The organism is Pseudoalteromonas sp. 2CM39R, from assembly GCF_023161845.1.
In genome coordinates this window covers 1-57,671 of sequence record NZ_JALNTM010000018.1, presented here as the reverse complement: position 1 = coordinate 57,671, position 57,671 = coordinate 1, and the positions used below count along the sequence as shown (strand labels likewise).

49 protein-coding genes (1 of these 49 running past the window's edge) are annotated in these 57,671 nt (G+C 41.1%); 16 read left to right on the top strand and 33 right to left on the bottom strand.

Annotated elements, in window-relative coordinates:
- From tilS to lpxB, 5 genes are all read right to left on the bottom strand, one after another.
- On the bottom strand, positions 1–807 hold the 5' portion of the coding sequence (tilS, locus tag MTF66_RS29360) for a tRNA lysidine(34) synthetase TilS (protein ID WP_138622704.1). The gene continues 504 nt to the left of window position 1, outside the view; only the first 807 of its 1,311 coding nucleotides appear in the window; the start codon lies at positions 805–807; the stop codon falls past the left edge of the window.
- Positions 808–1,118: 311 nt separating this feature from the next.
- The gene (gene accA / locus MTF66_RS29355; RefSeq protein ID WP_008110950.1) at positions 1,119–2,075 is read right to left on the bottom strand and encodes an acetyl-CoA carboxylase carboxyl transferase subunit alpha; all 957 of its coding nucleotides are present in this window, start codon (positions 2,073–2,075) and stop codon (positions 1,119–1,121) included.
- Positions 2,076–2,091: 16 nt separating this feature from the next.
- Positions 2,092–5,583: a DNA polymerase III subunit alpha gene (gene dnaE, locus MTF66_RS29350; RefSeq protein WP_248529403.1), complete on the bottom strand. Its 3,492-nt coding sequence runs from the start codon at positions 5,581–5,583 to the stop codon at positions 2,092–2,094.
- 2 nt (positions 5,584–5,585) lie between these two features.
- Positions 5,586–6,185, bottom strand: a complete 600-nt coding sequence (rnhB, locus tag MTF66_RS29345; protein ID WP_138622700.1) for a ribonuclease HII — start codon at positions 6,183–6,185, stop codon at positions 5,586–5,588.
- A complete protein-coding gene (lpxB, locus tag MTF66_RS29340) occupies positions 6,175–7,332 on the bottom strand; it encodes a lipid-A-disaccharide synthase (RefSeq protein ID WP_138622698.1) in 1,158 nt (385 codons plus the stop codon). Before lpxB ends, rnhB begins: the two co-directional genes overlap by 11 nt.
- Positions 7,333–7,625: 293 nt before the next feature.
- On the opposite strand from lpxB, the gene MTF66_RS29335 reads away from it, so the two are divergent.
- Genes MTF66_RS29335 through cydC form a run of 5 tightly spaced genes read left to right on the top strand, consistent with a single transcriptional unit; the run spans position 7,626 to position 14,016 of the window.
- Complete coding sequence (locus MTF66_RS29335; protein ID WP_054202420.1) at positions 7,626–9,209, top strand: cytochrome ubiquinol oxidase subunit I; 1,584 nt, start codon at positions 7,626–7,628, stop codon at positions 9,207–9,209.
- Positions 9,206–10,345 carry a cytochrome d ubiquinol oxidase subunit II gene (cydB, locus tag MTF66_RS29330; protein ID WP_008110962.1) on the top strand — a complete coding sequence of 380 codons (1,140 nt, stop codon included), beginning with the start codon at positions 9,206–9,208 and terminating at the stop codon, positions 10,343–10,345. Before MTF66_RS29335 ends, cydB begins: the two co-directional genes overlap by 4 nt.
- 12 nt (positions 10,346–10,357) lie before the next feature.
- Positions 10,358–10,522, top strand: a complete 165-nt coding sequence (gene cydX / locus MTF66_RS29325) for a cytochrome bd-I oxidase subunit CydX (RefSeq protein WP_008110965.1) — start codon at positions 10,358–10,360, stop codon at positions 10,520–10,522.
- Positions 10,512–12,287: a thiol reductant ABC exporter subunit CydD gene (cydD, locus tag MTF66_RS29320; RefSeq protein WP_138622696.1), complete on the top strand. Its 1,776-nt coding sequence runs from the start codon at positions 10,512–10,514 to the stop codon at positions 12,285–12,287. The genes cydX and cydD overlap by 11 nt, the downstream gene beginning before the upstream one ends.
- On the top strand, positions 12,280–14,016 hold the full coding sequence (cydC, locus tag MTF66_RS29315; protein WP_248529402.1) for a thiol reductant ABC exporter subunit CydC: 1,737 nt from the start codon (positions 12,280–12,282) through the stop codon (positions 14,014–14,016). Before cydD ends, cydC begins: the two co-directional genes overlap by 8 nt.
- Before the next feature lie 12 nt (positions 14,017–14,028).
- Here cydC and MTF66_RS29310 read toward each other — a convergent pair whose 3' ends face one another.
- The 14 genes from MTF66_RS29310 to rpsB form a co-directional block, all read right to left on the bottom strand.
- A complete protein-coding gene (locus tag MTF66_RS29310) occupies positions 14,029–14,421 on the bottom strand; it encodes a septal ring lytic transglycosylase RlpA family protein (protein WP_138622692.1) in 393 nt (130 codons plus the stop codon).
- Between the two features lie 136 nt (positions 14,422–14,557).
- Positions 14,558–15,328 carry an acyl-ACP--UDP-N-acetylglucosamine O-acyltransferase gene (lpxA, locus tag MTF66_RS29305; RefSeq protein ID WP_008110972.1) on the bottom strand — a complete coding sequence of 257 codons (771 nt, stop codon included), beginning with the start codon at positions 15,326–15,328 and terminating at the stop codon, positions 14,558–14,560.
- A 2-nt stretch (positions 15,329–15,330) separates the two neighbouring features.
- A complete protein-coding gene (gene fabZ / locus MTF66_RS29300) occupies positions 15,331–15,783 on the bottom strand; it encodes a 3-hydroxyacyl-ACP dehydratase FabZ (RefSeq protein ID WP_008110974.1) in 453 nt (150 codons plus the stop codon).
- A gap of 27 nt (positions 15,784–15,810) precedes the next feature.
- Complete coding sequence (gene lpxD / locus MTF66_RS29295) at positions 15,811–16,833, bottom strand: UDP-3-O-(3-hydroxymyristoyl)glucosamine N-acyltransferase (protein WP_075169617.1); 1,023 nt, start codon at positions 16,831–16,833, stop codon at positions 15,811–15,813.
- Positions 16,834–16,840: 7 nt separating this feature from the next.
- A complete protein-coding gene (locus MTF66_RS29290; RefSeq protein ID WP_010388129.1) occupies positions 16,841–17,359 on the bottom strand; it encodes an OmpH family outer membrane protein in 519 nt (172 codons plus the stop codon).
- Between the two features lie 11 nt (positions 17,360–17,370).
- A complete protein-coding gene (gene bamA, locus MTF66_RS29285) occupies positions 17,371–19,842 on the bottom strand; it encodes an outer membrane protein assembly factor BamA (protein ID WP_055012808.1) in 2,472 nt (823 codons plus the stop codon).
- 105 nt (positions 19,843–19,947) lie between these two features.
- Positions 19,948–21,300 carry a sigma E protease regulator RseP gene (gene rseP, locus MTF66_RS29280; protein ID WP_138594528.1) on the bottom strand — a complete coding sequence of 451 codons (1,353 nt, stop codon included), beginning with the start codon at positions 21,298–21,300 and terminating at the stop codon, positions 19,948–19,950.
- 1 nt (position 21,301) lies between these two features.
- Positions 21,302–22,504 (bottom strand): 1-deoxy-D-xylulose-5-phosphate reductoisomerase, encoded by a 1,203-nt coding sequence (gene ispC, locus MTF66_RS29275; RefSeq protein WP_138622689.1) that lies wholly within the window; start codon positions 22,502–22,504, stop codon positions 21,302–21,304.
- Positions 22,501–23,367: a phosphatidate cytidylyltransferase gene (locus tag MTF66_RS29270; RefSeq protein ID WP_010388121.1), complete on the bottom strand. Its 867-nt coding sequence runs from the start codon at positions 23,365–23,367 to the stop codon at positions 22,501–22,503. The genes ispC and MTF66_RS29270 overlap by 4 nt, the downstream gene beginning before the upstream one ends.
- Positions 23,368–23,388: 21 nt before the next feature.
- On the bottom strand, positions 23,389–24,168 hold the full coding sequence (locus tag MTF66_RS29265; RefSeq protein ID WP_010388117.1) for an isoprenyl transferase: 780 nt from the start codon (positions 24,166–24,168) through the stop codon (positions 23,389–23,391).
- 256 nt (positions 24,169–24,424) lie between these two features.
- Complete coding sequence (gene frr / locus MTF66_RS29260; RefSeq protein ID WP_218651693.1) at positions 24,425–24,946, bottom strand: ribosome recycling factor; 522 nt, start codon at positions 24,944–24,946, stop codon at positions 24,425–24,427.
- Between the two features lie 50 nt (positions 24,947–24,996).
- The gene (pyrH, locus tag MTF66_RS29255; RefSeq protein ID WP_016899281.1) at positions 24,997–25,746 is read right to left on the bottom strand and encodes a UMP kinase; all 750 of its coding nucleotides are present in this window, start codon (positions 25,744–25,746) and stop codon (positions 24,997–24,999) included.
- A 158-nt stretch (positions 25,747–25,904) separates the two neighbouring features.
- The gene (tsf, locus tag MTF66_RS29250) at positions 25,905–26,756 is read right to left on the bottom strand and encodes a translation elongation factor Ts (protein ID WP_010388114.1); all 852 of its coding nucleotides are present in this window, start codon (positions 26,754–26,756) and stop codon (positions 25,905–25,907) included.
- A gap of 104 nt (positions 26,757–26,860) precedes the next feature.
- Positions 26,861–27,589 carry a 30S ribosomal protein S2 gene (rpsB, locus tag MTF66_RS29245; protein ID WP_008110990.1) on the bottom strand — a complete coding sequence of 243 codons (729 nt, stop codon included), beginning with the start codon at positions 27,587–27,589 and terminating at the stop codon, positions 26,861–26,863.
- A 272-nt stretch (positions 27,590–27,861) separates the two neighbouring features.
- Here rpsB and map point away from each other — a divergent pair, with 272 nt between their 5' ends.
- From map to MTF66_RS29220, 5 genes are all read left to right on the top strand, one after another.
- Positions 27,862–28,647: a type I methionyl aminopeptidase gene (gene map / locus MTF66_RS29240; RefSeq protein ID WP_248529401.1), complete on the top strand. Its 786-nt coding sequence runs from the start codon at positions 27,862–27,864 to the stop codon at positions 28,645–28,647.
- A gap of 151 nt (positions 28,648–28,798) precedes the next feature.
- A complete protein-coding gene (gene glnD / locus MTF66_RS29235; protein ID WP_010388109.1) occupies positions 28,799–31,417 on the top strand; it encodes a [protein-PII] uridylyltransferase in 2,619 nt (872 codons plus the stop codon).
- Positions 31,418–31,426: 9 nt separating this feature from the next.
- On the top strand, positions 31,427–32,254 hold the full coding sequence (gene dapD, locus MTF66_RS29230) for a 2,3,4,5-tetrahydropyridine-2,6-dicarboxylate N-succinyltransferase (RefSeq protein WP_010388107.1): 828 nt from the start codon (positions 31,427–31,429) through the stop codon (positions 32,252–32,254).
- Positions 32,255–32,530: 276 nt separating this feature from the next.
- Positions 32,531–33,553, top strand: a complete 1,023-nt coding sequence (locus MTF66_RS29225) for a tetratricopeptide repeat protein (protein ID WP_248529400.1) — start codon at positions 32,531–32,533, stop codon at positions 33,551–33,553.
- A gap of 238 nt (positions 33,554–33,791) precedes the next feature.
- Positions 33,792–35,822, top strand: a complete 2,031-nt coding sequence (locus MTF66_RS29220) for a BCCT family transporter (protein WP_138622683.1) — start codon at positions 33,792–33,794, stop codon at positions 35,820–35,822.
- Positions 35,823–35,907: 85 nt separating this feature from the next.
- Here the strand turns inward: MTF66_RS29220 and MTF66_RS29215 are convergent, their stop codons facing one another.
- The 8 genes from MTF66_RS29215 to pspA all read right to left on the bottom strand — a co-directional run bounded on the left by MTF66_RS29215 (position 35,908) and on the right by pspA (position 42,510).
- On the bottom strand, positions 35,908–36,252 hold the full coding sequence (locus MTF66_RS29215) for a 4a-hydroxytetrahydrobiopterin dehydratase (RefSeq protein WP_008111000.1): 345 nt from the start codon (positions 36,250–36,252) through the stop codon (positions 35,908–35,910).
- Positions 36,253–36,288: 36 nt separating this feature from the next.
- Positions 36,289–37,086: a phenylalanine 4-monooxygenase gene (gene phhA / locus MTF66_RS29210; RefSeq protein ID WP_008111003.1), complete on the bottom strand. Its 798-nt coding sequence runs from the start codon at positions 37,084–37,086 to the stop codon at positions 36,289–36,291.
- A 238-nt stretch (positions 37,087–37,324) separates the two neighbouring features.
- Complete coding sequence (megL, locus tag MTF66_RS29205; protein WP_138622681.1) at positions 37,325–38,506, bottom strand: methionine gamma-lyase; 1,182 nt, start codon at positions 38,504–38,506, stop codon at positions 37,325–37,327.
- A 145-nt stretch (positions 38,507–38,651) separates the two neighbouring features.
- A complete protein-coding gene (locus tag MTF66_RS29200) occupies positions 38,652–39,677 on the bottom strand; it encodes a TIGR01620 family protein (protein ID WP_138622679.1) in 1,026 nt (341 codons plus the stop codon).
- Positions 39,674–41,092 carry a YcjX family protein gene (locus MTF66_RS29195; protein ID WP_138622677.1) on the bottom strand — a complete coding sequence of 473 codons (1,419 nt, stop codon included), beginning with the start codon at positions 41,090–41,092 and terminating at the stop codon, positions 39,674–39,676. The genes MTF66_RS29200 and MTF66_RS29195 overlap by 4 nt, the downstream gene beginning before the upstream one ends.
- 63 nt (positions 41,093–41,155) lie before the next feature.
- Positions 41,156–41,557: an envelope stress response membrane protein PspC gene (gene pspC / locus MTF66_RS29190; protein ID WP_054202405.1), complete on the bottom strand. Its 402-nt coding sequence runs from the start codon at positions 41,555–41,557 to the stop codon at positions 41,156–41,158.
- A complete protein-coding gene (pspB, locus tag MTF66_RS29185) occupies positions 41,554–41,787 on the bottom strand; it encodes an envelope stress response membrane protein PspB (protein WP_010388090.1) in 234 nt (77 codons plus the stop codon). The genes pspC and pspB overlap by 4 nt, the downstream gene beginning before the upstream one ends.
- Before the next feature lie 63 nt (positions 41,788–41,850).
- Positions 41,851–42,510 (bottom strand): phage shock protein PspA, encoded by a 660-nt coding sequence (pspA, locus tag MTF66_RS29180; protein ID WP_010388087.1) that lies wholly within the window; start codon positions 42,508–42,510, stop codon positions 41,851–41,853.
- 186 nt (positions 42,511–42,696) lie between these two features.
- Between pspA and pspF the strand changes: the two genes are divergently transcribed.
- The 6 genes from pspF to MTF66_RS29150 are packed head-to-tail and all read left to right on the top strand — an operon-like array spanning position 42,697 to position 49,051.
- A complete protein-coding gene (pspF, locus tag MTF66_RS29175; protein ID WP_010388085.1) occupies positions 42,697–43,761 on the top strand; it encodes a phage shock protein operon transcriptional activator in 1,065 nt (354 codons plus the stop codon).
- A 14-nt stretch (positions 43,762–43,775) separates the two neighbouring features.
- Positions 43,776–45,383 (top strand): ABC transporter substrate-binding protein, encoded by a 1,608-nt coding sequence (locus tag MTF66_RS29170; protein WP_010388083.1) that lies wholly within the window; start codon positions 43,776–43,778, stop codon positions 45,381–45,383.
- Positions 45,383–46,417, top strand: a complete 1,035-nt coding sequence (locus tag MTF66_RS29165) for an ABC transporter permease subunit (RefSeq protein WP_109874328.1) — start codon at positions 45,383–45,385, stop codon at positions 46,415–46,417. Before MTF66_RS29170 ends, MTF66_RS29165 begins: the two co-directional genes overlap by 1 nt.
- Complete coding sequence (locus tag MTF66_RS29160) at positions 46,404–47,297, top strand: ABC transporter permease subunit (protein ID WP_010388079.1); 894 nt, start codon at positions 46,404–46,406, stop codon at positions 47,295–47,297. Before MTF66_RS29165 ends, MTF66_RS29160 begins: the two co-directional genes overlap by 14 nt.
- On the top strand, positions 47,298–48,290 hold the full coding sequence (locus MTF66_RS29155; protein ID WP_010388077.1) for an oligopeptide/dipeptide ABC transporter ATP-binding protein: 993 nt from the start codon (positions 47,298–47,300) through the stop codon (positions 48,288–48,290).
- On the top strand, positions 48,290–49,051 hold the full coding sequence (locus MTF66_RS29150) for an ATP-binding cassette domain-containing protein (protein WP_054202403.1): 762 nt from the start codon (positions 48,290–48,292) through the stop codon (positions 49,049–49,051). Before MTF66_RS29155 ends, MTF66_RS29150 begins: the two co-directional genes overlap by 1 nt.
- Positions 49,052–49,106: 55 nt before the next feature.
- Here MTF66_RS29150 and MTF66_RS29145 read toward each other — a convergent pair whose 3' ends face one another.
- The 6 genes from MTF66_RS29145 to tig all read right to left on the bottom strand — a co-directional run bounded on the left by MTF66_RS29145 (position 49,107) and on the right by tig (position 57,671).
- On the bottom strand, positions 49,107–51,008 hold the full coding sequence (locus MTF66_RS29145) for a SurA N-terminal domain-containing protein (RefSeq protein ID WP_054202402.1): 1,902 nt from the start codon (positions 51,006–51,008) through the stop codon (positions 49,107–49,109).
- Positions 51,009–51,181: 173 nt separating this feature from the next.
- The gene (locus MTF66_RS29140; protein WP_256872136.1) at positions 51,182–51,481 is read right to left on the bottom strand and encodes an HU family DNA-binding protein; all 300 of its coding nucleotides are present in this window, start codon (positions 51,479–51,481) and stop codon (positions 51,182–51,184) included.
- Between the two features lie 183 nt (positions 51,482–51,664).
- On the bottom strand, positions 51,665–54,025 hold the full coding sequence (lon, locus tag MTF66_RS29135) for an endopeptidase La (protein ID WP_008467545.1): 2,361 nt from the start codon (positions 54,023–54,025) through the stop codon (positions 51,665–51,667).
- A gap of 149 nt (positions 54,026–54,174) precedes the next feature.
- On the bottom strand, positions 54,175–55,458 hold the full coding sequence (clpX, locus tag MTF66_RS29130; protein WP_010388064.1) for an ATP-dependent protease ATP-binding subunit ClpX: 1,284 nt from the start codon (positions 55,456–55,458) through the stop codon (positions 54,175–54,177).
- A gap of 131 nt (positions 55,459–55,589) precedes the next feature.
- Positions 55,590–56,207 carry an ATP-dependent Clp endopeptidase proteolytic subunit ClpP gene (gene clpP / locus MTF66_RS29125; protein ID WP_008111041.1) on the bottom strand — a complete coding sequence of 206 codons (618 nt, stop codon included), beginning with the start codon at positions 56,205–56,207 and terminating at the stop codon, positions 55,590–55,592.
- A gap of 159 nt (positions 56,208–56,366) precedes the next feature.
- Positions 56,367–57,671 (bottom strand): trigger factor, encoded by a 1,305-nt coding sequence (tig, locus tag MTF66_RS29120; RefSeq protein ID WP_138622675.1) that lies wholly within the window; start codon positions 57,669–57,671, stop codon positions 56,367–56,369.

The window sequence follows — 57,671 nt, the reverse complement described above, 5'->3', positions numbered from 1 at the left end:
AAGATTCGCAATGCGAATAGCGCTGTAATGAGCCATATTTTGTATATTAAGCGCCTGATGTTGGTTAAGACACTGTGCGAGATCTTGCTGGGTATATTCTTCAAGCAGTGCTTGTTGCTGCTGCAATAATTCAATACTTCGTGCTGTACACTGCTCAAACCCAGTAAAACGCTCTGCCAACTTAGGCACTATTTGTTGGCGCAAAAAATTACGATCAAAGCGCTCATTGGCGTTGGATTCATCGGTAATATGGCTAATATTAAATTGCTGGGCAAACGCTTCTATCTCGCTGCGTTTTACCGCCAATAATGGCCTATAGCACTCACGGCCACTTTTAAGTATGCGAGTTTGCTGCATAGCGCCGAGCCCTTTTAAGCCTGAGCCGCGCTTTAAACGAAGTAAAAATGTCTCTACTTGGTCGTTTAAATGCTGGCCTAACAAAATGACACTATCACTTGGGCTGTATTCGTCAAGCGCTTGATAACGAGCTTCGCGAGCCTGCGCTTCAATACTGGTGCGCGATTGCTGCTTAATTATGACGTGTGCCGCTTTAAAATAAATTGAAAGTTGCTCACAACGTGCTTGGCAAAATTGCTGCCAGTGATGGGCGTTATCACTTAAGCCATGATTTACATAAATTGCACTTAAATTTAATTGTGGCCACTGCTCTTTTAACCCATGCATTATCTGCAACAACACCACCGAATCTACGCCACCAGATAAGGCCACAGTAAATGTGAATTGCCCGTTTTCTATATAATGATTAAGGGCTTTTTGTACCTGCAGATAAATTTGTGATGTGTGCATTATTATAACCAATGAGTGAATTGCTAATAACCCGAATAAAAAAGGCTCTACGTTACGGTATTTTAAAACAAAAAAAGCCGCATAGGCGGCTTTTTTCTCTATTTAACCTGAACTTTGGTTAAGAGATTTACTAACATATTGAATCATAGTAATAATTAGATTTATTCTCTCTAGCCAGAGATTTACAGTGAAAACAAGGCGAATTTTCGCGTCAATAGCTGGCCTATTGCAAGTAAATTCAACGCAGTTAGCGCTGAAAATAGCTGCTTGAGATAGATTAATTATCCAGAGTTCAGGTTATTTAGCTATGTTTAGCAATAACCAAACGACATTAAACGCTTGTAACGTTGATCAAGCATCTCTTCAAGCGATAACGCTTGTAAGTCTGCTAAATCGCGCTTAAGGCGAACTTTTAAATTACGTGCCATGGCATCATAATTACGGTGTGCACCACCTAGCGGCTCATCAACTAGGTTGTTGATTAAATCTAGCTCTTTAACGCGCTCGGCTGTTACACCCATTGCTTCTGCTGCAAGTGGCGCTTTATCAGCACTTTTCCATAAGATAGAGGCACAGCCTTCTGGTGAAATAACTGAGTAAGTGCTGTATTGCAGCATGTTTACTCTGTCGCCAACACCAATCGCTAATGCACCACCTGAACCACCTTCACCAATAACAGTACAAATTGTAGGTACTTTTAGTGCGGCCATTACTTTTAGGTTACGTGCAATTGCTTCAGACTGACCACGCTCTTCTGCGCCAACACCTGGGTATGCACCTGGGGTGTCGATAAAGGTCATGATTGGCATTTTAAAACGCTCAGCCATTTCCATTAAGCGCAATGCTTTACGGTAACCTTCTGGTTTTGGCATGCCAAAATTACGTTTAATTTTTTCAGCAGTACCACGGCCTTTTTGCTGACCGATCACCATAACAGGTTCACCATCTAAACGAGCAACGCCGCCTAAAATTGCAGGGTCGTTAGCAAACGTACGATCACCCGCAAACTCGTCAAATTCCGTAAAAATACGCTCGATATAATCTCGAGTATAAGGACGCAGCGGATGACGTGCTAGCTGTGATACTTGCCAAGCACCAAGTTCAGAGAAAATTTTCTCCTTCATTTGTGCGCTCTTTTCTTTAAGTTTGCTGACTTCCTCTTCTAATCCAAGGTCTAATTCGCCAGCGCGGCTTACATTTTGTAATTCTTCAATTTTTGCTTCTAATTCTGCGATTGGAAGCTCAAAATCAAGATAATTGAGGCTCATGCTCTAAACTACCTAATTAGTTAAATTCTAGTTCTACATTTTGCGCTGCCATCAGCGATAACTTATGAATTAAGTCGTCACTTGGCGTAACACACCATTCGATCCCTAGGGTTAATTGCACCAACGCATCGGGGCGTTGATAATATACCTTGATCGGACACGTTCCCATTTTGTATGGTTCGAGTACTTTTTGTAATTTATCGAAGAAACCAGCCTCGATCTGCACCATATTCAGCGTCATCTTAATCGCTTTTATACGCTTTTCACGCGCCTGAGCAATGGTGTTTATTTCTCTGGCGGTCATTGTAATACCACCAGAGAAGTTATCAAAGCTGACCTGTCCGGATATCACCAAAATATTATTGATGTGCAACATATCTTGGTACATTTCAAACTGTTCTGGAAACAAGCGTACATCAATTCGGGCGCTTTTGTCATCTAAAGTTATCAAGCCCCAGCGATTTCCTTTTTTATTAATTAAGGTTCTCGCGGCAATCACCAAGCCCGCCCCAGTTGAGACTACATCACGGTTAGTGGGCTGCAAATCAATGAGTCGGCCTGAGGTGTAATGCCCAAGCTCTCGTCGATACTGGTTTATAGGATGGCCAGTTAAATAAAGGCCTAAGGTATCTTTTTCGCCATCAAGCCACTGATTATCTGTAAGTGGTGTGGCTTTAATAAACGCTTGCTCTACTTCGTCAGGCTCTGTGGCCAGTAAACCAAACAAGTCACTTTGCCCTAACAGCTCAGCTTTGTTGTGTTGATCGGCTGCGCGCATTGCATCTTTTAAACTTGCCAGCAGCGTTGCTCGCCCTGGTTGATTTTTTTCTGGTCCTAGCTGATCCAATGCACCTGCATAAATTAATTTTTCGGTGACACGTTTATTTAAGCGTTTTAAATCAACACGCGCACAAAAATCAAATAGGTCCTTAAATGGGCCGCCTTTTGCTCGCGCTTCTAATATGGCATCAACGGGAGCCTCACCCACGCCTTTAATTGCTCCTATACCGTAAACAACTTCACCTTGAAGATTAACAGTAAACTTGTATTCACCGGCGTTTACATCGGGCGGTAACAAAGTGAGTTTCATGTTTTCACACTCATCCACCAGCGTTACTATTTTGTCGGTGTTATCCATATCAGCCGACATTACCGCAGCCATAAACTCGGCCGGATAATGGGTTTTCATCCACAGCGTTTGATACGATACCAATGCATAAGCTGCTGAGTGAGATTTGTTAAAACCATAACCCGCGAACTTTTCAACCAAGTCGAATATTTTTATCGCAAGCTCGCCATCTATGCCATTATTACGCGCGCCCTCTTCAAAGGTTGAGCGCTGTTTTGCCATTTCTTCGGGCTTTTTCTTACCCATGGCACGACGTAACATATCGGCGCCGCCTAGTGTATAACCGGCCAGCACCTGCGCTATTTGCATAACTTGTTCTTGATACAAAATAATGCCGTAAGTCGGCTCAAGAATAGGCTTTAAACTTTCGTGTTGATATTGCGCATCGGGGTATGAGATTTCTTCTCTGCCGAGCTTTCGGTCGATGAAGTTATCTACCATGCCTGATTGCAGTGGACCTGGACGGAACAAAGCAACAAGGGCTATCATATCTTCGAAGCAATCGGGCTTTAATCGGCGAACTAGGTCTTTCATGCCGCGTGATTCTAGCTGGAATACTGCGGTGGTTTCAGCGCGCAGCAGTAGTTCAATACTTTTTTTATCATTCAGTGGAATGGTGTTGATATCAACCGGCCGCTTACCTTCACGCTTTAAGCGCTCGTTGGTCATATCCACTGCCCACTGCAAGATGGTCAGCGTACGTAAGCCTAAAAAGTCAAACTTAACCAAACCAGCAGTTTCTACATCGTTTTTATCAAACTGAGTAACCGGAAACTTGCCTTCATCATCACAATAGAGCGCAGCAAAATCGGTAATCGTGGTCGGCGATATTACAACCCCCCCTGCGTGCTTACCGGCATTACGGGTACAACCCTCAAGAATACGACACATGTCGATTAAGTCTTTAACTTCTTCATCGCCGTCGTAGGCTTCTTGCAAACGAGGTTCAACTTCAAACGCTTTGGCCAAGGTCATTCCCGGATCGCCCGGAATAAGCTTAGAAATACGATCAACAAATCCATAAGGATGACCAAGTACCCGGCCTACATCGCGTATAACCGCTTTAGCTGCCATAGTACCAAAGGTAATAATTTGCGATACCGCATCACGGCCATATAAAGCCGATACATGATCAATTACTTCATCACGTCTATCCATACAAAAATCGACGTCAAAGTCGGGCATAGAAACACGTTCTGGATTCAAGAAACGCTCGAAGAGTAAATCGAACTCTAGTGGATCAAGGTCGGTAATTTTAAGCGCATAAGCTACTAAGGAGCCCGCACCTGAACCACGCCCTGGACCTACAGGAATATTGTTATCTTTACTCCACTGAATAAATTCCATTACGATCAAGAAGTAACCAGGAAATCCCATTTGGTTAATTACATCGAGCTCAATTTTTAAACGCTCATCGTATTCGCCGCGTTTTTCTTGGCGTTCTTGTTCATCAGGAAATAAAAATTGCAGTCGTTCTTCAAGTCCATCTTGTGAGACTTTAACCAAAAACTCATCAATTTTTAATGAGCCGGTAGGGTAATCTGGTAGGAAATACTCACCTAATTGAACGGTTACATTACAGCGCTTTGCGATTTCTACGGTATTTTGTAACGCCTCTGGAATATCACTAAATAGCTCTGCCATTTGTTCTGGCGTTTTTAGGTATTGCTCTTGTGAAAAACGCTTTGGTCGGCGTTTATCATCTAGGGTATAACCATCAAAAATAGCCACCCGAATTTCATGGGCTTCAAAGTTTTCTGGCTTTAAAAATACCACTTCATTGGTAGCCACTACAGGCAGTTGCTCTGTGGTTGCAAGCTCCACTGCCATATGCAAATAATTTTCTTCTTGAGCACGGTTTGTACGAATAAGCTCAATATAATAATGATCGCTGAAGTGCTGCTTATAAAAGCTTACCACCGACTCAACAATAGCGGGGTTGCCTTTTATTAATGCTTTTCCTAAATCGCCATCTTTAGCACCCGAGAGTATGATGAGCCCCTCTTTTAAATCAACTAACCATTCACGGTCAATAACTGGACGATGAAACACATGACCACGTTGGTAAGCTTTAGAAATCAATAAAGTAATATTTTTATAGCCAGTGTTATCTTTAGCTAATAACGTTATCCGACTTGGCTCATCAGGAAACTCAGGACTACGTACCCAAAAATCAGCACCAACAAGTGGCTTGATACCTGCGTTATGCGCTGCGCCATAAAAACGCACTAAACCACAAAAGTTCATTTGATCAGTAATTGCCAGCGCTGGCATTTCAAGCTCTTGTGCTTTAGCGACTATTGGTTTGGTTTTTGCCAAACCATCAACCATCGAAAAGTCTGAGTGCACTCGTAAGTGAACAAAATCAGGAGCTGGCATAATTACTCCTTACCCGAAAGCGCAAGCACACGCTGCACCGGTTTAAAGCTCTTACGATGCTCATCTATAGCGCCGTATTGCTCAAGCGCTGCAAAGTGTGCTTTGGTCGGATACCCCTTATGCCCTGCAAACCCATATTGTGGGTAGCGCGCATCAAGTTCAACCATTTCATCATCACGGGCCACTTTTGCTAAAATAGATGCGGCTGATATTTCAGCGACTAAGCTATCACCTTTAACCACCGCTTGGGCGGGCATAGCTAATTCAGGTAGGCGATTTCCATCTACAAACACAAATTCAGGCACTGTGCTAAGTGCTTCCACTGCGCGACTCATGGCAAGCATAGTGGCTTGTAATATATTTAGCTCATCTATTTCGCTTGGACTACAACGGCCAATGGCGTAACACAGTGCTTTTTCTTTTATTTCAGTGGCTAATAATTGACGTTTTTTATCCGTTAATTTTTTAGAATCGGCCAAGCCTACGATTGGCTTATTGGGATTTAAAATAACAGCGGCAGTAACCACGTCGCCCACCAGCGGTCCACGACCCACTTCATCTACACCGGCAATTAGGGTTACATTAGGTCGTTCAATTTGCATTTATTAACTCCGCCACTGCATTTGCAGCTTGTTTACTTGCATCTAATCTAATTTTTTCATGTATGGCTAAAAAGCGGGCTTTTAATTCTTTATTGTCACTATTTAGCATAGGGGTAAGTGCTGCTGTTAAATTAGCGACATTACATTCGCTTTGCAAAAACTCTGGCACTAACTCTTCGTCTGCTAATAAATTAGGTAACGAAAAATATTTAATATTAAAGGTAAATAAGGTTTTAAAAATCCAATAACTCATGGGTTTAATTTTATAACCAACCACCATTGGTTTTTTATATAACATGCCCTCAAGCGTTGCCGTACCTGATGCCAGTAATATGGCATCGGCGGCTTGCATGGCTAAATTTGATTGCCCATCCAGTAAGTTAACATTAAGTGAGGGCGCTGTGGCATTTAAAATAGCAATAAACTGCGCTTTGCGCTTTTCGTTCACCAGTGGCACAACGACTTTAAGCGCTGGGTTCTGTGCTTGCAACTGAGCCGCTGTTTTTATGTAAGTTTCACTTAACAAGCCCACTTCTGAGCCCCGGCTCCCGGGTAATAACGCTAACACCTTGTCATCAGCACTTAAGCCTAATTGGCTGCGGGCTTGGCTATCATCGTGCTCAAGTGCAATGTCGTCGGCTAATGTGTGGCCTACAAAAGTACACGGTACTTGGTGCTTGTCGTAAAATTCTTTTTCAAAAGGCAATAAAGCCAATACTAAGTTAGTGGCTGCACTTATAGTGTGAATGCGTTTTTCACGCCACGCCCACACTGAAGGGCTAACGTATTGCACAGTTTTAATACCCGCATCTTTTAACGGTTTTTCTACACGTAAATTAAAATCGGGCGCGTCAATGCCTATAAACACATCAGGAGGATTATCAATAAAGTGCTGTACTAACTGCTTGCGAATTTTTAGTAAACGCGGTAAACGGCCAAGGACTTCAACCAACCCCATAACCGACAGTTCATCCATATCAAACAGCGTTTTGCAGCCTTGAGCTTGCATTTTAGGACCTGCAATACCTTCAAAAATTGCATCAGGAAAATGCGCTTTAAGCGCTTTTATCAGCCCTTCACCTAAAATATCGCCCGACAGTTCACCTGCCACAATACCAATTCGTAGTTGTTTTTTATCTTTTTTCATTTGCTATTTTTTCACAAGTAAACCCGGCGTTCATACCGATTAGTTTACCGTGTTTTAAGGCTAGGTTAAACGCTTAAAACGCACCACTTTTTTCTAGCTTACTCTTAATTGATGATTGCGTATTTTATAGACTGATGTAATGTCATAGTATATTAAAGTTTTCTAATATACATATTGACAAAATTTGTACAAACGCCAATAATGATGCAAACTTTCAGAAATTACTGAAAGTTTATTAAAAACATTAACAATTGCTTTGTGCTGTCACTGCATCACAACCAAAGGAGCCAAAAATGATAGATGAAACCTTTGTGGATCTATCGCGATTACAGTTTGCTGTCACCGCTCTATTTCATTTTTTATTTGTGCCGTTAACAATCGGTATGACCTGGATTTTAGTTATTATGGAATCGGTTTATGTTATGACCGGTCGCGAGATTTATCGTGATATGACTAAGTTTTGGGGCAAGTTATTTGGTATTAACTTTGCTATTGGTGTGGCTACCGGCCTCACCATGGAATTTGAGTTTGGTACTAACTGGTCGTATTACTCTCATTATGTGGGTGATGTATTTGGTGCACCACTAGCTATTGAAGGCTTAATGGCCTTCTTTTTAGAATCAACCTTTGTGGGGATGTTCTTTTTAGGTTGGGACAGGCTCTCTAAACGCCAGCATTTAGGGGTAACATTTTTAATGGCGCTGGGCACTAATATGTCTGCGCTATGGATTTTAGTTGCTAATGCGTGGATGCAAAACCCAGTCGGGGCAGAGTTTAACTATCAAACCATGCGTATGGAAATGACTAGTTTTGCAGAGCTAGTATTTAACCCTGTAGCGCAAGTTAAGTTTATTCATACTGTGTCTGCAGGTTATGTTGCGGCGTCTATGTTTGTGCTTGGGATTAGTAGCTGGTACATATTAAAAGGACGTGATTTGGCATTTGCTAAACGTTCCTTCTCGGTGGCATCAGGCTTTGGTTTAGCCTCTATTTTATGTGTTATTTTACTCGGTGATGAATCTGGCTACGAAGTCGGTGAAGTACAAAAAGTAAAACTCGCGACCATTGAAGCTGAATGGCATACCGAAGAAGCCCCCGCCGCTTTTACCATGCTGGGTATTCCTGACTCTGAAGAGCAAGTAACTCATGCTGCGGTTAAAATTCCTTACGCATTAGGTATTATTGCAACGCGCTCACTTGATGAACAAGTGATTGGTATTTCAGATCTTGAGAAAAAACACGAGAAGCGTATTCGCAATGGCATGATTGCTTATGAATATCTAGAAAAACTTCGCGCAGGTGACGATACCCCTGAAAATATCGAAAAGTTTGATAACGTGAAAGATGATTTAGGCTATGGCTTATTACTTAAACGTTATACCCCTAATGTAGCAGATGCCAGTGAGGCACAAATACAACAAGCCGTTAAAGACTCCTTCCCTAAAGTGGGTCCTATGTTTTGGTCATTTAGGATTATGGTTGGCTGTGGCGTGATCATGCTTGGCGTATTTATCCTTGCTTTTTATTACAACGCCCATCGTATTATTGAACAAAAACGTTGGTTGTTGTGGGCCGCAGTATTAAGCATTCCTCTGCCTTGGATTGCCATTGAGTTTGGTTGGATTGTGGCTGAATATGGCCGCCAGCCATGGGCAATTTCTGAAGTGTTACCGACCTTTTTAGCAACGTCATCGCTGACGGTAAATGATATTTTAATTAGCTTAACTGGTTTTATTGTTTTCTATACTGGACTGGCGATTGTTGAAGCATGGTTAATGATTAAATTTATTAAGCAAGGACCAAGCTCCCTTCATACCGGTAAGTACCATTTTGAATTACCTGATCACAGCACGGCTGCTAAAGGAGAACTATCATGATTTTTGATTATGAAACATTAAAAATGCTCTGGTGGTTAATTATTGGTGTGCTGTTAATTGGTTTTGCCATTACCGATGGTATGGATATGGGCGTTGCCATGTTGCTACGCTTAGTCGGCAAAACAGATTCTGAACGCCGTACCGTTATTAACACTATTGGCGCCCATTGGGATGGTAACCAAGTATGGTTTATAACCGCAGGTGGCGCTTTATTTGCAGCATGGCCTATGGTGTATGCGGCAGCATTTTCTGGTTTTTACTTTGCCATGATGCTGGTGTTATTTGCATTATTTTTTAGACCTTTAGGCTTTGATTATCGCTCTAAGGTTGACTCTAAACGCTGGCGTAATAACTGGGACTGGGGCTTGTTTGCCGGCAGTGCCATACCTGCGCTGGTATTTGGTGTAGCGTTTGGTAACTTGTTTTTGGGTGTACCGTTTCATATCGATAATTTATTGAGAGTTAGTTATCAAGGGTCGTTTTTTGCCTTACTTAATCCGTTTGCGCTCATTGCCGGCTTAGTTAGTATTACCATGTTAATTGCACACGCGGGAATGTGGCTACAACTGCGAACCGCTGATCAAGTTGCTGAGCGCTCAGGACAATATGGTCGCTACTCATTACTTGCCTTTATAGTATTATTTGCAGCGGCCGGTGTGTGGGTTGCCAACCTAACAGGTTATCAAATTGCCTCTATGGGCGACACCCAAGGTCATGCAGATCCATTGGCAAAAGTAGTTACCACGGCTCAAGGCGCATGGCTTAATAACTACAGTGAACGTCCATGGACAATGACCTTCCCTATTTTGGCATTTGCGATGGCACTGTGTGCACTGCTGTTTTCTAAATTGAATAAGCCCGCGTTGGGATTATTAGCAACCAGTGTGATGTTAATTGGGGTGATTATGACTGCGGGCGTTTCATTATTTCCGTTTATTATGCCTTCAAGCAATAACCCTGATATTAGCTTAACAATTTGGGATGCGGTATCGAGCCACAGAACACTCAATGTTATGTTCATTGCTGTGGTTATATTTGTGCCACTCATTTTAGCCTACACCACCTGGTGTTATGTGAAAATGTGGCGCAGAGTGACCGTTGATGAAATTGAAAATAACCCTCACGGCAGTTATTAAGGAGACTAAATTATGTGGTATTTCGCGTGGATTTTAGGTGTACTGCTTGCTTGTACCTTAGGCGTTATAAACGTGATGTGGTATGAATTTCATCAAAATAAAAACAGCATTGCTGATGATGAACAAGCCACCCATGATTTATTAAACGAGCATAATACAAATCACAATGACGACTAATCCCCGACCAAATCGCGCGCAGCAACAACCCCTGCGCGCTTTTTTAAAGCAGCAGAGTAAACCGGCGGCAATGTGGTTAAAGCTAAGCATTGCACTTGGAACAGTTAATGCAATTTTAATGATTGCAGGAGCTTATTTACTCGCGCAAACCATTCATGAGGTGATGTTTGAAGGGCATAATTTAGCCCAAGTAACCCACTATTTATGGCCTTTAGCGGGTATTATTTTACTGCGCGCCATTTTCTTAGCGTTAAGTGAGCGCTTGAGCGCACTTGCTACGCTTAAAATTAAATCGGCTATTCGCCAAACCTTACTCGATAAGCTCACACAACTCGGCCCAAGTTATATAGAGCAACATGGCCAAGGCGCTACGCTCAACACGCTGCACAATGGTGTAGAGGCACTGCATGACTACTATGCTAAATACCTACCCGGTGTTGCCTATAGTGCGCTTATTCCATTGGCTATATTAGTGGTTATATTTCCTACCGATTACAAAGCAGGATTAATATTTTTATTAACCGCTCCACTTATTCCTTTTTTTATGATTCTAGTTGGCCACAAAGCCGAGGCGCTTAATCAAAAACGTTGGCAACAACTGGCAGTATTAGGAAACTATTTTTTTGACCGTGTACAAGGGCTTACTCAACTAAAACTATTTAATGCCACGCGCAAAGAGCTCAAACAAATTGCGCGTATTTCAGATGATTTTAGGCACGCAACGCTAAGCGTGTTAAAAATTGCTTTTTTATCCTCTTTTGCGCTGGAGTTTTTAGCCACAATTAGTGTGGCACTGGTAGCGGTAATTATTGGTTTTAGATTGTTTTTTGGCACTCTGGATTTTGCTACTGGCTTTGTAGTACTGTTACTAGCACCTGAATTTTATTTACCCCTTCGCCAATTAGGCAGCCATTACCATGCGCGCCTGCAGGGAATTAGTGCCGCCGCAGATATGCTGATCATTTTAAACGCACCACTGCCATCAAATGATAATAACAACAAAGCAAAGATCAATATTGATGCTAACAATACTATAAACATCCATGAGCTCAACTTTAGTTACCCTAATAGCAATGAGGGAATAAATAATATTAATTTAACCCTGCCAAGCACAGGACTAGTAGCCATTGTCGGAGCTAGCGGCTCAGGTAAGAGCACCCTACTTGATTGCATGCTTGGTTTTCACCCAGAAGTAATACAACATATATCCATTGACCAACAACCATTGACGACCGCGGATATAAGCCAATTACAACAAAACATTGCATGGATCCCACAAAAGCCAACCTTATTTTACGACACCCTAGCCGCCAACATAAAATTAGGTAACCCAGACGCTTCATATGAAGCACTTGTAAATGCTGCAGAGCAAGCAGGTGCGCTGGAGTTTATTAACGAGCTACCCGATGGCTTTAACACCTTAATAGGTGAGCAAGGCGAAGGGCTATCTGGCGGGCAAAAACAGCGTATAGCATTAGCTCGTGCATTTTTAAAACACGCCCCTATTTTAATGCTCGATGAGCCAACCGCTCATTTAGATAGCCAAACCGAGCAACTCATTCAAAACGCTATTGCTGAGTATGCAAAAAACCACTTGGTGATCACCATTGCACATCGCTTAAATACAGTAAAAAATGCTAAGCAACTTATCGTGATGGAAAACGGCTGCATCGCTCAACAAGGCGATTTTAAATCGCTCAGCCAGCAATCTGGCGAATTTGCAAAGCTACTGCAAACAGCAGAACAAGGGGTAACTAATGGCTAATTTTATTCGTTTGCTCAAATTGTGCCGCCCTCATTATAAAGCGATGCTTTTGGGGACGTTTCTAGCGTCACTCACGGTGCTAGCTAATGTAGGCTTACTCGCTATTTCAGGCTGGTTTTTAGCTTCTATGGCAGCCGCAGGAATTGCCGGCGTCCATATGAACTACTTTACCCCAGCTGGCACCATCCGCTTTTTAGCGATTGTGCGCACCGCCTCACGTTACGCTGAACGCTTAGTTACTCACAACGCCACATTTTTATTGTTAAGTGAAATACGAGTAAACATGTTCGCCACACTCAGCAAGCTTAATAACCTTGATTTAGCTATGAGCCGCAGTGCCGATTTAGTTAACCGCTTGCAAAACGATGTAGACGCATTAGATAAGTTTTATTTAAATGTGTTGCTGCCGATGTTAGTGGCTTTGCTGACTGTGCCTATTATTATGCTGTTTATGTCAGCCTACAATGTAAATGTCGCCCTTATTTGTTTTGTTGGGATTATTATTATTGGGGTGATTATACCGGCAATATTAAGTAAGCAATTAGATAAACATAGTCACCAAGAAACCTTACTTAGTGCACAACTAAGAGCAGAGCTCTCAGACACCTTAACGGGCCTTAGAGAACTAAATATTTATCAAGCTCGAAACCAACAACTCACTAAGTGTGATCAGTTAAGTGAGCAATATAATCAGCAATTATTTATTCGTCATAAGGCTCTTGGCAACGCTGATGGCTTAAGCTTACTCATAGTGCAATTAGCTATGCTTTCCAGCATTGTTACTATTGTGCCGCTAGTGTTTAGCGGTGCTATGGTCAATGTAGAGCTGGCGATGTTGAGCCTGTTTGTGCTTGCCAGTTTTGAAAGCGTATTGTTACTGCCTAACGCCTTTATTGAGCTTCCTAATGTACTAAAAGCAGCTGAGCGACTCTTTATTCTTGAAGACAAAACGCTTAGCACAAACAATGTATCAACCACAGATATTGAGCTATTAAATAAGCACTGGGCTTTGTCGTTAAATAATGTCAGCTATCACTATGGCCAAAAGCAGGCATTAAATAATGTGAGTTTTGAGCTCCCCGCGAAGCAAAAAGTGGCTATTGTTGGTAGAAGCGGCAGTGGTAAAACTACCTTAGTGAATTTGCTCAGTAGTTTATGGCCACTGCAGCAAGGAACAATAAACTTACAAAGCGACAAAGAAATCATAAGCCTGCATGATTTAAATAATGAGAGTCGAGCAAAGACATTAAATATTTTAGCCCAGCAGCATCATATTTTTGATGGCACATTAAGCGAAAACCTTGCTTATGCGGCTCCCGATGCAACCTCGCAACAAATGATAGCAGCATTAACACAGGCAGAACTTGGTGGTTGGTTCTCTGAGCTCAAACAAGGGCTGAAAACCCGTTTAGGTACCGGCGGGCGAAATGTGTCTCAAGGTCAATCAAGACGTATAGCCTTGGCACAGGCCCTGCTGCAAAAACCCGCCATTTTAGTACTCGATGAACCGACTGAAGGGCTCGATAATATCTCTAAACAAGCTGTTATGAACAGTGTTTTACAGCTGAAAGAGCATGCCAGTGTTTTAACAATTACTCATGATCCAGCGTTGTTATCACAAATGGATAGTGTCATCTGGTTAGATAGCGGACAAATCATCGCTCAAGGTTCACATCAACAATTGCTCAATGAACACCCTGACTATGTGGCGTTAACGACCCGCTTTTAGTCCTTGGCAGTATTACTTATTATCAATAACGGTGACCGATACATCAATAACGCCGACTTTAGGGTCGGCTATTTTTTTAAACATCGCCTTAGATAAATCTATAATTCGCCCCCGAATATAAGGACCCCTGTCGTTAATTCTGACCACCACTGACTTATTATTAGCAATATTAGTAACGTTTACTCGTGTACCAAACGGGAGCTTTAAGTGAGCAGCTGTTGCCGCTTGTTGACTAAATCGCTCGCCACTGGCAGTAAGTCGGCCGTGGTACTTATCAGCATAAAATGATGCTTTACCTTGCTCTGCAACATCACGTTGTTGATTATTTATATTACCTGGCGCAGTACTACAGGCGGCCAAAATCACCGACAGTACTGAAAGCAATACTAACTTTATTAGTTTCATTCTTTATACTTTATTGAAAAATGTAGAGGGAGTGTAATAGGACGATACTGAGTAGAGACTGAATTATTAATCAGCTAATAAAAAACCACCTTGATTACTCAAAGGTGGTTTTTTAATTTGTTAAAAATGCTATTTTTTAACGCACAATACCGCGTTCAGAACTTTTAACGAAATCAATCATCAATTGCACTGCTGGAAACTTTGCAGCATCTTCAGCAAGTAATTCAATCGCTTCATCAACACCTAAGCTCTTGCGGTAAAACGCTTTATAAGCGCGGCGTACTGCCATGATTTCATCACTTTCAAAACCACGGCGTTTCATGCCTTCAGTATTGATTGCTGCAGGGCCTGCTGGCATACCAATGGTGGTAACAAATGGAGGTACGTCTTTGTTTACCCCCGAATACATACCAACAAATGCATGCGCACCAATTTTACAAAATTGATGAACACCTGAGTTACCCGCTAAAATAACCCAATCACCAACATGAACGTGACCCGCTACACTGGCATTATTTGCAAAAATAACGTTATCGCCAATTACCGCATCGTGTGCAACGTGGGTGTAAGCCATAAATAAGTTATTGCTGCCTATTTTGGTAACACCTTCATCTTGAATTGTACCGCGGTGGATAGTCGCACATTCACGAATCACATTATTGTCGCCAATAATTAAACTGGTTGGTTCGTTGTTATATTTTTTGTCTTGGCAAGCTTCGCCCACAGAGGCAAACTGAAAAATATGGTTACCAGAGCCAATAGTAGCAGGCCCTTTAACAACAACGTGAGACTCAATAATGCAGTCATCACCAATAACAACATCATTACCGATGTAACTATATGGTCCAACTGACACATTGTTACCAAGTTTTGCACCCGGTTCGATTATTGCCGTAGCATGGATCACAATTAAAACTCTCTTCTAGCACACATGATTTCGGCGCTACACACTGTTTTGCCGTCAACTTTAGCTTCAGCCGCAAATTTCCATATGTTACGACGCTCTTTTAAAAACTTAACATGAAGATGCATGGTATCACCTGGCACAACTGGCTGCTTAAAACGCGCGTTGTCTACAGCTGCAAATAGGTAAAGTTCGTTTTCGCTACGATTTTCAACCGTTTTAAACCCTAATAGACCCGTTGCTTGCGCCATTGACTCTAATATTAGCACACCAGGAAAAATCGGCTGATTTGGGAAGTGGCCAGTGAAAATAGGTTCATTAATCGATACATTTTTAATTGCATGCAATGATTCACCTGGGGTGAAATCGATTACACGATCAATTAGTAGCATCGGGTAACGGTGCGGTAATAAACTTAAAATTTCTTGAATATCAAGGCTATTTAATTCGTTTGCCAAAATAGCATCCTTTTTAGTGTTCAACGTTCATGACTTGTTCAATGCTTCAAGCGCTTTTAGACGTGATTTCATGTCTGAAAGGTTGCGCAAATGAGCAATTGATTTTCGCCATTCTTTGTTAGTCGTATGAGGCATACCAGATGAGTAAATACCTGGTTCGGTGATTGATTTGGTCACCATACTCATGCCGGTAATTATAACACCATCACACACAGACATGTGACCGTTAATTGCGCTCATGCCGCCAATCTGGCAATTTTTACCTATGGTGACACTGCCTGCAAGTACAGTACAACCGGCAATAGCGGTGCCTGAGTTAACTTCAACGTTGTGTGCTATTTGACACTGGTTATCAATAATAACGTTACTGTGGATAATAGTATCATCAAGCGCACCACGATCTATCGTGGTACTTGCGCCAATTTCTACTTTATCGCCAATGATCACAGAGCCTAATTGTGGAATTTTAAGCCACTGACCACGTTCATTTGCATAGCCAAAGCCATCACTACCAATGACAGTGTTAGCTTGCAATAAACAATCTGCGCCAATCTCAACATCATGATAAATGCTCACACTTGGCCAAAGTTTGGTGCCTGAGCCTATTTTAGCACGTTCACCAATAAAACTGTTCGGACCAATTTGTGCGTTATCACCAATTACAGCATCAGCTTCAATTACAACATTAGCACCAATGGCTGCACTTTTGCTCACTTGTGCACTGGCATGTATTACCGCACTCGGGTGTATACCACTATTTGCACTACGAGGTGTAGTATCCATAAACTGAGCGAGTTTGGCATAACAAACATAAGGATTGGCAACGATGATTTTATTGCCTGAAAAGTAAGGCGCATCGTCAGGGCTGAGTATCACCGCACTGGCCTTTGTTGTCTCAAGCTGAGATCGATATTTCTTGTTCGCTAAAAATGCAATATGCCCAGTATGGGCATTTGCAAGTGTCGCTATTTTTTTAATTTCTAAAGCGCCATCACCTTGAAGCTCGGCGCCTAGAAGTTCCGCAATTTGCGAAAGCGTATAATTTTGCATAGGTTAATTATTTCTTACTTACAGCTGTTACTACTTTTTCAGAAAGATCAGTTACTTCTTTAGGATTAAAGTAAATAGTTGTGTCTTTTACTTTAACTTCGTCAAAATCACCTTTTTTAGCAATCTCTTGGATAGTTTCAATGATTAAAGTCTGAACTTTAGCCAACTCCTGATTTTGACGTGCTTTAATTTCTTGCTCTAACGGACGGCCCTTTTCAGCAAGGTTTTTTTGCATACCCTGAATTTTATCACGTAATGCGTCTTTTTGATCTTGACTCATTGTGGTGCTTTCACGCTTAAACTTTTCAGCTTCAAAGCGAATATCGCCCTGTAACTTTTCAAGCTCTTGACGACGCTCAGCAAATTCAGTTTGTAAAGACTGTTCGATTTTAGCCATTTGTGGAAGCTGCTTGTAGATTTCTTGCATATCTACAATACCCACTTTATGAGCAAAAGCATTAACTGATGTACCCATCATAAGTGTAGCTAGAACTGCAACTGCTGTTGATTTGAATAATTTTTTCACAAAAAACTCCTTTAGAAAGTGTTACTAATATTAAAACTGATGGTCTTGGTATCGTCATCTTCTTCTTTTTGCAACGGATACGCAAAGCTGATCAGCATAGGACCCATAGGTGAGATCCATTGTAATGATAAACCGGTTGCAACCCTAAAGCGCATTGGGTCTGAATAATCATCTAATTTTGCACGCTCATCAATACCTAAGTTTTGATAACGATCAACGTTAAACTCGGTATCCCAAACGTTGGCAGCATCAACAAAGAAACTAGTACGTACCGAACTGGTATTTTCTTCATCTAAGAACGGTGTAGGAACAATAAGTTCCATACCTGCAACCGCCTTCGCGTTACCACCTATACGGCCCTGAGGTCTCAATACATCAAACTCAGATGCCCCACCTATATTACCTGTGGTTGTACCATCACCCGATGGCGTGCCTGGTATAGATTGCGGTACTCGTGATACTGCGCGCGGTAAGATAGTATTTCTATCAAAGCCGCGTAGTTCCATTTCTGTAATACGGAAGTACTCTTGGAATGGGAGCGTCTGCTCATACCCGTTAGTAGAGCCATAACCATTACCGTAACCTAATGCCGCACGCGTTGAGAACACCCAACGATGATCGTTTGATATCGGCCAGTAAAAACGTGAATCGTAATTTAATTTAAAGTATTTTAAATCTGAATTCGGCGTTGTTGCTGTTAGGTTTAATGTTTGTCTTGAGCCAGCTGTTGGGAATAAACCACGGTTTACCGTTACACGCGACCAACCTACACTTAACTCATACTTGGTAAACTCAAAGCCCGCATCAGGGTTTTCTGGATCGAGGAAGGTTTCACGTAATACACGTGTTTGCTCATATTCAGCGATATCTGATAGTTCTTCTTCTATCCAACGAGCCCCAAAGTTAATACGATTTATAGCATCAATTGGAAAACCAATGTTAGTCCCAAGGCCATAACTTTTTGACTTATAGTCAATTAAGCTAAACTGGCTAGCATCGTAGTTACTGTAAAAAATGCTGCTGCCTTGCGATACCCCATCTGGCGTAAAGTAAGGGTCTGTGTACGACACACTGACACGCTCAGAGCCACGCGAGGTATTAATGTTAAAACCAATTTGGTTACCTGTGCCTAAAAAGTTAGATTCAGTTACACCAATATTAAATTGCAGGCCTAAGTACGAACCATAAGCAAGGCCGGCATTAAAGCTACCCGCAGATTGCTCTTTAACAGTAAAATCAACATCTACTTGGTCATCCACACCGGGAACAGGCACCACATTAAAGTCAACAGTTTCCATATAAGGTAAACGTTGAATTTGTAATTTAGAACGCTCAAGATTTTGGTTAGATAGCCATGCACCTTCAAGCTGTGTCATTTCACGACGTAGTACTTCATCAGCTGTATTTTGGTTACCACCTACAATAATTCGACGAACATAAACACGTTTTCCAGGGTCAACCGACAAAGTTAGTTGTACTTCTTGGTTTTCGTCATCAATTTCTGGAATGGTGCGTACTTCAGCGTTAGCATATCCAAAACGAGCTAAGTAACTTTTTATAAACTCTTCTGAAGAAGTCACCACCGAGCCGTTATACAACTCTCCGGTACGAAGTGGGATAACACTTTTTATTAGTTCTTCTCGGCCGAGTAAATCACCGATAAAATCAAAGCCTTTCACTTTGTATTTTACACCTTCGGTGATATTTGCCGTTACATAAACCGATTCACGTTCAGGACTAACTGATACTTGAGTTGAATCAATATTAAAACGCAAATAACCACGGTCTAAATAAAAGCTACGAATTTTTTCTAAATCGCCTTCGATGGTTTGTTTTTGATAGCGATCGCTACCCATAAACTGCCACCAAGGTAAATCTTGTTGCGACTCTGCAAGCTGAAGTAGCTCTTCGTTTGAAAAAAGTTCATTACCAACTAAGTTGATTTGACGAATAGAGGCTGCATCGCCCTCATCAAACTCGAGTCTCAATTTAACCCGGTTACGTGGCAGCTTAGTGATACTTATGTCCACTTTTGCATTGTATTTACCAATGCTGTGGAAAAACTCAACTAAGCCTTTTTCAATATTATCGATAACCGTTTTATCCAGCGGCTCGCCTTGACGAATATCTTGTTGATCAAGCGACTGGTTTAACTGCTCATCTTTAATGTCTTTATTGCCTTCAAATTCAATAAAGCTAATTGTTGGGCGTTCAGTTACTTTAAAAATAACGTTATTGCCATCACGCAACGCTTTTATATTGTCAAAGTGACCTGAGCGATAAAGTGACTTAATTGTTTTTGAAATTGTATATTCATCAACATTGTCGCCCACGTTGATAGGAATATGCGTTAATGCAGCACCAAGTGCGACACGTTGCAATCCTTCAACTTTTAAATCTTCAACAATAAAGGAGTTTTGGCCTAGGGCTGCAAAACTTGCACCCAATAAACTTGAAACTACCAAATGTTTTTTTATAGCCATTTTATTATCTTTATCCTTTACAACTGTATTACCGCTTAGCATCGAAAACTAAATAGTTACGAGCTTTACAATCGTGTTCTAATTTGTCGTCACCACGCTTAAATACTACAAGCGCGATACATCATTGAACAAAGCGAAACATGTTAGAAAAATGAGTAGCAAGGCTCCCACTTTAAAACCAAACTCTTGTGTCTTTTCAGAGACTGGTTTTTTACGAAAAAGTTCAATTATGTAATACATTAAGTGCCCACCATCAAGCACTGGCAGAGGAAGTAAATTAAATACTCCCAAATTAACGCTGATCAAAGCTAAAAAGCTTAAAAATGCGACTAATCCGTAACTAACACTTGTGCCGGCACCGACTGCAATGCCGACGGGCCCACTTAAATTTTTTACTGATACTTGACCAGTAATTAAGTTACCTATCATGTCAAAACTCAGCGTAATTAAACGCCATGTTTCTTTTGTGCCCAGCACAATACTATCTAGTGGCCCATAATGTCTAGTCTCAACAAAATCATCAGGCCACTGCTCTACAACCGGAGCAACACCTAAAAAGCCTTGTTCAACACCATTACTGACAACTCGGCTGTTTGGGGTCACTATTATTGTTTTTATACTATCTTGTCTTTTTACACTAAATTGTAAGGATTTGTTAGCCGATTGAGTAATAAGATTAACTAATTGCTGCCAACTGCTCATTGTTTCGCCGTTTACAGCCAGAATAATGTCGTTAACCTGTAAATTTGCCTGTTCAGCAGCAGAGTCTTTAGTAATCGCCGCAATAGTGAGTGTTGCTTGAGGGCGAAACGGCACAATCCCCAACGAGCTCAATGGCGGTACATCTTGCTGATCAAGCTTCCAACCATCGAGGTTGAGAATTTGCGTTGTTTGTTGATAATTTTCATTACGTAAAGTAACGGCAACACTTTTATCACCCAAGTGCGACATCAAAGAAAAAGTCGCATCTTGCCAATTAGTAATATCGTCATCACCAATTTTAATTATTTGCTGAGTAGACGTAATGCCTGCTTGTTCTGCTCTACTGCCTTCAACAACATTACCTACAACCGGTTTTATGGTTTGCACACCCACCATATACATGGCCGCTAAAGCAAAAATAGCAAATAAAAAGTTCGCCATAGGCCCAGCAGCCACAATAGCTATTCGCGCTTGAACAGATTTAGCATTAAACGATAAATGACGTTGATTTGCGGGTACTTCATCAACACGCTCGTCTAACATTTTTACGTAACCACCGAGTGGGATTGCCGCGATCACGTATTCAGTATTGTATTTATCGTGCCATTTTAATAAAGGTTTACCAAAACCAATTGAAAAGCGCAGTACCTTAACGCCCGCCTTACGAGCCACCCAAAAATGACCGTATTCGTGAACGGTCACTAAAATTCCGAGTGCGAGTATAAATGAGCCTAAATTCCAAAAAAAATCGAACATTTTAATGCACCACTTTGGTTATAAACTGCGCTGCGCTCAAACGTGCTAAACGATCACACTCTAAAATTTCATCAAGCGTTTGCACATTGGTGAACTTTGCAGCCTCTAACGTTTTCGCATTCACTTTATAAATATCGGTAAAACTAATTTGTCCCTGCAAAAATGCATTTACAGCCATTTCATTAGCCGCATTCACCGTAGTAGTTGCACCCTGTCCCGCATCACACGCAGCAATTGCTAATTTTAAATTAGGATAACGAGAAAAGTCAGGTTTGGTGAACGAAAAATCACAAATATCAGAAAAATTTAACGGTTTAACACCCGCATCAATTCGCTGTGGAAAGGCAAGCGCATGTGCTATAGGGGTGCGCATATCGGGGTTTCCCATTTGCGCTAAAATAGAACCATCTTGGTATTGCACCATAGAGTGGATAATACTTTGTGGGTGAATCACCACATCAATATCGCTGGCATCACAGTTAAATAACCATTTAGCCTCAATAAACTCTAAGCCCTTGTTCATCATCGTGGCTGAGTCTACTGATATTTTTTGTCCCATAGACCAATTAGGGTGAGCAACCGCTTCACTGACACTAACGCTATCAAGCGTATTAATATCACGGTTTAAAAATGGGCCACCAGAGCCAGTTAATAAAATTTTGCTAACGCCATGCTGCTCAAGCCGTGCTTGTCCTTGGGTGTTTTGTAACGTACTAGGTAAACACTGAAAAATAGCATTATGTTCGCTGTCGATGGGTAATAAAGTTGCTTGATGTTGTTTCACTTTATCAATAAACAACTGACCCGACATCACCAATGACTCTTTGTTTGCCAGCAGTACTTTTTTTCCTGCTTCAACTGCGCTCAAGGTAGGCAGTAACCCAGCTGCACCAACAATAGCTGACATCACAGTATCAACATCAACATGCGCACAAAGCTCACTCATGGCTTTCTCGCCATGCATTACTTGTGTTTTACACATACCTTTTAAAAGTTCACTAAGCTGCTTAGCGGCTTGCTCTGAAGCCATAACAGCATACCGAGGTTGATGAGCAAGACACAACTCAGCCATTTTCTTTGCATTTTGCCCTGCGGCCAATGCGAACACCTTGAACTGCTGTTGATTTCTTGCAACAACATCTAACGTGCTAAGACCTATAGACCCCGTTGCACCCAAAATAACCAGTTGTTGCTCTACACTCATAAACTCAGTGTCCAGGCAAAGCAAATAACAAACATCGGCGCTGCTGCAGTTAAGCTATCAATACGGTCTAAAATACCGCCGTGCCCAGGTAGGCAACTGCCGCTATCTTTAAGACCCGCTTCACGTTTAAACATACTCTCGAGTAAATCACCTACCGCAGAGAACAAAGCAATAAATGCTGTCATTACTGCATAAATTGGCCACACAGAAGTATCAACGTTAGTGTAATAACAAAAAGCCAATACAAATAACACCGCAGCAACCACGCCACCGGCGAGGCCTTCTATGGTTTTATTTGGACTAACTTTAGGCATTAACTTATGTTTACCGAAACTTTTACCGGTAAAGTAAGCGCCAATATCGGCACTCCATACAATACCTAGAACCACTAAAATCAGCATAGAACCATAGTGTGTTGATTCTGTATATTGCGCACTTCGAAGGGTGTTAAGCGCAAGCCACAGTGGTACCAATGTCAGTAAACCTGCAATACCGCGCATCATGAGCCCTTCATTCCAGCCTTTAGCCATAGCGGGGTAACGCCACACTAAATAACTTGCAACTAACCACCATGAAAACGATAAGGTAAATAAGTAATTGGCATCACCTACAAGCTTACCGTTCTGCCATAGAGTTTCTATCGGCCAATGTAAATTAAGTAAACCGAGTAATACTGCAACTAACAATACAAACGCACCGCGTTTTAGTTTATCGCATAGCCCCATAAAAGCAGACCATTCCCATGCGCCCATTAATACAATAGCACCCGCAAAATAACTAAATAACGTTAGTGGGGTGTAAAAAACCAAAGCCAGTGCTAATGGTGCTAGCACTAGTGAGGTTAAAATACGTTGTTTTAACAAAATGATGACCCTTAATCTATTTTAGGTTTGAGCGAGTAATTGTTTTATTTGTTCGCCCGTGCAACCAAAACGTCGCTCTCTGGCAACGTAACATGCGATGGCCTCTGCAAAAGCAGCTTCGTTAAAGTCAGGCCAAAGTGTATTGGTAAAATAAAGTTCAGCGTAGGCTGCCTGCCAAAGTAAAAAATTACTAATTCTGACATCGCCACCAGTACGGATCAATAAATCTGGCTGTGCCTGATCTGCCATACTCATATGCTGTGCAATATGTTCTTCTGTAATGTCTGCGGGATCAAGTTCCCCATTTGCTACTTGTAAAGCAACCTGCTTAGCAGCATGAGTCATATCCCAGCGACCACCGTAATTTGCCGCTACATTTAAGTGCAGACCGGTGTTATTCGCTGTTAGTTCTTGCGCAGTATGTACTTTCGCACGCAAGCTTTCAGAGAATCGAGATAAATCTCCAATGATGGTTAGTTTTACGTTGTTTTTATGCAGCTTTTTAACTTCTTTACTTAGTACAAATAAAAAAAGCTCCATTAATGTATTTACTTCGTCTTCAGGGCGGCGCCAGTTTTCACTACTAAAAGCAAATAAGGTTAACGATTGTATCCCTAATTTAGTACAAAACTGCACAGATTGACGAACTGCATCCACGCCTTTTTTATGCCCATATACACGAGGCCTATTTCTGGCTTGTGCCCAACGCCCGTTCCCATCCATGATGATGGCAACATGTTTAGGCAAACATTGCTGTGAAATTGTATCAGCGTCTAGAACCATAAATTTTGTGTATTCCATAAAAAAACGCCGCCTAGTATACCCCAGACGGCGTTTCAAAACTAATAAATTTAACCTGTACCCGTGATAATAAATCTACTTTAAGCAAATAATTATACAGCTAACAACCTTGTATTTACTGATAATCGAGCCACTAGTAAAGAGAAAATACATTCTGTTACTCTTTAAAATCACACAATTAAAGTAAAGTGCGAATACTTGTAAAAAGCGGCTTAATTATTTAGCTAAAGCTGTTTGCCTAGGTCTAGAATAGTTATTAGATTTCCATCAACTCAGCTTCTTTCGCTGTTAATTGTGTATCCATTTCTTTAATAAACTTATCAGTGATTTTTTGAATTGCATCTTCACCTTGACGTGCTTCGTCTTCAGAGATGTCTTTATCTTTTAATAAGTTTTTAATATCGCCATTTGCATCACGACGAATATTACGAATAGCAACACGTCCGCCTTCTACTTCGCCACGTACGATTTTAATTAAATCTTTACGGCGTTCTTCAGTCAATGGAGGAAGAGGTACACGAATAACCGTGCCTGCAGACATTGGGTTTAAACCAAGGTCAGAAGCCATAATAGCTTTTTCAACAGCTTGCGCTAAAGACTTATCAAATACACCAATAGCCAGTGTGCGTGAATCTTCAATAGTTACATTTGCAACTTGGTTTAACGGTGTTGGAGCGCCGTAGTACGACACCATAATGCCGTCTAAAATTGCAGGATGAGCACGGCCAGTACGAATTTTAGATAATTGACTACCAAGTGCTGCTACACTTTTTTGCATGCGCTCTTGCGCATCTTTTTGAATATCGTTAATCACGGTTTAATCCTAATCTAGTTACTAACTTCATCTGAGGCTTGTGAAGAAATAAGGGTTCCTTCTTCTTCACCCATTATTACGCGTTTTAATGCGCCTGATTTATTCATATTAAATACGCTCAATGGCATATTATGGTCGCGAGCAAGAGTAAATGCCGCTAAATCCATTACTTTTAATTCTTTATCAATAATTTCATTGTAGCTTAAGTGACGGTAAAGTGTCGCATCAGGGTTTTTCACCGGATCATCACTAAATACACCGTCTACTTTGGTCGCTTTAATTACCGTATCAGCTTCAATCTCAATGCCGCGTAAACACGCTGCAGAGTCAGTAGTGAAGAACGGGTTACCTGTGCCAGCGGCAAAAATAACAACGCGACCTGTTTTCAACAAGCTAATAGCTTCAGCCCAGTTATAGGCATCACATACGCCATTTAAAGGGATAGCTGACATTAAGCGACAATTTACAAACGCACGGTGTAGCGCATCACGCATAGCTAGGCCGTTCATTACGGTTGCAAGCATCCCCATGTGGTCACCAACAACGCGATTCATGCCCGCTTCGGCTAATGAGCCACCGCGTAAAAAGTTACCGCCACCAATAACTAAACCCACTTCTACGTCGAGTTCTACGAGCTCTTTAATTTCTTGTGCCATACGATCTAAAACTTTAGGGTCGATGCCGAAGCCTTCGTCTCCCATTAAAGCTTCACCACTTAATTTGAGAAGAACACGTCTAAAAATAGGTTTGCGATTGATAGTCATAGTTTTGGGGCCAACTTTTATTGAATTATGGATAAAAAATAACCGCGCTTATGTTAAACATAAAAGCGCGGTTATTTTAAAGAATTTCTAAGCGTGACGCAAAAGCAAATAGTACTTTAATTGCATGTATTTTCCTTTTGCATCACAAATAGTATGTCTTACTGACCTTTAGCAGCTGCAATTTGAGCAGCAACTTCAGCAGCAAAATCTTCTTCTTTCTTCTCGATACCTGCACCAACTTCCATACGTACAAAGCCAGTAACTGTTGCGTTTTTCTCTTTAAGAATTTCGCCAACAGATTTTTTCGGTTCCATGATGAAAGCTTGACCAGTAAGAGAAACCTCACCAGTGAATTTCTTCATACGACCAACAACCATCTTCTCAGCGATTTCAGCAGGCTTGCCTTCGTTCATCGCGATGTCGATTTGTACTTGCTTTTCTTTTTCAACAACATCAGCAGGTACGTCATCTGGAGTTAGGTAGTCTGGGTTTGAAGCAGCAACGTGCATTGCAACGTGCTTAAGTGTTTCTTCATCAGCAACACCTGCAACAACAACACCAATACGCTCGCCGTGACGGTACTCAACTAGTTGTTCACCAGTGATGTACTGAAGACGACGTACATTGATGTTTTCACCAATTTTAGTTACTAGCTCAACACGATCTTCTTCGAACTTAGCTTGTAAGTCTTCGATAGATGTAGTGTCAGCGATAGCAGCATCTGCAACTTTGTTAGCAAATGCTAGGAAGCTTGCATCTTTAGCAACGAAGTCAGTTTGACAGTTAACTTCTACAAGTACTGCAACACCCGCGTTTTGCTTGATGATGATAGTACCTTCAGCAGCAATATTACCTGCTTTTTTAGCAGCCTTTGCAGCACCGCTCTTACGCATGTTTTCAATCGCTAACTCGATGTCACCATCAGTCTCAGTTAACGCTTTTTTACAATCCATCATGCCAGCGCCAGTACGCTCGCGTAATTCTTTAACTAGGGCAGTAGTTACAGCCATTAGTAAATCCTCAAATCTGAAATCAGGTTTAGATAAGCGGGTTACCCGCTCCACAAGAATAGCAAGTCTTCACCTTTAAAAGATGAAGACTTGATGACAGCTAATTACTCAGCTTCTACGAAGTCATCTTTTTCAGCTTGAGCAACGATGTTACTCTCACGGCCTTCAGTGATCGCAGCTGCAACAGCACTAGTGTAAAGGTTGATTGCACGGATAGCATCATCGTTACCAGGTACGATGTAATCAACACCGTCTGGGTTAGAGTTAGTATCAACGATTGCAACAACTGGGATACCTAGGTTGTTAGCTTCACGGATAGCAATGTGCTCGTGGTCAGCATCGATTACAAAGATAGCGTCTGGAAGGCCACCCATGTTTTTAATACCACCAAGGCTCTTTTCAAGCTTTTCCATTTCACGAGTAAGCATTAACGCTTCTTTCTTAGTTAACTTCTCGAAAGTACCGTCTTGGCTTTGAGCTTCAAGGTCTTTAAGACGCTTGATTGATTGACGAACTGTTTTCCAGTTAGTCAACATGCCGCCTAACCAACGGTGGTTAACGAAGAATTGATCGCTTTGTAAAGCAGCTTCTTTTACTGCTTCGCTTGCTGCGCGCTTAGTACCAACGAAAAGAACTTTACCTTTGTTTGCAGCAGCACCAGATAAAAACTTAAGTGCAGTGTTGAACATTGGTACAGTTTGCTCAAGGTTGATGATATGTACACGGTTACGTGCGCCGAAGATGAAAGGCTTCATCTTTGGGTTCCAGTAACGTGCTTGGTGACCGAAGTGAACACCAGCTTGAAGCATATCGCGCATTGAAACGTTTGCCATTTTGTAAATCCTCTAAGTTGTTTAGGGTTAGGCCTCCACATATCCCATAGCACCAACACCGCAGTTAAATGAAACTGAAATGCACCCAAGTGTATGTGACGATACGTGTGTGTGTTAAAATAAAATTGTGTTTGCCTTAAATACAAAAAATCATTTAAGAATTTATTTGTAAAAAGACGGCGCGCTTTATACCATATTAAAAATAAATACTCAACGTCTCGTGCAAAAATTGTGCGACGATAATCATCTAAAAACGCAACTTTGGAGCCTCAATGAGCGCTGTGATTAAGACCCCTGAAGAAATCGAGAAAATGCGTGTAGCCGGCCGTTTGGCTGCTGATGTGCTAGAAATGATCGAACCACATGTGGTACCAGGTATCACCACCGATGAGCTAAATACAATTTGTCATGATTATATTGTTAATGTGCAAGATGCCGTTCCTGCTCCTCTTAATTATCATGGTTTTCCAAAATCAATTTGTACCTCAGTAAATCATGTAATTTGTCACGGTATTCCGAACGACAAAGCATTAAAAGACGGTGACAGTGTTAATATTGACATCACCGTTATCAAAGATGGTTACCACGGTGACACATCAAAGATGTTTCATGTAGGCACGCCTAATATCCAAGGTAAACGCCTGGCAGAAGTTACTCAAGAAAGTCTTTACCTTGCCATTAAAATGGTAAAACCGGGTGTTCGCCTTGGTGATATTGGTGCCGCTATTCAAAAATATGCAGAGAGCTTTAACTACTCTATCGTACGTGAATACTGCGGCCATGGTATCGGCAGCGAGTTCCATGAAGAACCACAAGTAATGCATTACGGTAAAGCAGGTACTGGCGAAACATTAAAAGCAGGTATGTGTTTAACCATCGAACCTATGGTAAATGCGGGCAAACGCCAATGTAAATTACTTAAAGACGACTGGACTGTGGTAACAAAAGACCGTAGTTTATCAGCTCAGTGGGAACACACCTTACTTGTAACTGAAAGTGGTGTTGAAATTTTAACACTACGATCAGATGATACAATCGATAGAATTATCGAGCACTAATTTTAAGTGCGCGCTTAATCGCGATAGTAACTGATTTGCCGTATATCGCTTAAGCGGTTTGCTGTAAGGGGATAACATAAGTTATTGCCCTTACAGCAAATATATTATAAAAATAAATTTCAATGCAGTCCATATATAGGAGCCAGCCTAAGTGGCATTACCTAACAAAGTAAAAAAGTTGCTCAATGATGCTGAGCAATTAAGCGATTACCGCGATTGCTCCGCCTATTTCTATAAATGGTTGCATAATGAATTCTCCAAACAACCTGTTGGTAAATTAATTAATGCCCGTGCAGAATTTATTGACCGGTTGCTAATCAAACTTTTTCAGGTTTATGATTTAGCTCACGAACCAGACTTGGCTTTAATTGCAGTAGGTGGTTATGGTCGTGGCGAGCTACACCCCTACTCTGATATAGACTTTTTGTTACTTGTTACGAAACAGCCTAATGATGATATTTGCGAAAAAATCGGCCAATTCGTTACTATGTTATGGGATCTTAATCTCGAGATAGGTCATAGTGTTCGTACTATTGAACAAGCCATAGATCAAAAACGTGAAGACGTTACCTTTGCCACCAGCTTATTAGAAAGCCGTCTTATTTTTGGCAATCATATTGAGTTTGAAAAACTCAAAAACCATATTATTGAAACCCCGGTGTGGGGCTCAGGTGAATTTTTTGTCGCAAAAGTACAAGAACAAAACTTGCGTCACAGAAAGTGCCACGGTACTGCCTACAATTTAGAACCAAATATAAAAGAAAACCCAGGGGGTCTTCGCGACCTGCAAACTATTATTTGGGTCGCTAAAAAGCACTTTAGGGCAGAAACTCTGCAAGAGCTAATTAGTCACGGCTACCTGACCCATGAGGAATATCAAGAGCTGTTAGAGTGTCTTGAAAATTTATGGAATATCCGCTTTGCATTGCATTTAGCCGCAGAACGTTCAGAAAACCGCTTATTGTTTGATCATCAACCCCAAGCTGCAGAAATTTTAGGTTTTGGTAGCGATGGTAAAGCCTCGGTTGAGCGCATGATGAAGCGTTTATTCAGAATCATGAGCCGAGTACGTGAGCTTAACCAAATGTTGCTTTCGTACTTTGAGCAAAGTATTTCGCCAGACAGCAGTCAAGCTACCGTTGAAGAGCTTGATCGTAACTTTGAGCGCGTTGGCCATCAAATTCGGGTAAAAAGTCCGTCTGTATTCTTTAGACGCGATCAACTTTTTGTGTTGTTTGAGCATATTGCTGACCACCCTGAAATTACCCATATATACCCAAGCACAATTCGCACTATTCGCCAAGTTCGTCGCCGTTTATTAGGCGACCTACAAGACTACGCAGCCTGCCGAGAAGCTTTTTTACGAATCATAAAGCATCCTAATGGCATGGGACGTGCTTTTACGCTGATGCACAAACACGGCATGATTGCCGCCTATTTGCCGCAGTGGCGAAATATTTTTGGCCAAATGCAGTTTGATTTGTTTCATGCCTACACAGTTGATGAACACACCCACAAGCTGATCAATAATATTTATCAGTATTTTGATAAAACCGGGATTAGCGAATTCCCAATTTGCAGCGAAATCGTTACGCGTATGGATAAACCAGAGCTACTTTATTTAGCCGGTATTTTCCACGATATTGCTAAGGGCCGTGGGGGCGATCACTCTGAACTGGGCGCTGTTGATGCCATTGCTTTTTCTAAATTGCATGGTTTTGCATCATCCGATGGTAAGTTAATTTCCTGGCTTGTTAGTAACCACTTACTCATGTCGGTAACGGCGCAGCGTAAAGATATAAACGACCCAGACGTAATAAAAGATTTTGCATCGCGAGTAAAAACAGAGCGCCAGCTCGATTATCTCTATTGTTTAACCGTCGCCGATATACGCGCCACTAATGACAACTTGTGGAATGACTGGAAAAACACTCTACTACGCGAGCTTTACTTGCATACACAACGTGCTTTGCGCCTTGGCCTTGAAAATCCTATGGATCAACGCGACCAAATTCGAGATAAAAAGCATCAAGCTAAACAGCGCTTGATTAATTTGCATTACCATGAAGATCAAATTGACTTAATTTGGAGCCGCTTTAAAGCCAATTACTTTACCGCTTTTAGTGAGCAACAGATTTCGTGGCATACAGAGCATTTACTAAAATGCACCGATTTGAGCCTACCCAGTGTTATTGTCTCAAATAAAGCAATGCATGGCGGCACCCAAGTATTTGCATATAGTCCTTATTCAGGTGCGCTATTTGCTCGATTAGTCAGTGTTATTGGCTCTAAAAAAGCACAAATTCAACACGCCCAAGTACTGACCACCAAAGATGGCTACGTACTGTTCAACTTTGTTATTTTAGAAGTAAGCGGAGACCCAATTGCCAGTAGCCGTGCGCAATCGATTAAACGCGGATTAGAGCAAGCATTAAGTGATCCACGTAAAAAAATACGCTTTAAAAAGAGCCGTTCACAACGCTTTAAAGACTTTAATATTAAACCAAAAATTGTACTGCGCCCGCACCCTCGTAAGGACCGTAGTTTAATAGAAATTCAAGCGGTTGATATACCTGGGCTGTTAACTAAAATAGCCGAGGTTTTTCAAGCTTACTTACTCCACATACATGCCGCACGCATTACCACGGTAGGCGAGCGTGCAGAAGATTTCTTTGTGGTATCTAATAACGAATATCAATCGCTGACTGATGAAGAGCAAGCAAAAATTCATCAGGCATTACGTAAAAAACTCAACGCCGAAATTGAATAAGAGGACACTATGTCAGATTTAAAAACCATGATTGAAAATGCGTGGGATAACCGCGACAGCATTAGCCCAACAACCGTATCAAGCGATGTTAAACAAGCAATTATTGATGCACTTGAGCTATTAGATAGTGGCGCAGCGCGTGTTGCAGAAAAAATTTCTGGCGAATGGGTTGTTCATCAATGGCTTAAAAAAGCCGTACTACTTTCATTTAGAATTCGTGAAAACCAACCAATGAATGATGGCGTAAATCAATTTTACGACAAAGTACCGCTTAAATTTAGCGACTACACACCAGAACAGTTTCAACAAGGCGGCATGCGCGTAGTACCCAACGCCGTTGCCCGTAAAGGCAGCTTTGTAGGGAAAAATGTTGTACTAATGCCATCGTATGTAAACATTGGTGCCTATGTTGATGAAGGCACTATGGTTGATACATGGGCCACTGTAGGTTCATGTGCTCAAATTGGTAAGAATGTACACTTATCAGGCGGTGTGGGCATAGGCGGTGTTTTAGAGCCGCTACAAGCAAATCCTACCATCATTGAAGACAATTGCTTTATTGGCGCACGTTCAGAAATTGTTGAAGGCGTTATTGTTGAAGAAGGTGCGGTTATTTCAATGGGTGTTTACATTAGCCAAAGTACCCGTATTTATGACCGTGAAACCGGTGAAATTCATTATGGTCGCGTACCTGCTGGTGCTGTTGTGGTTCCAGGTGCTCTGCCTTCAAAAGATGGCACGCATAGTTTATACGCTGCGATTATTGTGAAAAAAGTTGATCAACAAACACGCGAAAAAGTAGGCATTAACGCTCTGCTTCGCTCAATTGATGATTAAAAAGCAGTTGTAAGTTTTTAGCTGTAAGCGCTAAGCAGGTTAATATTAAACGTAGATTGGGTTGAGTTAAACGAAACCCAACAACACATTAAAGTTAAGTGTATTCGCTAAAATTTAATTACATACAGAAAAAGCTCTAAGCTTGTATAGGTTTAGGGCTTTTTTAGTGCTTTTAAAATACCTCCTCACAAACCTGTACCCTTTAATCGCGTTGCTTTGTTAGATACCTGCATCTATAGTGAATAAACGCATAATTCGATTGTTGGGGATAAGCTGTTGCGCCTTTTCGTTATAGGTTGGTTGGTGTTATTTGGTTCAACGCAGGCTATGGCTAATGATTTTACATCGTTTAAAGCTAAACTTAACGAAGCCGAAGATTACCTTGTTGTTAATCCCGCACAATCAATAATCATTCTTGAAAATCTCAAAGAACTAAATACAGCTCCTGCTGCGCTATTTATCCGCTGGCATTTGCTTTATGCCCGCACAGCCGTGCCCACAAGTCATTATGATCGGCTTTATAAATCGATTGACGCAATATTTCAGCATCATCAAGCTGACTACTTTAAACAAAAATTGACCACCATAATGAGTGCCTTGGGAATATGGCTTCGCCATGCTGAATATTTAAGCGATGCCCAGCTCTCATTCAAATGTGCTTATAAATATGCGCACAACGATCGCCAACGATTAACACTCACCAACAGTATGGCGCTGGTTGCTCGCTCGCAAAATGACTTTGCTAAAGCGCGTGCTTTATACTTAAATAATCTTGATCTCACCACGCAATTAAAGCTTCCTAATATAACAGCACTCATAAAAAGTAACTTGGGCTACTTAGCGCTTGATGAAGGCAATGTTACTGAGGCTGAACGCTACTTTAGAAGTGCGTTAAGCCTTAACCAAAATATTGATAAACGCGCGGGGCAAATCTCAACCGGGCTTAATTTATTAATGGTCTTTTTAATTCAAGAACATCAGCTTAACTTTGAACGTCTCTATACTCCAACGGCAACTTTAACCCATGCATTTCCCAACGAAGCTAAACAAGCACAGCTACTTTGGCTTGAATTAGGCTACAGAAATTTAACTGGCGATTTCATAAGTCAAAAAGATAAACATCAGCTGCAAGCAGCTTACGAGCAATTAGAAAGCGATAAAATGAAACAGCTAGTAGCACATTATCTAGCTAAAAAGCTTGATGTTACTTTAACCCTACCTGAGCCCATTACCGCTAAAGACTTTACCAGCCCATGGTTTAACTTAGTAAAGCAATGCAATTGGGAGAAAAGTTTATAGCTTTAAGTTATAAACGTTTATCTGAGCTGAGTTAAACGCCGATGAAATTACACAGAGCTACTCGTCACTGACAGCCGGATTAAAAAGTATGGTTATCAATTTGCTAACACCTATAAATTAACTTTTACCCTCCTTTTTAAAGTATATAAATCAAGCAACTGAATTAGCCAATAAACGGAATATATAATAAGGTAGGCAAGCATACTTGAAAGTTAGCAAATTAATATTAAGGATTAATATGACAAAAACTGCTTTACGCTCAACTATTTTGCTACCTGTATTTTTGCCTGCAGTATTTATTATTCTACTCTTGGTAATTGGTACAAGTAGTAACCCTGAACTCGCAGGTCAGGCATTTAGTGTTGCCCTTGCGTGGATAACAGAAACCTTTGGCTGGTTTTATATGTTATCAGTCGCTATTTTCTTGGTATTTATCGTGTGTGTCGCCGCCTCCAGTTGGGGGAATATAAAACTAGGCCCCGATCATGCACAGCCGCAATATAGCTTTGGTGAATGGTTTGCCATGCTATTTTCTGCCGGTTACGGCGTAGCGCTACTTTATTTTGGTGTAGCCGAGCCAGTACTGCATTACGCATCCCCGCCATCGGGCGCGGCTGAAACCGTGGATGCCGCTAAGCAAGCAATGCAAATTGCCTTTTTCCATTGGGGATTTCATATTTGGGCTATTTATGGAATTGTTGGTTTAGTGCTAGCTTATTTTGCCTTTCGTCATGGTCTGCCGCTGTCTATTCGTTCAGCCTTATATCCACTAATTGGTGATAAAATATATGGTCCTATCGGTCATACCGTTGATGTATTTGCCATACTAGGCACCTTATTTGGTATTGCGACCACACTCGGACTTTCGGTGACTCAAATCAACGCGGGGCTACACTATTTATGGCCCGATATTCCTATTAATACCACAGTACAAATTACCGCGATTGCTATTATTACCGCCGCAGCAACCCTCTCTGTAATCGCAGGGATGGATAAAGGGGTAAAACGTTTATCAATCGTGAATATGACCTTAGCGGTTTCATTAATGGCCTTTGTATTTTTTATTGGCCCAAGTATTCATATTTTAGAATCGTTTTTACAAAATACCGGCAGTTATCTTAGTGGTATTGTTGAGCGGACCTTTAACTTACAAGCCTATAGTCGCAGTGATTGGATTGGTAACTGGACTTTATTTATATTTGGCTGGACGATTGCGTGGGCGCCGTTTGTTGGGATGTTTATCGCAAAAATTAGCCGCGGTAGAACTATTAGGCAATTTGTTGTTGGCGTAATGTTAGTTCCCACTATTTTTACTTTTTTATGGTTCTCAGTTTTTGGCGATACAGCACTGAATTTAATAATGAATGAAGGCTTTGATACGCTCATTGGTGATGTACAAGCAAATCATGCCGTCGCATTATTTCAATTATTTGAAGTGTTACCGTTATCATTTTTTATTTCGCTACTCACGGTTATTTTAATTGTTACCTTTTTTGTTACCTCATCTGATTCCGGCTCTTTGGTAATCGATTCACTCGCTTCAGGTGGAAATATTAATACACCGGCATGGCAGAGGGTGTTTTGGGCGGTACTTGAAGGCGCTGTGGCGGCTGTTTTATTAGTGGCTGGTGGCTTAAGTGCACTGCAAACCATGACCATTGCCAGTGCGCTACCCTTTGCTATTATTATGCTAATTGCCACTGCGGGGCTTTGGCGAGCGCTAAGAATTGAGGGCCATCGCGATACCAGCCTACAAGCACATTCACTCAATAGTCGTAATATTGATCTATCCCATTGGAAACGCCGTTTAGCGGCTATGGTTAATTACCCCAATAAAGAAAAAGTACATACTTTTATTGGTAGCGTAGTCGTTGAGGCAATGAAAGCCGTACAAGCAGAATTTAAATCTCGAAAATGGCATGCTGTGGTGGAATTTGATACTGATTTAGGACGCGCTCATTTAACTGTACTACGTCATGAGCATGTGGATTTTGTTTATGATATTCGCCTTACCGAGCACCCTATGCCGAGCTTTGCTTACTCAGAGCTGCGCCCAGATAATGACAATACTGAAATGTATTATAAGGCTGATGTATTTTTACGTCGTGGTGGTCTGTCGTACGATGTTTATGGCTACAATGAAGATGATATTGTGAAGGATATTCTTGATCAGTTTGAGAACTACTTACACTTTTTAGGTAACAGCCCCGGCGAACTACCTTGGGATATGGCTGAGCATGATGACATGTTAAATATCGATAAAGCTTAACTGATACAGCCAGTATTGAGAAAACGGTAATTAAAAATAAAAAAGGCACTGTAAAGTGCCTTTTTATTTACTCAAATCTAATTAATTACAGCGCGTTAAATACATCATCTGTTTTAGCAGCGCAAATGAAGTCATTTTTATGCAGACCTTTAATTGAATGGCTCCACCAAGTAACAGTTACTTTGCCCCATTCGGTTAATAGACCTGGGTGATGCCCTTCGTCTTCAGCCATATCACCTACCTTATTGGTAAACGCAATGGCTTGTTTAAAGTTTTTAAACTTATAAACGCGCTCTAACTGCATAATACCGTCGCGTACTTCTGGCACCCAGTCAGGGATTTTTTTAATCAATTCAGCCAATTCAGCATCAGATACTTTTGGAGCATCTGCATGACAGGCTTCACATTTTTGTGCACTTAATGAAGACATTTTAAATCCTTAATTTAGCGTTACTTTTTTCAAAAATTAACTAGCTAATTTTTCTTTTGGAGGAAACTTAGGGTCGTGCAAACCAAGTGATTTAGCTTGCTCAACTAAAGTCATTATATCCATTTGAGATATTTCAAACAGGTCATGAATCGAATTAATCGTGTAATACAATGGTTGCATAATGTCTATACGGTACGGTGTACGTAGCACATCTAGCACATTCATTGGATTAATCTCTGGTGTATCTGAATACACGTATTGGGTTTCCCCTGGGCTTGATAAAATACCGCCACCGTAAATACGTAATCCTTTTTCAGTTTGCATCAAACCAAACTCAACGGTAAACCAGTACATGCGCGCTAAATAAACGCGGTCTTTTTTCTCTGCCGCGTATCCTAGTTGCCCGTACTTATGGGTAAATTCTGCAAAGTCAGGATTGGTTAGCATGGCACAATGACCAAATATCTCATGAAAAATATCGGGTTCTTGTAAGTAGTCAAATTCTTCACGGCTACGAATGAAGGTCGCTACAGGAAATTGCTTGTTAGCGAGTAACCTAAAAAACTCATCAAAATCGATAAGTGCAGGTACAGGTGCAACCTGCCAACCTGTGGTTGCTAAAAGTACTTCGTTTAGCTCACTCAGCTGTGGGATACGATCATGAGGCAGATTGATTTTTTTCAATCCTTCCATGTACTCATCACAGGCTTTGCCTTCAATGCACGCAAGTTGGCGTGCTACAAGCTCAGACCAAATTTTATTTTCTTCATCGCTCCAATGTATAACCCCATTTTCATCAGGTGTTTTGGAGGTGTAATTACTTGCTTTAGCCATAAATACCTTCTTTGGGATAAAACCCTAAATCGGTGTCAAAATAACAGCCAAATGCTTGGCTATTCGATGTAGCCATACTATGCAAAAGTGAACAAAAGTTTAATAGCTTGACGCAGATCAATACTTTTGCAGAACACACAGATCGTAAATTTATAATTACAGTAAAGAAAAGATAAAAACACAGCCCATTCTTAATAGTGCCCACAGGAATAATTTAATGTAACCATTAATTTACACCTCAAGATATTTTAGTAAATGCTTGGTTGAGATCGTTAATAATATCGTTAACATCTTCAAGTCCAACTGATAAACGAATTAAACCATCACTAATTCCAGCTGCTAGTCTTTCTTCGGGAGTGTATGGCGAATGCGTCATTGATGCAGGGTGTTGAATGAGCGTTTCAGCATCGCCTAAGCTAACCGCTAATGTGCACAGTTGCATACTATCAATAAAATGCTCACCGTCGGTTAAGCTCCCTTTAATTTCAAAGGCAATAACACCGCCAGCCGCTTTCATTTGCTTACCAATATACTTGTAACCCGGGTGAGACTTAAGCCCAGGGTAATACACTTTATTTACTTGCGGATGAGCTTCTAAATACTCAGCAATCGTTTGCGCACTTTGGCAATGGCGTTCAACGCGAATAGCTAAAGTTTTTAAGCCGCGATTTATTAACCACGCATCGTGTGGACTAATAGTGGCACCAATATCTTTAAGCACGGTCATTTTAATCTGTGTAATATGCTCAAGTGAACCACACACAATACCCGCAACAACATCGCCGTGACCATTTAAATACTTGGTCGCGCTATGCATTATAATATCGATACCGTACTTTTTTGGTGACTGCAGCAGCGGGGTTAAAAACGTATTGTCGACCACACTCAGTAAATTATGCTGTTTAGCAACATCGCCAATAAATGCTAAATCAATCACTGCCATGGTTGGATTGATTGGTGTTTCTACAAATATCATTTTTGAGTTAGGTTTAATGGCTGCGCGCAGTTCACTCTCATTGGTCATATCAACAAAGGTGACTTCAATTCCCCATCGCGGCAACATATGCGAAAAAAAAGCAAAGGTGCAGCCATACAGAGCGCTTGATGCAATTAAATGATCGCCTTGCGATAGGAAGCTTAGTACCGAAGCGGATACCGCACCCATACCTGTTGCCGTGGCGGCGGCGGCCTCACAGCCTTCTAATTGCGCCACTTTTTGCTCAAGTTCAGTAGTGGTTGGGTTACCTAAACGCGTGTAAATATAACCGGGCTCCTCACCTGCAAAGCGGGCAGCACCTTGAGCGGCATTTTCAAAATGAAACGTAGACGTTTGATACAAAGGTGAGGTTAATGCGCCATGGGGGTCGTTTGCTTTTTGCGGGCCATGGATACATTGGGTATTTTGATGATGCTTGCTCATTGTGTGTTCTCGTTTTTATTATGTGTGTCAATAGCATAAATAAAACGCACCGCACTTAAAATCACAAGCATGCCGGATGCTCAGATGGCTATTTGTGCAAACTTTACCCAAAAAGCTGTACACAAATATTGCCAACGAACTCTCACTACTTAGTTTCAGCTCCCTTACGGCTCATAATTTTACTCGCAATCCCTTGGACTGTGCCTTTTAACAAGCTGCGCTTGTTTTCAAGACGCGGTAAGGGTCGGCTTAACTCCATAGCTTTGTAACCAATACGCGCTGTAAATATACCGGCACTAACACCTTGTGCAGCTCGCCCTGAAAGCTTGCCTAATAATTCAGCACTGAGTGCCGTGGCGGCTAAATCAGATACGAGCTCTGCACTGCCTACAAACATTACTTGCTTAATAAGCATGCGGTAAAGTTTAATACGGCTGGCATAACCAAAGCCAATGCCATATATGCGGCCTATTTGCTCTATTAATTTAGTGCCACGCCACAGCACAGCCATCATATCCACCAGCGCAATTGGGCTTAGAGCAACTAATAAAGCTGACTCTGTTGCAAAACGGTTTATTAACTTTTTAGCTTGATTGTCTTGCGTTATCAGTAAGCTATTCGCGTACAGAGACATTATTTCTTTGTCACTGTGGTGCGTAGCGACCTGATTTTTAAAGTTTTCGAAATTATCTAATTGCTGATGTTTATTAAGCTTTTCAAGCCAAGGTATCGCCCCGCCTACCTGCTCACTATTGAGCAAACGATTAGCTTCATGGCGGTGCAGCTGATTACGCTTTAAGCTGCGTAACATTCTATATTCACGCCACAATAAACGCGATATCAGTAGTACACCGGTTATTACAGCGGTTAAGTACACCCCACCTAAAATAACCGACTGCTGAAACGCCAATACAATTGAAAATGCGAACTCAAGTAATATTAAAACCATAAAGCTCAGTGCAAATAGGCCTTTAAGGGTTTGCCACTTAGACTTTTTATATACAGGCTCAATATCGATTTCAGGTTCAATTAGATCGTCGCTATCTTTGCTAGGCTGCTCACTTTGTCCCTGCTCTACGACTTTAGCCGCTAATAAATCTGGTTCATTTTGCTCAATATTTTGGGCATTAATACGACGCCCAGCTTGAAATTGGTGTGTTGACTCACTCATGTTAACTTATCTCCTAACAAGTACTGCATCACATGGTCTAAGCGAATGTGCTTAAGCTGTTGATCTGGGCTTGGCATAGGTGCAAATGATAAAAACTCAAACCCATGTGTTGGCCACTCACTTTTATTAAGCATTCTGCTCGGCGGCTGAGGAGGCAGGTAAGTTAGCCACTGTTGTTCATTCAATGGCTTGCCATAGATACAGTCGAGTGTTTGCCCCTTATCAACCACTTGGCGGGACACAGTTGCAGCAATTGATGACATCGCCAGTGTTTCTATTTTTACCCCATCAAATTTTAAGTGATTGCTTTGCTCTTTAACTAACGAATCGAGTAACAGTGCAAGATCTTTGTGATGCTTTGCACTGATGTGATCGGACTTATTTGCAGCAAATAATATTTTATCAATATTAGGTTTAAACAAGCGTTTAAAAAAACCAGAATCACCATAGCTAAAGTGTGACAATAACTGATTGATCACTCGACTTTGCTCAGCTAATGTTTCATAGCCTTCATTTAATGCACTCAGTACATCTACCAAGACGATTTGACGGTCAAAATGGCGAAAATGCTCATTATAAAAAGGTTTAATGACTTCTTTTACGTAAGCATCAAAACGTTTAATTAAATGCGCTAAGTTAGAACCCGCTACTACATCGTCACTTATTTTTTTAGGACTAATTGGAAAAAATAGTAATAATGGTGCACCTTGCAAGTCACCCGGCATTAACATCCGTCCTGGCTGTAACATGGCAAGCTTAGTGTCTTTTTTTAGCCCTACCAACATGGTTTGATAACATTTTGCAATATCAGCCAGTGCGTTTTCATCTACCGGTGCATCTAAATCAAGCTGCTCTATGGATTGTAAAAATTCAGCTGAGCTTTTATCACGTGGCGTTTGGCTAAGTAATGGATATTGTTGCTCGCACCATTGCTCAAAGCTTTGCGCGAGCATAGGTAGGTCAAGCAACCATTCACCAGGATAGTCAATAATATCTAAATACAGCGTCGATTGGGGTGAGAAATGACCGCGCAGACCCGCGTTGCTTTGGTATTTAATCGCCAAACGTAAAGTATTTATTCGTTCGGTAGAAGCGGGCCATGCAGGGTCGCCTTCACTTGGCAGTAAAGCACTTATTGCACGGTTATAATCAAAAGTGGGAACATTTAATGCCTCTTGCGGCACAATTTTAGTAGCAATGTGGCGATGTTCACGCATCACATCAAAAAAAGGTAAGTTGTTGTCATTCGCCTGAGAGGTTAAATGCTTAACTAACGCGCTTATAAACGCCGTTTTACCACTGCCGCTCAGCCCTGTTACGGCAAGTTTAACGTGTTGATCTAAACTACGATGCAGGGCTTTTTGTGCTTTGCCTTTAACGCTTTTAAAGGTCTTTTTTGCAAATGATTGGCTCATAAAGTGTTTTGCACCTTAGTTGCCGTCATTGATCAGGCTGCAAACAAGGTGCTTATCAATCCCTTAAAGTTTATTAATTTCACGGCTGACCGTAAACTCGCTTGAAGTAACGTAGCGTTCCATGTTTTGAAGGCGGCTATCTACACGAGTTAATCGCTCTTTTAAGTCTTGCAGCGCACGACGCGGTGGCTCGCCTTTTTGCCATACTTTAAATTTTACTTCTAGCGGATCACCGCCATACGTTGATTGTGTTTTACTTACAGCACTGGGTTGTTTTTTATCTAAAATAAACCACGCTGCAATATACGCTACCACAAATAATGGGCCACCAGTTAGTAGTACAGCACTAACAAAAATAATGCGAACTAACCATAACTCCATATTAAAGTAGTCACTTAATCCCGCACATACACCGGCAATTTTACCGCGCTGTGGGTCTCTTAATAATTCGCGTTTGGTGTTCATACTTTTTGTCTCCACTGTGGTGACTCTTGATCAAGTAACGCTTCTAATGTCTCGATTCTATCAGTCATTTTTTCAGCTTTTTGAGCAAGCTCCAATAACTGGTGATGCTCATGCTCGCTTAACCCTTGGCTTACCTGTTTTTTGCTTCGGTAGTGTAAAATTAACCACAGTGGTGCAACAAAAATCATAAACAAGATAAAGGGTGCAATTAGTATCTCTGGATCAAACATAATCCTCTCCTGACAATCCGTATTCAATGTTGATGTCAGGGGCACAAGGCCCCTGTTTTATATTTATTTATTCGAGAGTTTCTTTTTAAGTTCAGCTAACTCGTCATCAATTTTTTCATTCTTTTGTAAATCAGCAATTTCATCTGCTAACGTTTGTTTACCCAAATCGTAAGACTCTATTTGAGATTCTAGCCCATCAATTTTGGTTTCGTAACGTTCAAAACGATTAAGTGCATCATCCACTTTAGAACTATCAAGTGCTTTTTTAACCTCAAGGCGCGACTCAGCCGAGCGTTGACGTAAAATAATCGCTTTTTGACGTGCTTTAGCATCCGCTAGTTTCTCTTGTAGCGTAGTCACTTCTTGCTGTAGTTTCTCGATATGAGATTCTACATGATCAAGTTCACTTTCTACTGCAGCGACTGCATCGGCTGATTTTTGCTTTTCAAGTAAAGCTGAGCGAGCTAAATCATCACGATCTTTGCTCAGTGCTAATTCGGCTTTGTCTTGCCAATCGCTTACTTGGGCTTTTAGTGTATCTACGCGACGTACTAATTCTTTTTTCTCAGCAAGGGTTTTTGCTGACGTAGAGCGTACCTCTACAAGTGTATCTTCCATCTCTTGGATAATAAGACGAACCATTTTTTCAGGATCTTCTGCTTTATCTAAAATGGCATTGATATTAGAATTAACAATGTCTGCAAAACGTGAAAAAATTCCCATAACATATACCTCTATTATTTAATCTAAATGTGTCTGCTTTTATTAGTATCAATATGCTTGCCAACTTTTATATTTTTAAAATACCATTTATTTTCAATATGTTAAATGTAAATTACAAATTACTTTTGTTATCCACCATAATGAAATACACTAACTGTTAGTAAAAATGACTAAGAGTTAGGAAATATGAGTCAATATCGCCAACAGGACAATTTACTTGGCCAATCAGACAGCTTTTTATCGGTGCTTGATCAGGTTTCGCAACTGGCTAACCTAGATAAACCCGTACTTATTATTGGTGAACGTGGTACCGGTAAAGAGCTAATTGCAGCACGTTTACACTTTTTATCCAAACGCTGGGATCAAAGTTACGTCAAGCTTAACTGTGCGGCATTGAACGAAAACCTGCTCGAGAGTGAATTATTTGGTCATGAAAGTGGCGCTTTCACAGGCGCAAGTAAACGCCATGAAGGCCGCTTTGAGCGCGCCAATAGTGGTACCTTGTTCTTAGATGAGTTAGCAAATACCTCTGCCATGGTGCAAGAAAAGCTATTAAGAGTGATTGAGTATGGTGAGTTTGAGCGTGTTGGCGGCAAGCAAACCGTTAAAGTAGACACTCGCTTAGTCTGTGCAACCAATGAAGACTTACCCCATTTAGCACAACAAGGTGAATTTAGAAGTGATTTACTCGATAGACTCGCGTTTGATGTGATCACCTTACCGCCACTGCGTGAACGTCAAGATGACATTATGTTGCTGGCTGAACAGTTTGCGATGAACATGGCACGAGACCTTGAGTGGGAGCTATTTAGTGGCTTTACCCGCAGTGCACAAGAAAGTTTACTCAGTTATGAGTGGCCGGGTAATGTCCGTGAACTTAAAAATGTGGTAGAACGAAGTCTGTATCGCCACGGCAATGAACATATTCCTGTACATAAAATTATTTTAGACCCATTCGAAAGTCGCTTTAGACCTAAAGCCCGCATAAAACATGCACAAGCACCTGCTATAATACAATCTGAACCGACTACTCATGCACAGCCTATAGAAGCGCCTGTAGCATTGAGTTCAAGTACCAAAGAACCTGAGTTTCCATGCGACTTAAAAACGCTCTCTAATGAATTTGAAATTACATTGATAAAAAAAGCATTAGAACATAGCCAATTTAATCAAAAGAAGACTGCAGAAGTACTTGGTTTAACGTATCATCAACTACGTGGTTATTTGAAAAAATACAATTTGCTAGAATAGTAGAGGTTGTGCGGGTGCATAAATTATTACTTGCTTTAATATCATTGAGCTTAGTAGGTTGCATTGATAGTAAAGAAGAAATCTTAGAAGAAAAAAACCAAGGCCTCGTTTATTGCGCCGAGGCTAATCCTGTGTCGTTTAACCCACAAGTCACAACCACAGGATCAACTATCGATATTATTGCTAACCAGTTATACGACCGGTTAATTAGTATTGACCCCGTGACCGCCGAATTTAAGAGTGAACTTGCCACTGATTGGAAGATCAGTAAAGACGGTAAATCGGTTACCTTCACTTTGCGCAAAGGAGTTAAGTTTCATACCACCTCTTATTTCACTCCTAGCCGTGAATTTAACGCTGATGATGTAATATTTACTTTTAGTCGATTATTCGACGTTTATAATCCTTATCACTTTATTGGCGATGCTAATTACCCTTACTTTCAAAGTGTGGGGATTGACCAGCTAATTCGTAAAATTGTTAGAGTCTCTGATCATCAAGTCCGATTTGAGTTATTTAATGCCGAGAGCAGCTTTTTAGCTAATATGGCGACCGATTTTGCTGTCGTGCTCTCTAAAGAATATGCCATGGCGCTCAAAGCTAATAATCAAGAAAACCTATTTGATCAATACCCGATTGGCACAGGCCCCTATATTTATAAAGAGTACCGACGCGATCATTTAGTGCGCTTTTATAAAAACGCTGATTATTGGAAGCATGAGGTTGCCCTTGAGCAATTGGTGTACGACATTACCCCAAATGGTACCACCCGTATTGCTAAAATATTGACCAAAGAGTGTGATGTAACCGCACACCCGAGTAGTGCCCAATTAAGTATTTTAGCGCAGCGTGATGATATTAACGTTGAAAGAGAAACTAACTTAAATATTGGTTACTGGGCATTTAATACCGAGCGTCCACCGTTTGATAACTTAAAAGTACGTCAAGCATTGGTTCATGCCATTGATATAGATAAAATAATGCAAGCGGTATATTACGGGAATGGACTGCGTGCACAATCTATTCTTCCGCCTACGTCATGGGCATTTGAACTACAAAAAAACATGCCTATTTTTGACCCACAGTTAGCGAAAAAATTATTAACTGAAGCTGGTTTTCCAAAAGGCTTTGATATGAGCATTTGGGCTATGCCGGTAAGCCGTATTTATAACCCCAATGCCCGCAAAATGGCTGAGCTAATGCAAAGTGATTTACGCAAAATTGGCGTTAATGTAAATATTGTAGAATATGAATGGAACACCTTTATTCAACGCATTGGTGAGCATCGCCACGACAGTGTGTTATTAGGTTGGGCAGCTGATACACCTGATCCCGATAACTTTTTTAGCCCATTATTAAGTTGTACTGCGACCTTTAGTGGCAAAAACCCTGCAAACTGGTGTAACCCTGAATTTGATTTACTACTGACCAAAGCGTTAGACACCACAGATTTAAATTTACGTAAACAATATTACGACGCAGCACAAAGCATGATCATCAAACAATTGCCTTTACTGCCAATTGCCCATGGCATGCGTTTTCAAGCAAGTAGCGCAGATGTTGAGGGCATTACCTTAGGGCCATTCGGTGCTATTTCGCTGGCTAACGCGAGGAAAAAATAATGATCTTAGATTATATTTTACGCCGCCTCGGACTGTTATTTTTTATGGTGTTGCTACTCAGTATTTTTACCTTTTCGTTGAGTTATTTATTTCCTGGCGATCCGCTCAGTAACTTAAGCGGCATACCAGACACTAACTTTACCCAAAATGCGCAGTTAGAAGAAAAGTACTTATTTAACAGTAACTACTTTATGCAGTACATCGCCTTTGTAGGACGAATTTTACAAGGGGATTGGGGAATGTCATTCGCCTCGGGGAGCAGTGTTTTCGCCCATGTGGTTGATTTAATTCCTGCAACGTTAGAGCTAAGTATCTATGCGTTATTTATTTCGGTGGTAGTGGGTGTGCCTGTCGGTATTTTAGCATCGGCATATAATAAACAATGGCCTGATAAATTTATTAGCTCTACAGCGATGATTGGCTATTCTATGCCGATTTTTTGGCTGGCATTATTATTAATTATGGTTTTTTCGCTCAAGCTTGGCTGGTTTCCCATGTCGGGGCGAGTGAGCTTGTTGTATGAGATACCCGCGAGCACAGGATTTATTTTACTTGATATTTTACTCGCTGATTTTCCTTACAATGGTTTGGCCATGTTAGATGCGCTGCATCACCTTACTTTACCTACTATTGTACTTGCTATGTATCCAACCACGGTATTAGTGCGCTTTACTCGCGAATCGATGTTAAAAGTGATGGATCAAAACTTCATTAAAACAGCTCGCGCCAAAGGGCTTACTCGTGGGCAGCTTATTATTCATCACGCCCTAAGAAATGCCTTACTACCGGTTATAAAACAAATAGGTTTGCAGTTTAGTACCTTGATCACCTTAGCGATGATCACTGAAGTTATTTTTTCGTGGCCTGGGATCGGTCGCTGGTTAATAGACAGTATTTATCAACGTGATTATCCCGCCATACAAGGTGGGTTAATGGCCGTCTCTTTATTTATTATTATTGCCACAATTATGGCCGAACTGACCTACACCCTACTCGATCCTCTGTCTCGGAACCAAGCGCATGGCAAAGTTTAACTTATTTTCAGAAGATTCAAATAAATCGCCATTAGCGAGACTCTGGCGAAAGTTTAAAAATAACCACCCTGCACTGGTTGGTTTATGGGTGTTTATTGCCTTTAGCCTGTTAGCAGCTACCGCGCCTTTTCTTGCGCCTTATGGGGTAAATCAACAGCACAGTGATGCACTATTACTGCCTCCCTCGTGGAATGAAATGGGCGATGTGCGGTTTATACTTGGCACCGATGATTTAGGCCGAGATGTGCTGTCTCGTTTAATGAATGGCGCCACATATACGTTCGGGTTATCGGTTGTGGCTGCACTGATCACCACTGTTATTGGTGTGTTGGTAGGTACCTTTGCAGGGATCAGTAAAGGCATACGTTCTAGTTTTTTGAACCACTTACTGGATGTAACGCTGTCAATTCCCTCATTGTTACTGGCCATCATTATTATTGCCATACTCGGTCCTGGATTAATGAATACCGTATGGGCAATTATTTTGGCCTTATTACCCCAGTTTATTCATTCAATTAGAAACCTGATAGTTGACGAACTTGGCAAAGATTATGTTACAGCCTACCGCTTAGATGGCGCCTCTAAATGGCATATTTTATCACGCGGGATTTTTCCTAATGTGTATGAATATATTGTAGTTATTTTTACGATGGCGCTTTCTACTGCTATTTTAGATATTGCGGCATTAGGGTTTTTAAAACTGGGTGCACAGCCGCCGACTACTGAATGGGGCGCAATTTTAGCAGAGAACTTAGGACTTATATATTTAGCACCTTGGACGGTAGCATTGCCGGGCGTCCTGTTATTTTTAGCGGTTCTTTCAACAAACTTAGTGGGCGATGGACTTCGCAAAGTTTTACAAGCGCGTAAGGCCGATTAGATGCAGTTACTAGATATTCGAAATTTAACCATTGAACTTCAAACTTCCGAAACCGCCATTCGTGCTGTTGATCGCGTAAGCTTTAGTTTAAAAGAAGGTGAAGTACACGCTTTAGTGGGCGAATCAGGCTCTGGCAAAAGCTTAATTGCAAAAGCCATCGTCGGCGTGCTTAATGAGCGCTGGGTGATAACCGCAGATAGAATGCATTGGCGTGGTGTTGACTTAATGCGCTTAACACCAGAGCAACGCCGTAAAACAGTTAGCCAAGACATTGCGATGATTTACCAAGACCCCAGTCGCTGTCTAGATCCTACTGCTAAAATATTTAACCAAATCGCTGAAACACTGCCTGAAGTGGCTGCTAAAGGATTTTTCTTAAAACGCAACCGAGAGCGTAAAGACCGTGTTAAAGCCTTAATACATAAAGTAGGTATTAAAAATCATGAAGCGGTGCTTGATAGCTACCCGCATGAGCTCTCTGAGGGCGTATGCCAAAAGGTTATGATAGCCATGGCGATTGCCCGTACACCGAAGCTACTCATTGCTGATGAGCCTACAACCGCACTAGAAAGCACCACCCGTGCACAGGTGTTTAGGTTATTAAAAAGTTTAAATCAGCTAAAGAACATGTCTATTTTGATGATCTCTCATGAGCTGGAAGAAATTGTTAATTGGTCGCATGGTATTCATGTGTTGTACTGCGGTCAAATGGTTGAAGCAGGTCCAACACACCGTATTTTTAGCCAACCTCGCCATCCGTATACGCAGGCTTTACTAAAAAGCCTGCCCGATTATGAGCATGGTTTAGCCCATAAAGAACCCTTTTATGCGCTTAAAGGCACTATTCCAACATTACAACATTTACCGATTGGTTGTCGACTCGGTCCACGTTGCCCACAAGCACAAAAAGAATGTGTGGTTGCGCCTAAACTTTCAAAGCATCATGGTCATAGCTACGCCTGTCACTTCCCGCTGATCAAGGAAATAAAATAATGCAGCCACTGTTAAAAGTTCAAGCCTTATCAAAAACCTTTAACATGCGCGCGGGTCTGTTTAGCCGTAAAAAGTTTGATGTTTTAAAAAACATCTCATTTTGTATTGGTAAAGGTGAAACAATTGCCATTATTGGTGAAACAGGCTCAGGAAAAAGTACCCTGGCTAAATTATTAGTGGGTGCATACAGTGCCGATAGCGGGCAGATATTATTAGAGAATAACACTATAGAAAACAATGGTAATCGTGATGCCCAGTGTCGTTATATCCGAATGATTTTTCAAGACTCCGCCACCTCATTAAACCCAGCAGTGACCATTGCTGAAATGCTCGATGATTGCCTAAAATTCAATACTGATTTTGATAAAACTCAACGTAGTGAAAAAATTGGTAGTACGCTGCTTAAAGTGGGTCTACTGGTCGATCATCAGCAATACTATCCGCATATGTTTAGTGTGGGGCAATTACAGCGTGTAGCGCTCGCTCGCGCGCTTATATTAGATCCTAAGGTTGTTGTACTCGATGAGGCACTTTCATCGCTTGACCCTTCTGTAAGAGCGCAAATAGTAAATCTATTACTTAAACTACAGCTTGAAACTGGATTAACCTATATTTTGATCACCCATCATTTAAGTTTAGTGCGCCATATTAGCGACCAGCTAGTGGTACTCAATAAGGGTGAGATTGTTGAATACGGCGCTACAGAAACTATTTTTCAAAACCCGCAATCAAAGGTTACTCAGCGCTTATTGAGTTGTTAATGTTTAAACAAACAAAAAAGGCGCCAATTGGCGCCCTTTTTAATTTAGCTATTACTTATTCAGCTGCTTGAGCTGCTTTTGGTACATTAAGCTCTGCTTGTTGCTTAAGCGATTCAATGAATACCGTATAGTTTTTCTGCGCTTGCGCCATAGTAATGTTTTGCTTCATTTGTGGCTCAATGTTGTCACTCACTGGTGCATCATTTACCGCTTTAAGCGCAACAATCGCTGCATCGCCATTATTTAAGTTAACCATATCATATACAGCCGCATCACTAGGATGTGCCATTTTGAATACTTGGGTAACAATAGCAGGTGAAACAGCAAAGCTTTCACGAGTTAGTTGCGACTCTTGACGAACGTTTAGTGATTGCTCAGCAGCCACATCGTTTAAGCTCTTGCCTTCTTTTACTTGTGCAAATAACGTGCGTGCTTTTTCTTTTGCAAGGTCTGATGCCTTTTCATTCATTAAGCGTGTTTTAATTTGCTCACTTACCTCGCTTAATGCTTTCGTTGCCGCAGGTTGGTGCTCATTTACACGCACCACAATCACGTGCTCATTACCAAGCTCAATTACTTCTGAATTGACTTTATCTTCTAGTAGTTCAACTGATGATAAGGCAGTCACAACCGCTGGGTTATTAAGCGGCTCAGGAAGCGCGCTAAGCGCTAGTAAAGAAGTAGATTGTACTTCTACACCCGCCACTTCAGCAGCATCGTCTAAGCGATCAGAAATCTCAAAGGCTAATGCCCCCATTTCTGTTTGCTTCTCGTAAAACGCATCTACTTTTTCAGCTTGCTCAAGTTCAGCACGTAGGTCAGCTTTAACCTCATCAAACGGTTTAACTTGTTGAGTTTGTAGATCAGTCAGTTTGATGATGTGATAACCAAACTCAGAGGCAACAACGTCAGAGTAATCACCTTTGTTTTGCAATGCGAACGCTGCATCTTCAAATGCTGGTTCCATAACATCACGTTCAATCCACTCTAAATCGCCACCCATTTCTGCACTAACAATGTCATCTGACGATGTCTCTGCTAGCTCAGCAAAATCAGCACCAGCGTTAAGCTGGGCAAGTAACGACTCAGCTTTCGCTTTAGCCGCATCATCATCTTCGCTATTGTCGATTAGAATATGCGACACACGACGCTTTTCTGGTTCAACATATTGCGCTTTACTCTGCTCGTAATATGCTTTTACATCGTCTTCGCTTACCGATGCAACATCAATATCATCTGCATTTAGTTCGATGTAATTAACTGAAATTAATTCAGGTGATAAAAATTGACCTGCGTTTAATTCATAGTAATCCGCAACTTCTTGCTCTGTAACTTCAACATCAGCTTGCATTGCTTGTTTATCAATTACTAAATAATCAATGCTTCGTGTTTGCTGTTGCAACGCAATGGCTGATTTAAGCTCATTTGGCAGCGCAAAATCAGTACCCGCAACGGCAGATACTAACTGGCTACGTGTCATATCATCACGCAGGTATTCACGAAATGCGTCAGGTTGAAAATTCATTTGACGAATAACTTGTAAATAACGGTCGTTATTAAACTTGTCGCCAATTTTAAAATAAGGTAGCTCTAAAATTGTTTTACGAACGCTTTCATCACTTACGCGCAAACCAAGCTCGGCAGCTAACTGACTTTGTAATTCTTGTTGTACTAAACGGTCAATCACACCTTGACGGATTTGAGCCATGTAAGTTGGATCTGCTGCTATTTGGGTAAAGTACTCACCAAATTGTTGTTCTAAGCGGCTACGTTCATTTTGAAACGCACGGCTAAATTCTGTTTGGCTAATTTTAATTCCATTTACTTCAGCAACGGGTTGTTCTGTGGTTTGACCTAAGTAACTACCGATCCCAGCTAAGGCAAAAGATAAAATCACCGCGCCTAAAATGACTTTGGCTACCGGCCCTTGCGAACCTTCTCTGATTTTCTCAAGCATTTGTTTATCTCTTTTCTGAGCAAGGTATTTTCTACCTTGTCATATGTAAAAAAAGCGTATCTTACCAGATACGCTTTTTCACTTGAAGTAACTGGCGGTGAAGTAACTTAATTTATCGATTGCAATAATTAAGCGTATCTTTACTCGCCATAACTAAATTGTTTACACAATGATTAGTTTACTGCGTCTTTAAGCGCTTTACCGGCTTTGAAAGCTGGGATGTTAGCTGCAGCAATTTGAATCGTTTCACCAGTTTGTGGGTTACGACCTGCACGAGCAGCACGCTCACGTACAGAGAAAGTACCAAAACCAACAAGTGCAACTGAGTCGCCATCTTTTAGCGCGCCAGATACAGATTCGATGAATGAATCTAGTGCACGACCTGCAGCCGCTTTAGAAATGTCAGCATCAGCTGCGATTTGATCGATTAATTGAGATTTATTCACAATATCATCCTCTTTCATTGTTGTTATCAAGAGCGATTGTTTTTTAAACTAACATCACTGTTTTGAAATTTTTGAGCAATTTTTTTAAAGCTCATATGATTATATTTTTCTTAAACCTAGGCCCTGCAAGGGCTAGGCTTGAAAACCAGTGCTTAACTTATCATACCGTTTAGATTTGAAAAGCCCCTAAAAGCACTTTTTTTGGCTTTTTTACTGCTTTTTTGGTGTTTCGACTGAAAAACTATCAACTGGATGCACTAAAGCAAGCTTCAATACTTCGTCAATCCACGTAACAGGGTGAATCTCAAGACCCGCCAATACGTTATCAGGTATCTCTTTTAAGTCACGTTCGTTAATTTTAGGGATCACCACCGTTTTAATACCACCTCGGTGAGCCGCTAATAATTTCTCTTTTAAACCACCAATAGGCAGTACTTCACCTCGTAGGGTAATCTCACCCGTCATGGCCACATCAGAGCGCACTGGATTGCCCGTTAGGCTTGAAACCAAACAAGTAACCATTGCGATACCCGCACTTGGACCATCTTTAGGAGTTGCGCCCTCAGGTACATGCACGTGAATATCACGTTTTTCATAAAAGTCGCTATTAATACGTAGCTCATCAGCACGATTACGCACAACAGTCATTGCCGCTTGAATCGACTCTTGCATTACATCGCCTAACGAGCCGGTGTAAGTCAATTTGCCTTTACCTGGTACTGCAGCACATTCAATCGTTAGTAAGTCACCGCCTACTTCTGTCCATGCTAGGCCAGTTACTTGGCCTATACGGTCGCCATCTTCTGCTTTACCGTAATCAAAGCGTTGCACACCTAAGTACTCTTCGAGGTTATCTGCATCGATAGTGACCGTTTTGGTGTCTTTTTCCATTAAGATATTTTTAACCGCTTTACGGCATAATTTAGACACTTCACGCTCTAAGTTACGAACGCCCGCTTCACGCGTGTAATATCGAATAATACCGATAATGGCACTGTCAGCAATTTCAACTTCTTTCTCTTTTAAGCCATTACGCTTAACTTGCTTTGGAATTAAATGTTCTTTAGCTATATTTAATTTTTCATCTTCGGTATAACCGGCTAAACGAATAACTTCCATACGGTCCAATAAAGGCCCAGGAATATTAAAGCTATTAGAGGTAGCAACAAACATTACATCAGATAAGTCGTAATCGACTTCTAGGTAATGATCAGCAAAATGGCTGTTTTGCTCAGGATCAAGTACTTCAAGTAAAGCTGATGCAGGGTCTCCACGCATATCCGCTGACATTTTATCAATTTCATCTAACAAGAATAACGGGTTTTTAACGCCCACTTTAGTCATGTTTTGAATCAATTTACCAGGCATAGAGCCAATATAAGTACGACGGTGACCACGTATCTCAGCTTCATCACGTACACCACCCAGTGCCATACGAATGTACTTACGGCCAGTTGAACGCGCAATAGATTGCCCAAGAGAGGTTTTACCTACCCCTGGCGGCCCAACTAAACACAAAATAGGCCCTTTAAGCTTATTAGTACGCTGCTGTACCGCGAGGTATTCAATAATACGCTCTTTAACTTTATCAAGTCCGTAGTGATCGCTATCTAGTATTTTTTGCGCGCCTGCTAAATCTTTTTTCACTTTAGAGCGTTTTTTCCACGGTACGTTGATTAACGTATCTATGTATGAGCGAACAACACTAGCTTCTGCCGACATCGGCGACATCATTTTAAGTTTGTTAAACTCTGCCGTGGCTTTTTCTTTCGCTTCGTTAGGCATACCTGACTCTTCGATGCGTTTTTTTAGCGCTTCGAATTCATCTGGTACATCGTCAATTTCGCCAAGCTCTTTTTGAATCGCTTTCATTTGCTCATTGAGGTAATACTCACGCTGCGATTTTTCCATCTGCTTTTTAACGCGGGTACGAATTTTTTTCTCAACTTGCAGTAAGTCTATTTCACCTTCCATCAACGCCATTAAGTACTCTAAGCGCTCCGTAACACTTGATATTTCAAGTACTTTTTGTTTTTCAGGCACTTTTAATGGCATGTGCGCAGCCATGGTATCAGCAAGACGCGCGGGCTCATCAATACCAGAGACCGAGGTCATCACTTCAGGTGGGATTTTTTTATTTAATTTTACGTAGCCTTCAAACTGGCTTAATGCACTGCGAATAAAAATATCTTGCTCTTGTTCATTCACTGAATCAGATTCAATAAACTGAGCATTGGCAACAAAGAAGTCTTCGTTATCAACAAACTCTTCGATATTTGCACGCTGTGTGCCTTCAACTAATACTTTTACTGTACCATCGGGTAGCTTTAATAATTGAAGTACAGTCGCAATTGTCCCTACACGATAAATATCGTCTTTCTCAGGCTCGTCTACAGTTGCATCTTTTTGTGCAACTAAGAAAATTTGTTTGTCTTTATCCATTGCCGCTTCAAGGCATTTTATTGATTTTTCACGGCCTACAAAAAGCGGGATCACCATGTGTGGATACACCACTACATCGCGCAGTGCTAGCACAGGGATTTCGACTCGATCGTTTCTCTCAAGCGTCATTGTATTTTCTCTTTGCACTTCATTTATTTAAAGATTACTCAAGTATATGGGGATAACCTAATTAAAGTTCAACAATTTTTGCCAACTCGATTAAATTAATTATAAAAAAAGGAGCCATTGGCTCCTTTTTTTTACAACTTGCTCAGAATTTAATCTGCTGCGGCTTGTTCTTGATTACTGCTGTCATAAATCAAGATTGGGTCAGACTCACCTTTAATAACGGTTTCATCAACAACCACTTTACTTACGTTATCAATTGAAGGCAGCTCATACATAGTATCAAGCAATACACCTTCTACGATTGAACGCAGGCCACGTGCACCGGTTTTACGTTCCATTGCTTTGTGAGCAATAGCACGTAGTGCATCATCACGAAACTCAAGCTCAACGTCTTCCATCCCAAACAATACTGAAAATTGCTTAGTAATAGCGTTTTTAGGCTCACTTAAAATTTGTACCAGTGCAGCTTCATCAAGTTCAGTCAATGTAGCAACAACAGGTAAACGGCCAATAAACTCTGGAATTAAACCATATTTTACTAAATCTTCTGGCTCAACATCTTTAAATGTTTCACTTAAAGAGCGGCTCGCTGCCGACTCTTTAACGTTAACGCCAAAACCAATGCCAGTATTTTTGTGGCTACGCTGTTCAATAACTTTATCAAGACCAGCAAATGCACCACCACAAATAAACAGAATTTTAGAAGTGTCTACTTGCAGGAACTCTTGCTGTGGATGTTTACGTCCACCTTGTGGCGGAACAGAAGCAACTGTACCTTCAATCAATTTCAGTAAGGCTTGTTGTACACCTTCACCTGATACATCACGGGTGATTGATGGGTTATCTGATTTACGTGAAATTTTGTCAATTTCATCAATGTAAACAATACCACGTTGTGCTTTTTCTACGTCGTAGTCACATTTTTGTAAAAGCTTTTGAATGATGTTTTCAACATCTTCACCCACATAACCGGCTTCGGTTAACGTGGTGGCATCGGCCATTGTAAACGGCACATCTAGCAAACGTGCTAACGTTTCAGCTAGTAGTGTTTTACCACTCCCCGTTGGACCAATTAATAAAATATTACTTTTACCTAGTTCAACGTCTTGTTTAGTTGATTGGTTGCGTAAACGCTTGTAGTGATTGTAAACCGCTACAGACAACACTTTTTTCGCATGCTCTTGGCCAATTACGTAGTCGTCTAAGTGGTTACGAATTTCTTTTGGCACAGGTAATTTGTCAGCGGCATCATGCTTAGGCGCGATGTCTTTAATTTCTTCCCTGATAATATCATTACACAGCTCTACACATTCATCACAAACGTATACTGAAGGTCCTGCAATTAATTTTCGAACTTCATGCTGGCTTTTGCCGCAAAAAGAGCAGTATAACAATTTATTACTTTTGTCGCCGTCTGTAGGAGTGTCAGACATTCAGCTACCTCATTTTATTACGTTGGCCACCAAAGTCTTGGTGGCTATTTTAATACGCTTTAACTATACCAAAATTTAGGCTTTTTCGCATAGTAACTCTCATTAGCAAGCATTACTGCTTGCAGGCATACTTACTTGCTACCGCGATTAGTAAATACTGAGTCAACAATACCGTAATCTACAGCTTGGCTTGCACTCATAAAGTTATCACGGTCTGTATCACGTGAAACAACATCAAGCGGTTGGCCAGTATGCTCAGCCATTAAGCGATTTAATTTGTCTTTAATAGACAGGATTTCTTTCGCGTGTATTTCAAAATCAGATGCTTGACCTTGGAATCCACCTAATGGTTGGTGAATCATTACACGTGAATTAGGTAAACAAAAACGTTTACCCTTAGCACCACCAGATAGTAAAAACGCACCCATGCTAGCCGCTTGGCCCACACAAATAGTACTTACATCAGGTTTGATGAAATTCATTGTATCGTAAATAGCCATTCCCGCAGTGACCGAGCCACCCGGTGAATTGATATATAAGAAGATATCTTTATCTGGGTTCTCTGATTCTAAGAAAAGCATTTGCGCTAAAATCAGATTTGCCATGTTGTCTTCAACTTGGCCCGTTAAAAAGATAATACGCTCTTTTAATAGTCTCGAATAAATATCAAACGAGCGCTCGCCTTTAGCTGTTTGCTCAACAACCATTGGTACTAATGCGTTTAGGGGATCTGTCATACCAGTGTTCATACTTATTTAATTCCTTATGCGCTTATACTTATTCTAAGAAAAGCATAATGATCATTTTTAGCTAATTAAGAACCACAAACTAAAATGGCCCGGGCACACTGCATAAACAGAGTAACACGAGCCATTTAATCGTTAGCGAGCGCTTAAGTCAATGACTTATTATGCACCTTGCTGTGGATTCATGATGTCATCAAATGCTTTTTCAACATCAGTCACAGTTGCTTTAGCTAAAATAGCTTCAACAGCTTGCTCTTCCATTGCTACATTACGCATTTGTTGCATTAGTTGATCATTTGCTTTGTAGTATTCTACTACTTCAGTTGGATCTTCGTATGCAGATGCTACAGTAGCGATAAGTGCTTCAACTTTAGCGTCATCAACTTTGATGTCGTTTGCTTTGATCACTTCGCCTAATAATAGGCCAGTTTTAACTCGTGTAACTGCTTGCTCATGGAACAATTCAGCTGGAAGCTCAGGCATATTTTGACCGTTACCACCAAAACGTTGAGCAGCTTGCTCACGTAAAGCGTCAACTTCTTGGTCGATTAATGCTTTAGGCACTTCAACTTCGTTTTGCTCTAAAAGACCTTTGATTGCTTGGTCTTTTACGTTAGCTTTAACCGCTTGGTCTAGCTCACGTGTCATGTTCTTTTTAACTTCTTCTTTAAGCGCGTCTACGCCGCCTTCGGCAACACCGAATTTAGTTGCAAACTCATCGCTTAATTCAGGTAATTCTTGCGCTTCAACTTTTTTCACTGTGATAGTGAATTGAACCGCTTTACCTTTTAAGTTTTCAGCGTGGTAATCTTCAGGGAAGTTTACGTCAGCAACAACTTCTTCGCCTGCTTTTTTGCCTACGATGTTGTCTTCAAAACCAGGGATCATACGACCTTGGCCAAGTTCTAATGGGAAATCTTCAGCTTTGCCGCCTTCGAATTCTTCACCGTCGATAGTACCAACGAAATCAACCGTTACACGGTCGTTTGCGCCAGCAGCTGCATCAACGTCAGCCCAAGAAGCGTGTTGCTTACGAAGTGTCTCTAGCATGTTTGCTAAATCTTCGTCAGTTACTTCTACCGCTGGTTTTTCAACAGCAATTTTATCTAAACCTTGAACTTCAACTTCAGGGTAAACTTCAAATGTTGCTGAGAACTCTAAATCTTTACCTGCTTCAAGTGCTTTTGGAGCAAATGTAGGTGCGCCAGCAGGGTTAATTTTTTCAGCAACGATTGCTTCAATGTAATTACGTTGCATTACTTCGCCAGCAACTTCTTGACGAACAGCTGGTCCGAAACGCTTGTTGATTACTGATACTGGAACTTTACCAGCACGGAAACCGTCGATACGCTGCGTTTTTGACAGTTGTTGTAAGCGTTTTTTTACTTCGGTCTCAACGTTCTCTGCAGGAACGGTGATGGTCAGACGGCGCTCAAGGCCTTGAGTCGTCTCAACAGAAACTTGCAT

Bases quoted from the DNA above. Each gene is read 5' to 3' on its own strand.
- accA (WP_008110950.1), bottom strand. From the start codon at position 2,075: ATGAGCCTCAATTATCTTGATTTTGAGCTTCCAATCGCAGAATTAGAA.
- dnaE (WP_248529403.1), bottom strand. From the start codon at position 5,583: ATGCCAGCTCCTGATTTTGTTCACTTACGAGTGCACTCAGACTTTTCG.
- rnhB (WP_138622700.1), bottom strand. From the start codon at position 6,185: ATGCAAATTGAACGACCTAATGTAACCCTAATTGCCGGTGTAGATGAA.
- lpxB (WP_138622698.1), bottom strand. From the start codon at position 7,332: ATGAAAAAAGATAAAAAACAACTACGAATTGGTATTGTGGCAGGTGAA.
- MTF66_RS29335 (WP_054202420.1), top strand. From the start codon at position 7,626: ATGATAGATGAAACCTTTGTGGATCTATCGCGATTACAGTTTGCTGTC.
- cydB (WP_008110962.1), top strand. From the start codon at position 9,206: ATGATTTTTGATTATGAAACATTAAAAATGCTCTGGTGGTTAATTATT.
- cydX (WP_008110965.1), top strand. From the start codon at position 10,358: ATGTGGTATTTCGCGTGGATTTTAGGTGTACTGCTTGCTTGTACCTTA.
- cydD (WP_138622696.1), top strand. From the start codon at position 10,512: ATGACGACTAATCCCCGACCAAATCGCGCGCAGCAACAACCCCTGCGC.
- cydC (WP_248529402.1), top strand. From the start codon at position 12,280: ATGGCTAATTTTATTCGTTTGCTCAAATTGTGCCGCCCTCATTATAAA.
- MTF66_RS29310 (WP_138622692.1), bottom strand. From the start codon at position 14,421: ATGAAACTAATAAAGTTAGTATTGCTTTCAGTACTGTCGGTGATTTTG.
- lpxD (WP_075169617.1), bottom strand. From the start codon at position 16,833: ATGCAAAATTATACGCTTTCGCAAATTGCGGAACTTCTAGGCGCCGAG.
- bamA (WP_055012808.1), bottom strand. From the start codon at position 19,842: ATGGCTATAAAAAAACATTTGGTAGTTTCAAGTTTATTGGGTGCAAGT.
- rseP (WP_138594528.1), bottom strand. From the start codon at position 21,300: ATGTTCGATTTTTTTTGGAATTTAGGCTCATTTATACTCGCACTCGGA.
- ispC (WP_138622689.1), bottom strand. From the start codon at position 22,504: ATGAGTGTAGAGCAACAACTGGTTATTTTGGGTGCAACGGGGTCTATA.
- MTF66_RS29265 (WP_010388117.1), bottom strand. From the start codon at position 24,168: ATGGAATACACAAAATTTATGGTTCTAGACGCTGATACAATTTCACAG.
- frr (WP_218651693.1), bottom strand. From the start codon at position 24,946: ATGCAAAAAAGTGTAGCAGCACTTGGTAGTCAATTATCTAAAATTCGT.
- pyrH (WP_016899281.1), bottom strand. From the start codon at position 25,746: ATGACTATCAATCGCAAACCTATTTTTAGACGTGTTCTTCTCAAATTA.
- tsf (WP_010388114.1), bottom strand. From the start codon at position 26,756: ATGGCTGTAACTACTGCCCTAGTTAAAGAATTACGCGAGCGTACTGGC.
- rpsB (WP_008110990.1), bottom strand. From the start codon at position 27,589: ATGGCAAACGTTTCAATGCGCGATATGCTTCAAGCTGGTGTTCACTTC.
- map (WP_248529401.1), top strand. From the start codon at position 27,862: ATGAGCGCTGTGATTAAGACCCCTGAAGAAATCGAGAAAATGCGTGTA.
- dapD (WP_010388107.1), top strand. From the start codon at position 31,427: ATGTCAGATTTAAAAACCATGATTGAAAATGCGTGGGATAACCGCGAC.
- MTF66_RS29220 (WP_138622683.1), top strand. From the start codon at position 33,792: ATGACAAAAACTGCTTTACGCTCAACTATTTTGCTACCTGTATTTTTG.
- MTF66_RS29215 (WP_008111000.1), bottom strand. From the start codon at position 36,252: ATGTCTTCATTAAGTGCACAAAAATGTGAAGCCTGTCATGCAGATGCT.
- phhA (WP_008111003.1), bottom strand. From the start codon at position 37,086: ATGGCTAAAGCAAGTAATTACACCTCCAAAACACCTGATGAAAATGGG.
- megL (WP_138622681.1), bottom strand. From the start codon at position 38,506: ATGAGCAAGCATCATCAAAATACCCAATGTATCCATGGCCCGCAAAAA.
- MTF66_RS29200 (WP_138622679.1), bottom strand. From the start codon at position 39,677: ATGAGTGAGTCAACACACCAATTTCAAGCTGGGCGTCGTATTAATGCC.
- MTF66_RS29195 (WP_138622677.1), bottom strand. From the start codon at position 41,092: ATGAGCCAATCATTTGCAAAAAAGACCTTTAAAAGCGTTAAAGGCAAA.
- pspC (WP_054202405.1), bottom strand. From the start codon at position 41,557: ATGAACACCAAACGCGAATTATTAAGAGACCCACAGCGCGGTAAAATT.
- pspB (WP_010388090.1), bottom strand. From the start codon at position 41,787: ATGTTTGATCCAGAGATACTAATTGCACCCTTTATCTTGTTTATGATT.
- pspA (WP_010388087.1), bottom strand. From the start codon at position 42,510: ATGGGAATTTTTTCACGTTTTGCAGACATTGTTAATTCTAATATCAAT.
- pspF (WP_010388085.1), top strand. From the start codon at position 42,697: ATGAGTCAATATCGCCAACAGGACAATTTACTTGGCCAATCAGACAGC.
- MTF66_RS29165 (WP_109874328.1), top strand. From the start codon at position 45,383: ATGATCTTAGATTATATTTTACGCCGCCTCGGACTGTTATTTTTTATG.
- MTF66_RS29160 (WP_010388079.1), top strand. From the start codon at position 46,404: ATGGCAAAGTTTAACTTATTTTCAGAAGATTCAAATAAATCGCCATTA.
- MTF66_RS29155 (WP_010388077.1), top strand. From the start codon at position 47,298: ATGCAGTTACTAGATATTCGAAATTTAACCATTGAACTTCAAACTTCC.
- MTF66_RS29150 (WP_054202403.1), top strand. From the start codon at position 48,290: ATGCAGCCACTGTTAAAAGTTCAAGCCTTATCAAAAACCTTTAACATG.
- MTF66_RS29145 (WP_054202402.1), bottom strand. From the start codon at position 51,008: ATGCTTGAGAAAATCAGAGAAGGTTCGCAAGGGCCGGTAGCCAAAGTC.
- lon (WP_008467545.1), bottom strand. From the start codon at position 54,025: ATGACGCTTGAGAGAAACGATCGAGTCGAAATCCCTGTGCTAGCACTG.
- clpX (WP_010388064.1), bottom strand. From the start codon at position 55,458: ATGTCTGACACTCCTACAGACGGCGACAAAAGTAATAAATTGTTATAC.
- clpP (WP_008111041.1), bottom strand. From the start codon at position 56,207: ATGAACACTGGTATGACAGATCCCCTAAACGCATTAGTACCAATGGTT.
- tig (WP_138622675.1), bottom strand. From the start codon at position 57,671: ATGCAAGTTTCTGTTGAGACGACTCAAGGCCTTGAGCGCCGTCTGACC.